General features: G+C 73.8%; 57 protein-coding genes (1 of these 57 only partly in view). 24 read left to right on the top strand and 33 right to left on the bottom strand.

The window, feature by feature from the left end:
• Positions 1-12 precede the first annotated feature (12 nt).
• Positions 13-843, top strand: coding sequence for a methyltransferase domain-containing protein (locus ACZ4UX_RS02405; RefSeq protein ID WP_465705067.1), 831 nt, complete (start codon positions 13-15; stop codon positions 841-843).
• A 262-nt stretch (positions 844-1,105) separates the two neighbouring features.
• Here the strand turns inward: ACZ4UX_RS02405 and ACZ4UX_RS02400 are convergent, their stop codons facing one another.
• Entirely contained in the window at positions 1,106-1,747 is a 642-nt protein-coding gene (locus tag ACZ4UX_RS02400; RefSeq protein ID WP_465705065.1) for an O-acetyl-ADP-ribose deacetylase, read from the bottom strand.
• Between the two features lie 243 nt (positions 1,748-1,990).
• On the opposite strand from ACZ4UX_RS02400, the gene ACZ4UX_RS02395 reads away from it, so the two are divergent.
• Positions 1,991-3,475 carry a PP2C family protein-serine/threonine phosphatase gene (locus ACZ4UX_RS02395; protein ID WP_465705063.1) on the top strand — a complete coding sequence of 495 codons (1,485 nt, stop codon included), beginning with the start codon at positions 1,991-1,993 and terminating at the stop codon, positions 3,473-3,475.
• Positions 3,476-3,613: 138 nt separating this feature from the next.
• Here the strand turns inward: ACZ4UX_RS02395 and ACZ4UX_RS02390 are convergent, their stop codons facing one another.
• The 5 genes from ACZ4UX_RS02390 to ACZ4UX_RS02370 form a co-directional block, all read right to left on the bottom strand.
• Complete coding sequence (locus tag ACZ4UX_RS02390; protein WP_359805215.1) at positions 3,614-3,967, bottom strand: DUF2516 family protein; 354 nt, start codon at positions 3,965-3,967, stop codon at positions 3,614-3,616.
• Positions 3,968-4,113: 146 nt separating this feature from the next.
• Complete coding sequence (locus ACZ4UX_RS02385) at positions 4,114-4,641, bottom strand: hypothetical protein (protein WP_359805216.1); 528 nt, start codon at positions 4,639-4,641, stop codon at positions 4,114-4,116.
• A 17-nt stretch (positions 4,642-4,658) separates the two neighbouring features.
• Positions 4,659-5,075, bottom strand: coding sequence for a helix-turn-helix domain-containing protein (locus ACZ4UX_RS02380; RefSeq protein WP_329488401.1), 417 nt, complete (start codon positions 5,073-5,075; stop codon positions 4,659-4,661).
• 127 nt (positions 5,076-5,202) lie between these two features.
• Complete coding sequence (locus ACZ4UX_RS02375; protein ID WP_329488403.1) at positions 5,203-5,394, bottom strand: hypothetical protein; 192 nt, start codon at positions 5,392-5,394, stop codon at positions 5,203-5,205.
• A 393-nt stretch (positions 5,395-5,787) separates the two neighbouring features.
• Complete coding sequence (locus tag ACZ4UX_RS02370) at positions 5,788-6,912, bottom strand: DNA polymerase III subunit beta family protein (RefSeq protein ID WP_465705061.1); 1,125 nt, start codon at positions 6,910-6,912, stop codon at positions 5,788-5,790.
• A gap of 247 nt (positions 6,913-7,159) precedes the next feature.
• Here ACZ4UX_RS02370 and ACZ4UX_RS02365 point away from each other — a divergent pair, with 247 nt between their 5' ends.
• The gene (locus ACZ4UX_RS02365) at positions 7,160-7,768 is read left to right on the top strand and encodes a YceI family protein (protein ID WP_465705059.1); all 609 of its coding nucleotides are present in this window, start codon (positions 7,160-7,162) and stop codon (positions 7,766-7,768) included.
• 125 nt (positions 7,769-7,893) lie between these two features.
• On the opposite strand, the gene ACZ4UX_RS02360 is transcribed toward ACZ4UX_RS02365, so the two are convergent.
• Complete coding sequence (locus tag ACZ4UX_RS02360) at positions 7,894-8,859, bottom strand: LysR family transcriptional regulator (RefSeq protein WP_465705057.1); 966 nt, start codon at positions 8,857-8,859, stop codon at positions 7,894-7,896.
• 109 nt (positions 8,860-8,968) lie between these two features.
• Between ACZ4UX_RS02360 and ACZ4UX_RS02355 the strand changes: the two genes are divergently transcribed.
• Both ACZ4UX_RS02355 and ACZ4UX_RS02350 read left to right on the top strand, forming a co-directional pair.
• A complete protein-coding gene (locus ACZ4UX_RS02355) occupies positions 8,969-10,273 on the top strand; it encodes an MFS transporter (protein WP_465705055.1) in 1,305 nt (434 codons plus the stop codon).
• A 10-nt stretch (positions 10,274-10,283) separates the two neighbouring features.
• Positions 10,284-10,769 (top strand): macro domain-containing protein, encoded by a 486-nt coding sequence (locus ACZ4UX_RS02350; protein ID WP_465705053.1) that lies wholly within the window; start codon positions 10,284-10,286, stop codon positions 10,767-10,769.
• A gap of 18 nt (positions 10,770-10,787) precedes the next feature.
• On the opposite strand, the gene ACZ4UX_RS02345 is transcribed toward ACZ4UX_RS02350, so the two are convergent.
• Positions 10,788-11,330 (bottom strand): GNAT family N-acetyltransferase, encoded by a 543-nt coding sequence (locus tag ACZ4UX_RS02345; RefSeq protein ID WP_465705051.1) that lies wholly within the window; start codon positions 11,328-11,330, stop codon positions 10,788-10,790.
• A 183-nt stretch (positions 11,331-11,513) separates the two neighbouring features.
• On the opposite strand from ACZ4UX_RS02345, the gene ACZ4UX_RS02340 reads away from it, so the two are divergent.
• Positions 11,514-12,341 (top strand): TetR/AcrR family transcriptional regulator, encoded by an 828-nt coding sequence (locus ACZ4UX_RS02340; protein WP_359805235.1) that lies wholly within the window; start codon positions 11,514-11,516, stop codon positions 12,339-12,341.
• A 121-nt stretch (positions 12,342-12,462) separates the two neighbouring features.
• Here ACZ4UX_RS02340 and ACZ4UX_RS02335 read toward each other — a convergent pair whose 3' ends face one another.
• From ACZ4UX_RS02335 to ACZ4UX_RS02325, 3 genes are all read right to left on the bottom strand, one after another.
• Complete coding sequence (locus ACZ4UX_RS02335; RefSeq protein ID WP_465705049.1) at positions 12,463-13,767, bottom strand: GNAT family N-acetyltransferase; 1,305 nt, start codon at positions 13,765-13,767, stop codon at positions 12,463-12,465.
• A gap of 122 nt (positions 13,768-13,889) precedes the next feature.
• A complete protein-coding gene (locus ACZ4UX_RS02330; RefSeq protein WP_465705047.1) occupies positions 13,890-14,675 on the bottom strand; it encodes a response regulator in 786 nt (261 codons plus the stop codon).
• Positions 14,672-16,009, bottom strand: coding sequence for a sensor histidine kinase (locus ACZ4UX_RS02325; RefSeq protein ID WP_465705045.1), 1,338 nt, complete (start codon positions 16,007-16,009; stop codon positions 14,672-14,674). Before ACZ4UX_RS02325 ends, ACZ4UX_RS02330 begins: the two co-directional genes overlap by 4 nt.
• A 275-nt stretch (positions 16,010-16,284) precedes the next feature.
• Here ACZ4UX_RS02325 and ACZ4UX_RS02320 point away from each other — a divergent pair, with 275 nt between their 5' ends.
• Complete coding sequence (locus ACZ4UX_RS02320; RefSeq protein WP_465705043.1) at positions 16,285-16,581, top strand: DUF4190 domain-containing protein; 297 nt, start codon at positions 16,285-16,287, stop codon at positions 16,579-16,581.
• Between the two features lie 48 nt (positions 16,582-16,629).
• Here the strand turns inward: ACZ4UX_RS02320 and ACZ4UX_RS02315 are convergent, their stop codons facing one another.
• From ACZ4UX_RS02315 to ACZ4UX_RS02290, 6 genes are all read right to left on the bottom strand, one after another.
• The gene (locus ACZ4UX_RS02315; RefSeq protein WP_465705041.1) at positions 16,630-18,012 is read right to left on the bottom strand and encodes a C40 family peptidase; all 1,383 of its coding nucleotides are present in this window, start codon (positions 18,010-18,012) and stop codon (positions 16,630-16,632) included.
• Positions 18,013-18,247: 235 nt separating this feature from the next.
• Positions 18,248-19,327 (bottom strand): hypothetical protein, encoded by a 1,080-nt coding sequence (locus tag ACZ4UX_RS02310; protein WP_352286061.1) that lies wholly within the window; start codon positions 19,325-19,327, stop codon positions 18,248-18,250.
• A gap of 166 nt (positions 19,328-19,493) precedes the next feature.
• Entirely contained in the window at positions 19,494-21,377 is a 1,884-nt protein-coding gene (locus ACZ4UX_RS02305) for a threonine/serine exporter family protein (protein ID WP_465705039.1), read from the bottom strand.
• 178 nt (positions 21,378-21,555) lie between these two features.
• Complete coding sequence (locus ACZ4UX_RS02300) at positions 21,556-22,209, bottom strand: DedA family protein (protein WP_465705037.1); 654 nt, start codon at positions 22,207-22,209, stop codon at positions 21,556-21,558.
• Positions 22,210-22,366: 157 nt separating this feature from the next.
• Positions 22,367-24,724 (bottom strand): hypothetical protein, encoded by a 2,358-nt coding sequence (locus tag ACZ4UX_RS02295; protein WP_465705035.1) that lies wholly within the window; start codon positions 24,722-24,724, stop codon positions 22,367-22,369.
• A 258-nt stretch (positions 24,725-24,982) separates the two neighbouring features.
• On the bottom strand, positions 24,983-26,947 hold the full coding sequence (locus ACZ4UX_RS02290) for an ATP-binding protein (protein ID WP_465705033.1): 1,965 nt from the start codon (positions 26,945-26,947) through the stop codon (positions 24,983-24,985).
• Between the two features lie 429 nt (positions 26,948-27,376).
• On the opposite strand from ACZ4UX_RS02290, the gene ACZ4UX_RS02285 reads away from it, so the two are divergent.
• A complete protein-coding gene (locus ACZ4UX_RS02285) occupies positions 27,377-27,697 on the top strand; it encodes a hypothetical protein (protein ID WP_329488425.1) in 321 nt (106 codons plus the stop codon).
• A gap of 148 nt (positions 27,698-27,845) precedes the next feature.
• On the opposite strand, the gene ACZ4UX_RS02280 is transcribed toward ACZ4UX_RS02285, so the two are convergent.
• On the bottom strand, positions 27,846-29,018 hold the full coding sequence (locus ACZ4UX_RS02280; RefSeq protein ID WP_465705031.1) for a TetR/AcrR family transcriptional regulator: 1,173 nt from the start codon (positions 29,016-29,018) through the stop codon (positions 27,846-27,848).
• A gap of 331 nt (positions 29,019-29,349) precedes the next feature.
• On the opposite strand from ACZ4UX_RS02280, the gene ACZ4UX_RS02275 reads away from it, so the two are divergent.
• Positions 29,350-30,507 carry an acyl-CoA dehydrogenase family protein gene (locus ACZ4UX_RS02275; protein WP_352286047.1) on the top strand — a complete coding sequence of 386 codons (1,158 nt, stop codon included), beginning with the start codon at positions 29,350-29,352 and terminating at the stop codon, positions 30,505-30,507.
• Between the two features lie 298 nt (positions 30,508-30,805).
• Here the strand turns inward: ACZ4UX_RS02275 and ACZ4UX_RS02270 are convergent, their stop codons facing one another.
• Complete coding sequence (locus tag ACZ4UX_RS02270; RefSeq protein WP_329488428.1) at positions 30,806-31,084, bottom strand: hypothetical protein; 279 nt, start codon at positions 31,082-31,084, stop codon at positions 30,806-30,808.
• A gap of 169 nt (positions 31,085-31,253) precedes the next feature.
• Between ACZ4UX_RS02270 and ACZ4UX_RS02265 the strand changes: the two genes are divergently transcribed.
• Positions 31,254-31,571, top strand: coding sequence for a cupin domain-containing protein (locus ACZ4UX_RS02265; protein WP_465705029.1), 318 nt, complete (start codon positions 31,254-31,256; stop codon positions 31,569-31,571).
• A gap of 63 nt (positions 31,572-31,634) precedes the next feature.
• Here the strand turns inward: ACZ4UX_RS02265 and ACZ4UX_RS02260 are convergent, their stop codons facing one another.
• Positions 31,635-32,225, bottom strand: a complete 591-nt coding sequence (locus ACZ4UX_RS02260) for a TetR/AcrR family transcriptional regulator (protein ID WP_465705027.1) — start codon at positions 32,223-32,225, stop codon at positions 31,635-31,637.
• A gap of 122 nt (positions 32,226-32,347) precedes the next feature.
• On the opposite strand from ACZ4UX_RS02260, the gene ACZ4UX_RS02255 reads away from it, so the two are divergent.
• Positions 32,348-33,937, top strand: coding sequence for an MFS transporter (locus ACZ4UX_RS02255; RefSeq protein WP_465705025.1), 1,590 nt, complete (start codon positions 32,348-32,350; stop codon positions 33,935-33,937).
• Positions 33,938-34,065: 128 nt separating this feature from the next.
• Positions 34,066-34,722 carry a class I SAM-dependent methyltransferase gene (locus ACZ4UX_RS02250; protein ID WP_465705023.1) on the top strand — a complete coding sequence of 219 codons (657 nt, stop codon included), beginning with the start codon at positions 34,066-34,068 and terminating at the stop codon, positions 34,720-34,722.
• 53 nt (positions 34,723-34,775) lie between these two features.
• Here the strand turns inward: ACZ4UX_RS02250 and ACZ4UX_RS02245 are convergent, their stop codons facing one another.
• The gene (locus ACZ4UX_RS02245) at positions 34,776-35,633 is read right to left on the bottom strand and encodes a DUF3626 domain-containing protein (protein ID WP_465705022.1); all 858 of its coding nucleotides are present in this window, start codon (positions 35,631-35,633) and stop codon (positions 34,776-34,778) included.
• Between the two features lie 144 nt (positions 35,634-35,777).
• Between ACZ4UX_RS02245 and ACZ4UX_RS02240 the strand changes: the two genes are divergently transcribed.
• From ACZ4UX_RS02240 to ACZ4UX_RS02230, 3 genes are all read left to right on the top strand, one after another.
• Positions 35,778-36,173: a YidH family protein gene (locus ACZ4UX_RS02240; protein ID WP_465705020.1), complete on the top strand. Its 396-nt coding sequence runs from the start codon at positions 35,778-35,780 to the stop codon at positions 36,171-36,173.
• A 180-nt stretch (positions 36,174-36,353) separates the two neighbouring features.
• Positions 36,354-36,674: a Sec-independent protein translocase subunit TatA gene (gene tatA, locus ACZ4UX_RS02235; protein WP_329488441.1), complete on the top strand. Its 321-nt coding sequence runs from the start codon at positions 36,354-36,356 to the stop codon at positions 36,672-36,674.
• 129 nt (positions 36,675-36,803) lie between these two features.
• Positions 36,804-37,418, top strand: a complete 615-nt coding sequence (locus ACZ4UX_RS02230; protein WP_465705018.1) for a potassium channel family protein — start codon at positions 36,804-36,806, stop codon at positions 37,416-37,418.
• A 17-nt stretch (positions 37,419-37,435) separates the two neighbouring features.
• Here ACZ4UX_RS02230 and ACZ4UX_RS02225 read toward each other — a convergent pair whose 3' ends face one another.
• From ACZ4UX_RS02225 to ACZ4UX_RS02210, 4 genes are all read right to left on the bottom strand, one after another.
• The gene (locus ACZ4UX_RS02225) at positions 37,436-37,804 is read right to left on the bottom strand and encodes a VOC family protein (RefSeq protein ID WP_465705016.1); all 369 of its coding nucleotides are present in this window, start codon (positions 37,802-37,804) and stop codon (positions 37,436-37,438) included.
• Positions 37,805-37,906: 102 nt separating this feature from the next.
• Positions 37,907-38,194 carry a hypothetical protein gene (locus ACZ4UX_RS02220; protein ID WP_465705421.1) on the bottom strand — a complete coding sequence of 96 codons (288 nt, stop codon included), beginning with the start codon at positions 38,192-38,194 and terminating at the stop codon, positions 37,907-37,909.
• On the bottom strand, positions 38,191-38,418 hold the full coding sequence (locus ACZ4UX_RS02215; protein ID WP_465705014.1) for a hypothetical protein: 228 nt from the start codon (positions 38,416-38,418) through the stop codon (positions 38,191-38,193). Before ACZ4UX_RS02215 ends, ACZ4UX_RS02220 begins: the two co-directional genes overlap by 4 nt.
• 58 nt (positions 38,419-38,476) lie before the next feature.
• Positions 38,477-38,851, bottom strand: coding sequence for an ATP-binding protein (locus ACZ4UX_RS02210; protein WP_359834087.1), 375 nt, complete (start codon positions 38,849-38,851; stop codon positions 38,477-38,479).
• 343 nt (positions 38,852-39,194) lie between these two features.
• Here ACZ4UX_RS02210 and ACZ4UX_RS02205 point away from each other — a divergent pair, with 343 nt between their 5' ends.
• Positions 39,195-40,058, top strand: a complete 864-nt coding sequence (locus ACZ4UX_RS02205) for a helix-turn-helix domain-containing protein (protein ID WP_465705012.1) — start codon at positions 39,195-39,197, stop codon at positions 40,056-40,058.
• Positions 40,051-40,251 (top strand): DUF397 domain-containing protein, encoded by a 201-nt coding sequence (locus ACZ4UX_RS02200; RefSeq protein ID WP_465705010.1) that lies wholly within the window; start codon positions 40,051-40,053, stop codon positions 40,249-40,251. The genes ACZ4UX_RS02205 and ACZ4UX_RS02200 overlap by 8 nt, the downstream gene beginning before the upstream one ends.
• Before the next feature lie 110 nt (positions 40,252-40,361).
• Here the strand turns inward: ACZ4UX_RS02200 and ACZ4UX_RS02195 are convergent, their stop codons facing one another.
• The 3 genes from ACZ4UX_RS02195 to ACZ4UX_RS02185 form a co-directional block, all read right to left on the bottom strand.
• The gene (locus ACZ4UX_RS02195) at positions 40,362-40,586 is read right to left on the bottom strand and encodes a hypothetical protein (protein WP_329488450.1); all 225 of its coding nucleotides are present in this window, start codon (positions 40,584-40,586) and stop codon (positions 40,362-40,364) included.
• 84 nt (positions 40,587-40,670) lie between these two features.
• On the bottom strand, positions 40,671-41,507 hold the full coding sequence (locus ACZ4UX_RS02190) for a helix-turn-helix domain-containing protein (protein ID WP_465705008.1): 837 nt from the start codon (positions 41,505-41,507) through the stop codon (positions 40,671-40,673).
• Positions 41,504-42,259 (bottom strand): DUF6879 family protein, encoded by a 756-nt coding sequence (locus tag ACZ4UX_RS02185; protein WP_465705006.1) that lies wholly within the window; start codon positions 42,257-42,259, stop codon positions 41,504-41,506. Before ACZ4UX_RS02185 ends, ACZ4UX_RS02190 begins: the two co-directional genes overlap by 4 nt.
• A 317-nt stretch (positions 42,260-42,576) precedes the next feature.
• Between ACZ4UX_RS02185 and ACZ4UX_RS02180 the strand changes: the two genes are divergently transcribed.
• Both ACZ4UX_RS02180 and ACZ4UX_RS02175 read left to right on the top strand, forming a co-directional pair.
• Entirely contained in the window at positions 42,577-42,738 is a 162-nt protein-coding gene (locus ACZ4UX_RS02180) for a hypothetical protein (RefSeq protein ID WP_329488453.1), read from the top strand.
• A gap of 3 nt (positions 42,739-42,741) precedes the next feature.
• Positions 42,742-43,914 (top strand): methyltransferase domain-containing protein, encoded by a 1,173-nt coding sequence (locus ACZ4UX_RS02175; protein WP_465705004.1) that lies wholly within the window; start codon positions 42,742-42,744, stop codon positions 43,912-43,914.
• 39 nt (positions 43,915-43,953) lie between these two features.
• Here ACZ4UX_RS02175 and ACZ4UX_RS02170 read toward each other — a convergent pair whose 3' ends face one another.
• From ACZ4UX_RS02170 to ACZ4UX_RS02155, 4 genes are all read right to left on the bottom strand, one after another.
• A complete protein-coding gene (locus ACZ4UX_RS02170; RefSeq protein ID WP_465705002.1) occupies positions 43,954-45,330 on the bottom strand; it encodes an FAD-dependent oxidoreductase in 1,377 nt (458 codons plus the stop codon).
• Positions 45,331-45,467: 137 nt separating this feature from the next.
• A complete protein-coding gene (locus tag ACZ4UX_RS02165; RefSeq protein ID WP_465705000.1) occupies positions 45,468-47,039 on the bottom strand; it encodes a protein kinase domain-containing protein in 1,572 nt (523 codons plus the stop codon).
• Between the two features lie 586 nt (positions 47,040-47,625).
• A complete protein-coding gene (locus ACZ4UX_RS02160; protein ID WP_465704999.1) occupies positions 47,626-48,723 on the bottom strand; it encodes a hypothetical protein in 1,098 nt (365 codons plus the stop codon).
• Entirely contained in the window at positions 48,720-49,520 is an 801-nt protein-coding gene (locus ACZ4UX_RS02155; RefSeq protein ID WP_465705401.1) for an RNA polymerase sigma factor, read from the bottom strand. The genes ACZ4UX_RS02160 and ACZ4UX_RS02155 overlap by 4 nt, the downstream gene beginning before the upstream one ends.
• Before the next feature lie 608 nt (positions 49,521-50,128).
• On the opposite strand from ACZ4UX_RS02155, the gene ACZ4UX_RS02150 reads away from it, so the two are divergent.
• The 3 genes from ACZ4UX_RS02150 to ACZ4UX_RS02140 all read left to right on the top strand — a co-directional run bounded on the left by ACZ4UX_RS02150 (position 50,129) and on the right by ACZ4UX_RS02140 (position 52,742).
• Positions 50,129-50,923 (top strand): hypothetical protein, encoded by a 795-nt coding sequence (locus tag ACZ4UX_RS02150; RefSeq protein WP_465704997.1) that lies wholly within the window; start codon positions 50,129-50,131, stop codon positions 50,921-50,923.
• 160 nt (positions 50,924-51,083) lie between these two features.
• Positions 51,084-51,800: a VC0807 family protein gene (locus ACZ4UX_RS02145; RefSeq protein WP_465704995.1), complete on the top strand. Its 717-nt coding sequence runs from the start codon at positions 51,084-51,086 to the stop codon at positions 51,798-51,800.
• A 186-nt stretch (positions 51,801-51,986) separates the two neighbouring features.
• Positions 51,987-52,742 (top strand): tyrosine-protein phosphatase, encoded by a 756-nt coding sequence (locus ACZ4UX_RS02140; RefSeq protein ID WP_465704993.1) that lies wholly within the window; start codon positions 51,987-51,989, stop codon positions 52,740-52,742.
• A gap of 34 nt (positions 52,743-52,776) precedes the next feature.
• Here ACZ4UX_RS02140 and ACZ4UX_RS02135 read toward each other — a convergent pair whose 3' ends face one another.
• A complete protein-coding gene (locus tag ACZ4UX_RS02135; RefSeq protein ID WP_329488461.1) occupies positions 52,777-53,349 on the bottom strand; it encodes a GNAT family N-acetyltransferase in 573 nt (190 codons plus the stop codon).
• Positions 53,350-53,396: 47 nt separating this feature from the next.
• Here ACZ4UX_RS02135 and ACZ4UX_RS02130 point away from each other — a divergent pair, with 47 nt between their 5' ends.
• Both ACZ4UX_RS02130 and ACZ4UX_RS02125 read left to right on the top strand, forming a co-directional pair.
• The gene (locus tag ACZ4UX_RS02130) at positions 53,397-53,843 is read left to right on the top strand and encodes a GNAT family N-acetyltransferase (protein ID WP_352291011.1); all 447 of its coding nucleotides are present in this window, start codon (positions 53,397-53,399) and stop codon (positions 53,841-53,843) included.
• 116 nt (positions 53,844-53,959) lie between these two features.
• A protein-coding gene (locus tag ACZ4UX_RS02125; protein ID WP_465704990.1) for a class I SAM-dependent DNA methyltransferase crosses the window boundary here: on the top strand, positions 53,960-53,961 show a 2-nt sliver of it. The gene runs 706 nt beyond the window's last position; only 2 of the gene's 708 nt are visible here; only part of the start codon is in view: it crosses the right edge, with 2 bases visible at positions 53,960-53,961; its stop codon lies beyond the right edge, outside the window.

The raw sequence follows: 53,961 nt of genomic DNA, 5'->3' as shown, positions 1-53,961 counted from the left end.
ACGATTTCCGGCATGGCCGCCTTCTTCGACTCCGCGACCGCGCCTGCCCGCGGACGGACGGGGCGCCCGGTCGGGACGGTGACCCGGGGGACCACCAACACCAACCGGCTGCGCCGGATGGACCGCTGGATCGCCCACACGCTGGGACCGGCACTGCGCTCCGCCGACCGCCCGCCGGTCGCCGTGGACCTCGGGTACGGTGCCGCGCCCTGGACGGCGGTGGAGCTCTCCGGGCGGCTGCGGACGGTGCGGCCGGACGTCCGGGTGGTGGGGATCGAGATCGAGCCGGAGCGGGTCGCCGCCGCGCTGCCGTACGCCGAACCGCCGCTGCTCACCTTCCGGCGCGGCGGCTTCGAGGTGCCGCTGGACGGCGGCGCGCCCGCCCAGCTGATCCGGGCCGCCAACGTGCTGCGGCAGTACGACGAGTCGGCGGTGGCCGGCGTCTGGGACCGGCTCCGGGCCCGGCTGGCGCCGGACGGGCTGCTGGTCGAGGGGACCTGCGACGAGATCGGGCGCCGGCACGTCTGGGTCGCGATCGGACCGGAGGGCCCCCGCACGGTGACCTTCGCGGCCCGGCTGGGCGGCCTCGGACTCCCCTCCGACCTGGCCGAGCGGCTGCCCAAGGCGCTGATCCACCACAACGTGCCGGGCCGGCCGGTGCACGCCTTCCTCGCCGACTTCGACCGCGCCTGGGCGGCCGCCGCGCCGTACGGGGCGTTCGGCGCCCGGCAGCGCTGGGTGGCCGCGTGCACGGCGCTGGGGGGCAGCTGGCCGTTGGTGGACGCGCGCGGGCGGTGGCGGCAGGGCGAGGTCACCGTCCCCTGGGCGACGCTCGCCCCGTAGCGGGCGGCGGCCGGAACGCCCGGACGGCCGGACCTGCCTGCCTGCCTGTCCCTGACCGGACGGCCTGCCGGACCGGCCTCGGGCGTGCGCGGATGAGCGAACCCGGGGATTCACTCGAACGAGTTATCGAATACCTCTGGCGTGTTGACGGCTCGTCACGCCACGATGGGGGCACTCGGCCGGCACCTCGTGTGCCACCCCTCCGACCCGGCGTTTCGCCTCCTCCCAGCCCCTCCGTTCCGCTCCGCCACGCCCCTACGACTCATGCCCGCTCCTCCGGCTCCCGCCCCTCGGCCTCCTCGGCCTCTTGTCCGTGCGACCGGCCCCCGTCGAGCCCCAGCGCCCGCCACTCCCGCTCGAACGCCCGGTACGCCTCCGCCCCGAACAGCACGAACCGCACCTCCTCCAGCTCTCCCACCGACCCCGACCCCGACTCCGCCCCCACCCCCGACCCCGACCTCGCGGCCGCGACGGCGCCGAGGGCGATCCGGGCCGCATCGTCCAGCGGCCACCCGTACACCCCGGCCGACACCGCCGGAAAGGCCACCGTGCGCGCGCCGAGCTCCACCGCCACCCGGAGCGACTCGCGGTAGCACGAGGCCAGCTGCTCGGCCCTCTTGTCGTACTCCTCCGCCAGATGAACCGGCCCCACCGTGTGGACCACCCAGCGGGCCGGCAGCCGTCCCGCCGCGGTCGCCACCGCGCACCCGGTGGGCAGCCCCTTGCCGTACTGCGAGGCCCGAAGCCTTCGGCACTCCTCCAGGATCTGCGGTCCGCCCTTGCGGTGGATCGCACCGTCCACGCCACCGCCTCCCAGCAGGGAGGAGTTGGCAGCGTTCACCACCACGTCCACCTGCTGTTCCGTGATGTCACCCTCGACCAGGGTGATCCGCGTCACCGTCATGTCCGACCTCCACCGTCCGTTCCGGAGCTCGCGGGCGCGTGCTCCGGCTGTCGCTGTCGTTCCCGTCATCCCCGTACCCACCGCACCGCCACCGGCGTGGCAGGAGCCACCACAGCGCCGGGCGGCCGAAGAAATCCCCGGAGTCACGTTATGGTCGCGAGAAGTTCCCCGGCGCAGAGTGCCAGGCGGGCACTGCGGACGGGCTCCGGCCGTTACGCACTCGGGGAAAAGGAGGAGCAGTCGATGCCCGCTACGGGAGACGGGCGGGCACCTGGTGCCGCGGACCTGTGGGGTGCCCTCGACGGCACCCTCACCGACCGCGCCCGCATTCGGCCCGCCGCCACCGAGCAGTCGGCCGGACCGGCCAGGGCGACTCCGCCGATACCCCACCCCCGGTCGGTCACCGCCGGAGCCCCCTCCCGGGGCGCCTCCTCCGCCGTTCCGTCGGCCGCCCCGCTCAAGCTGCTGGTGATCGAGGACGACGCCTCGGACGCCCAGTTGCTCAAGGACGCCGTGGCCGACAGCGGCGCTCCGATCGAGATCCACTGGGCCCGCGGGCTGGAGCAGGCCTCCGAGCTGCTGGCGACCGGCACCTCGGGAGGCCGACGTGGACGGCAGCGCGCCACCGGTTTCAGCTGTGTCCTGCTCGACCTGGCCGCCCCCGCCGACCTGCCGCACCCCTCGGACGCCTCCGACGGTCTGGAAGGTCTGCACGAGCTGCTCCGGCGGGCCCCGCACACCGCCGTCGTGGTGCTCACCGACGCCGCCGGCGCCGAACTCGGTGCCGCCGCGGTGGCCGCCGGGGCACAGGACTTCCTGATCAAGCACGAGACGGACGGTCCGCTGCTGGCCCGCGCCCTGCGGTACGCCGTAGAGCGCAAGCGCGCCGACGAGTCGCAGCGGCGACTGGTCGAGGCCGAGCTGCGCGGCCAGGAGAACGCCCGCCTCCAGCGCCATCTGCTGCCCACTCCCCTGCTGGACGGCGCCGGGTTGTCCTTCACCCGGCGTTACCGCCCCGGCCGCCGCCGCGCCCTGCTCGGCGGCGACTTCTACGACGCCGTCCGCACCGACGACGGCACCGTCCACGTGGTGATCGGCGATGTCTGCGGTCACGGACCGGACGAGGCGGCCCTCGGGGTCGCCCTCCGGATAGCGTGGCGCACCCTGGTCTTCGCCGGCCTCACCGGCGAGGCCCTGCTGACCACCCTCCAGCACGTCCTGGAGCACGAGCGCCGCAGCGACGAGATCTTCGCGACGCTCTGCATGCTGGTCATCGAACCCAACGACGCGACCGGCGAACTCGGCTCACTCGGCGCCGTCGAGCACGCGCAGCTGTACCTCGCCGGGCATCCCGCTCCGCTGCTGCTCGGCACGGACCACAAGCCGGTGACGCTGCCGTCCGACCCGGCCGGCCCCGCGCTCGGTCTGCTGCCGTGCGACGACGGCCTGGCCGTCTGGCCCTCGCACCCGCTCGAACTCCGCCCCGGCTGGCGGCTGCTGCTCTACACCGACGGGCTCATCGAGGGCCGGGTCGGCGCCGGCTCCCGGCGTCTCGGCCAGGACGGGCTGGCCGACCTCGTCGGCGACCACCAGGCCGCCGGGCTGACCAGGGGCCGCCTGATCGACAGCGCGATCGCCGAGGTCGAGGAGCTCAACGGCGGCGCGCTGACGGACGATGTGGCCGTCCTGCTGCTGGAGCGCAACCCGGTGCAGCTGATCCTCGGCTGATGCTCCTCGGCCGAGGCGGCGGGCCCTGCTACCAGGGGCCGCGTCGAGGTGGCACGGGGCACCGGCACAGCAGCGAGCCCCGGTGCGCGCGGATCGGTCCCGCGAGCACCGGGGCTCGTCGCTGAAGTGCCCGGCGTCCTACCAGGGGCCGTAGGGGCCCATGTTGCGCTGGTCGCCCCGGCCACCGCCCCGGTTGGTCAGCTCCCGGATCGCCGGCCGCACGTCGACCATGTAGACGATCGCGGCGACGAGACCCGCCAGGGTCAGGAAGCTGGTCAGGAAGTTCGCCCCGAACAGCAGGTCCAGCCCGAACGCGATGCCCAGGACGGCCAGCCAGAACCCCTTGGTCTTCTTGTCCGTCGCCCGATAGGCGTCCTCCGGGCGGGTGGCCGCGTCGATCAGTGCGAACAACTTGAAGCCCAGAATGGCGACGGCCAGCCACCAGAACGGGTTCAGGTAGTCCAAGCCCAGGATCTGAGCCACTCCGCCCATCGCGGTCTCCTCTGCGTCTCGGCTCCGGCGTGTCGACCGTCGTCCATCCTGGCACGACGGACCGCTCGCCACGGTGTCAACGTCCCGAGGTCACTGGATGTGCCCTGCGGGCAGCCCGGTCCCACCGGAGTGCGGCGGTGCCGGTGCTACTCGGCGGCCTTCTTGGCCCGGGCCTTCTTCGGTGCGGGCTCCTCGGCGGGGGCGACGGCCGGCTCGTCGTCCTCGACCAGCTCGGCCTCGACCAGCTCGGGGCCCTCGGCGGACTGCGCCGCCCCGACCGGCTCGACCGCGTCGGCCGGGCCGCCCCGCTCGACGACGCCCTTGCCGCGCTCGGCCAGCTCGTCGTAGGCCTCCTTGGCCTTCACCGCCAGCTCGACCGCGCGGCCGACCTGCTGGAGGGCGAAGCTCTGCGCCTTCTCCTGGAGCACCTTGAGGTCGGCGGGCAGGGTGGTCACGGTGCCCGCGACCTTCGCCTGCGCCTCGACCAGCCGGGCCTGCGCGTCCTGGAGCCTGGCGGCGGCCTTGTCCTGCGTGCCCTTGCGGTCCGCGGCCAGGGCCTCGACCTTGCCGGGCACCTCGCGCAGCTTCTCGTAGGCGAGGTCGCCCGCGCCGGCGAGTGCGTAGAGCGGGGTCGGGTCGCTCAGGGTCTTCTTGATCTCGTCCGTGATCGGCATGCCGGTCCTCCCGTGGTCTAGGTTGCCGAGCCGACGGCGGTCGGGCCGTCGGCCTCGGGGTCGTGCGGCGCCGCGTCCGTGTCCTTGCGGGCGGCGTTCTCCTTGAGGAAGGCGTCGTAGACCGCGAGCAGCGCCTGCTTCTGCTGCTCGTTGATCAGTGGATCGGCCAGGATCGAGGCCCTCAGCTCCAGGCCCTCACCCCGCCGCTCCTCCAGGATCCCGGCCTGGACGTACAGCGTCTCCGCCGAGATCCGCAGCGCCTTGGCGATCTGCTGCAGGATCTCCGCACTCGGCTTGCGCAACCCTCGCTCGATCTGGCTGAGGTAGGGGTTGGACACGCCGGCGGCCTCGGCGAGTTGCCTCAGCGAGTACTGCGCGTTCCGCCGCTGCTCGCGGATGTACTCGCCCAGCGAGCCGACGTTCAGTGAGGCCATGGGCCCAGCCTGCCGCACCGTGCTTGCAAATGCAAGCACGGTGCTAGCAACAGCAAACGCGTCGGCGCCGGGTGCTGCCGCCCGCGCGCCCGTGGGAACGTCCGGCCCGCCCGGGCCGGCGGGCCGCCTACTCGTCGCCGCCGCTGGACCGCTTGATGCTCCGGCGCCGGTTCCGCCGCGCGATGTGCAGCAGCTCGCCCGCGGCCAGGGTCACCGCCGCCACCGCGCGGACCCATCGGGGCCCGCCCCGATCGGCCCACACGACGCAGACGCACCCGCCGATGGCGAGCGCCAGGATCCCGAGCAACAGAACGATCATGAACCCACCCCTGCGGTCGTTCTTACATCCGTGACATGGAGTCTTCCGGAGTGGCGACGTTCTACGCGTGGCACGACGGGATTGCCGGGCAGCTGAGGTGTTCGACCGGATCGGTGCCGCCGACCGGGTTGCCGTTCGGCGGCACCTGGCCGACGGCCCGGCTTCCTCGAAGCTCCACGCCGGCCGACGGGCCCGACCGGCCGGAGCGACAGCACCGGACCCCTCGGACCGGCGGGCGGAAGTCAGGCCGACCGGGCCCGTCGAGCCGGGGGCGGGGGCCGGCTCCGGACCGCGTGGCAGGGGCGCGCGCCGTCCAGGATTCGCCGATACCGCCGGTGCTCCCCGTGGCGGTCGAGGCCCGCGACCAGGGCCGCCCCGGCCGACCTCGGCGGATCAGACGGCGTCCGCCACCCGGACCGGCATCAGGATGGAGAAGGTGCCGTCGCGGCCGGCCGTGCGGATGGCCAGGGGGGCGATGGGACCGGCGAGTTCGAGGACGAGCTGCTCGGGGCCGGCGGCCGGCAGGGCGTCGAGGAGGAACTCGCGGTTGACGGCCACCCGGACGTCCCCGGGGGCCGGGTCGCCGTCGGCGGCGACGGTGAGGCGCCCGTCCCGGCCGACGGTGAGCACGGTGACCTCGCAGACTCCGCCGTTCGGGCCCGAGGGCAGGCTGCGGGTGGCACCGGACTCGACGGCGTCGCGCAGCTCGGCGGCGGCCAGGTCGATCCGGTGGACCGGGTCCAGCCGGGTCAGCGAACGGTAGTCGGGGAAGTCGTGGTCGAGGGCGGCGCCCTCGATCCGGTGGCCGCCGGTCTCGGCCCGGACCAGGCCGGCGCCGAGGGTCAGTTCGGCCTCCTCGGCCCCGGAGCCCAGCAGCGCGCGGATACCGTCGACCAGGGCGGTCGGAGCGATCGCGGCGACCGGGGCCCAGCCCTCGTCAGGTGCGTCCGGCAGGTCGGGCGCGTCCGGCAGCCGCACCTCGGCGAGCGCCATCCGGTACCGGTCGGTGGCGACCAGCCGCAGCAGTCCACCCTCCAGGTCGAACAACACCCCGGACAGCACCGGGAGTTCGGGGTCCGCGCCGACCGCGAAGCGGACCGCACCGAGGGCCTCGGCCAGTTCGCGCGCGGGGACGGTGACGGTGCGGGCGGCGGGCGTGGCGGTCATGGGGTTCTCCCTCTGGTCGATCAGCGTGCGGATCAGGGAGAGCTCCCGCCGGGCGTCCGCGAGACCGGCCTCCAGCCGGCGCAGGTGTGCGTCGACCACCCGGTGGGCCGCGCCGGAACCGGCTTCCGCACCGAGCACGGCCCGGATGTCGGCCAGCGGCAGGCCCACCCGGCGGAGGCGACAGAGCAGCCGGGCGTCGGCGAGCTGGGCGGGCGCGTACCAGCGGTAGCCGGTCTGCGGGTCGACCCAGGCGGGGGTGAGCACGTCGGCGCCGTCGTAGAAGCGCAGCGCGCTGACGCCGAGGCCGCTGTCGCGGGCCAGTTCACCGATGCTGCGCAGGTCGCTCTCCATGCCCGGGACTCTCCGGCCTCGACCAGGTCGAGGGTCAAGCCGCACGGCCGGACCGGACGTGACGATACCGATCGCCGCCCGCCGGCCACCCCCGGGGCGGCAGGCGCCCGCCACCCCTCGCCGCTCCGCCGTCCGGGTGGTTCCGCGAGCCGCGCGGACCTCATGGTTGAACTTTGAACGAAACCGCCCTATGGTGGAGCCAACAAGTTGAAGCCTAAACAAATGGCTTCTGACCCGAGGAGGAGCCATGGGCCTTTTCAACCGCACCAAGACCACCGCCGCCACCGCCGTCGTCGAGGCCCCGGCCGGACCGGACCTCGCCCACCTCACCGGTGACTGGGCGATCGACACCACCCACAGCGAGGTCGGCTTCTCGGTGCGCCACGCCATGGTCACCAACGTCAAGGGCCGCTTCACCGAGTACGACGGCAAGCTGCACCTGGACGGCGCCCTCCCGCACAACTCCACCGCCGAGCTGGTGATCAAGGTGGCGAGCATCGACACCAACCAGGCCCAGCGCGACGAGCACCTGCGCACCGGCGACTTCTTCGCGGCCGAGGCCCACCCGGAGATCCGCTTCCGCAGCACCTCCGCCGAGCGCCTGCGCGGCGACTCGTACCGGATGACGGGTGACCTCACCATCAAGGGCACCACCCGGTCGATCGTCCTGGACCTCGACTACACGGGCAGCGCCACCGACGCCTACGGCGCCGAGCGGGTCGGCTTCGAGGGGACGGCCGTGCTGGACCGCACCGACTGGGGCCTCAGCTACAACGCCGCGCTGGAGACCGGCGGCGTGCTGATCGGCGAGAAGGTCAAGCTCAGCTTCGACATCTCCGCCGTCAAGGCGGCCTGACCCGGCCGACCGCTGTCACGGCCCCGCGTTCGACCCGCGCCCCTGCCGACCCCCGAACGGCAGGGGCGGGTTCATGCCGCGAACCGTGCCCGCCCCGGGCCTCCCCGCCCCACGGCTACGGACGCCTACGCCGCGAGCAGCGCGGCGTCCGCCTCCGCCAGCCAGCTGCCGGCCGGGCGGCTCAGCCAGCCCTCGCGCGCCCCGAGTTCGGCGGCCGCCGCCTCCAGCGCGGACAGGCCCGGGTGCCGCAGGTCCGGTCGGCGCACCAGGCTCACCAGCGTCAACGGCACCGGATCGACCAGTGGCACGTTCACCACACCGGGGATCAGCGGGCCCCCGACGGTGGTCAGCATCGGGTCGCCGTGCCGGGTGAGGTAGCGGGCGGTCTCGTCCACCCCGACCGGCGGCGCGTACGGCGCGGCGGGCGTGAGGCCGTGGTCGCGCAGCAGGCAGGTCCCCAGGTCGGCCCACTCGGTGGTGGCCGGATTGCCCGCGCAGACGTCCACCGGGTGCCCGACGAGGTCCGCGAGCCGCAGCGCGGGCCGGTCGGCGAGCGGGTGGCCGACCGCCATCATCACCGAGACCCGCTCCAGCCGGACCGGTGTCTGGGCCAGGTGAGCACGCAGGCCGGCCGGCAGACCGGCGAAGCGCCCGAACGCCGCATCCAGCCGGTGCGCCGCCAACTCCTCGGCGGCCGCAGCGAGTCCGCCGAGGAAGCGGGCCAGGATCTCGCCCTCCGGCCAGGCGGCCCGGGCCCGTTCGAGCACCCGGTCGGTGGTCAGGTCCGGCCCGGAGACGTCGCTGTTGAGGTCGAGCAGCAGTGGGCGCCGCTCGGCACCGTTGACGATCTCGTCGTGCAGGGCCAGCAGCCGGCGGGCCTGCGGCAGCAACCGTCGCCCGGCCGGGGTGAGGTCGACGCTGCGGGTGGTGCGGGTGAAGAGCGCGTCGCCGAGCAGCTTCTCCAGCGTGCGGACGTCGCGGCTGAGCGCCTGCTGGGCGACGTGCAGCCGCTGGGCGGCCCGGCCGAAGTGCAGCGTCTCGGCCGTGGCGACGAAGCCGCGGAGCAGCCGGGGGTGCAGGTCATGGGGCATGGCGGCAGATTAACAACAGCCTGATGTGAGTACGGCGAAACAGGTGTTGGACCGGAAGCGGACGGCTGTTCGAGGCTGGAGCCCTCCCCCACCCTCCACGAGGAGTTCCATGCCCGCCTCCTACCGCCGGCTGTTCGCGCTGCCCGGTACCGCCGCCTTCACCCTGGCCGGGCTGCTCGGCCGGCTCACGATGTCGATGACCGGCGTCGCCCTGGTGGTGCTGCTCTCGGAGCGGCGCGGCTCGTACGCGCTGGCGGGCACCGTCGCGGCGGTCGGCCTGGCCACCGGAGCGATCGGCATGCCGCTGCTCGGCCGGCTGGTCGACCGGTACGGGCAGGCCCGCGTCACCGTCCCGGCCACTCTGTACAACGCCGTCCCGCTCGTCGGCCTGCTGCTCTGCGTCCGGTTCGACGCGCCGGACTGGACGCTGTTCTTCTGCTGGGCGGCCTGCGCGGCGGCACCGAACCTGGGCGGCATGGCGCGGGCCCGCTGGGCACACCTGTACCGGGACGACGCGGCGGCCCGGCACCTGGCCAACTCCTTCGAGCAGTCGTTGGACGAGCTCTGCTTCATGGCCGGTCCGGTGCTCGCGATGGTGCTCTGCACCACCGTGGCACCGGAGGCCGGTCTGCTCGCTGCCGGGGTCTTCGGCAGCGCCGGCGCCCTGCTGTTCGCCGCCCAGCGCCGGACCGAACCCCCGCTCGCGGACCGGCGCCCCGGCTCGACGCCCGACCGGTCCGGACTCCGCCCCGAGTGCTCGGACCCCGCCGATCGCCCGCACCGGCACGGCTCTCCGCTCCGGACCCCCGGGCTGCGGGTGCTGCTGCTGACCTTCCTCGCCACCGGCGTGGTCTTCGGCTCGATGGAGCTCACCACCGTGGCGTACGCCGACGCGCTCGGTCACAAGCCGCTGGCGGGCGGGCTGTTGGCGCTGGTGGCGGGCGGTTCCTGTGTGGCCGGACTGGTCTTCGGCCTGCTCCGGCCCCGCCGGGCGGCGGGCGTCCGCTTCCTGTTCGGCGTCACGGCGATGGCCGTACTGCTGCTCCTGCCGCTGGCCGCCGGGCTCGGTGGGGCCGGGCTCGTCCTGCTCGGCGCGGCGCTGTTCGTGGCCGGGACGGGCACCGCCCCGACCATGGTCACCGGTATGACGCTCGTCCAGGAGCTCCTGCCGGAGCGGCAGTTGAACGAGGGCATGGCGGTGGCGGTGTCCGGCATCGTGGTCGGCATCTCGGCCGGGGCGGCGCTCGCCGGCGCGGTCGCCGAGCACACCGCCCCCGGCACCGGCTACTGGCTGCCGGCCGGCGCCGCCTCGCTCGCCCTGCTGATCGCCTTGGCCGGCCGCCGCCACCTGCGGACGCCGGCCGCTCCCCCGGCGCCCCGGGGTTCCGGACGGGTTGTCGGTGCCGCGCACTAGCGTGCTCGACATGGAACCGGCGACCGTCCGATACGTCCGTGGCGATGCCACCGCGCCCCAGGGCAAGGGCGTGAAGGTGATCGCCCATGTCTGCAACGACCTCGGCGGCTGGGGGAAGGGCTTCGTCCTGGCGCTCTCACGGCGCTGGCCGGAGCCGGAGGCGGCGTTCCGCCGCTGGCACCGGGAGCGCGCGAAGAACGACTTCGGCCTGGGCGCGGTGCAGGTGGTCCAGGTCGAGCCGTACATCCGGGTGGCCAACATGGTCGGCCAGCGCGGCATCCGGACGGGCCGGTCGACGGGCCCACCGGTGCGGTACGGGGCGATCGACTCCGCGCTGGCGGCACTGGCCGGACACGCACTCGCGCTCGGGGCCTCCGTCCACATGCCCCGGATCGGCTGCGGCCTGGCGGGCGGGCGCTGGGAGCTGGTCGAGCCGCTGGTGACGGCCCGCCTGGTGGATCGGGGGGTGCCGGTGACGGTCTACGACCATGACTAGCCGACCACCACCGGTTCGCTACCTCCGCGATCCGACCGTCAGTGTGGTGGCGGGCCAGGTGTACTCGTACTCGGGCAGCACGTATCCGCCCGGGAAGACGCCCTCCTGCTCCGCCGTCCGGTGACCGCCCTCGCGCTCGTAGAAGGCGACCGCCCGGGTGTTGTCGCGCAGCACCTCCAGGTAGAGATCGGCTCCGGGGTGGCACTCGGCGACGTGCCGGCGCACGGCGTCGAGCAGCGCGCGGCCGATGCCGCCACCGGTGCGGTCGGGCCGGACGTGCAGGTTGTCGATCAGCACCCGGCCGTCGGGCTGCGGCACCGCGTAGGCGAACCCGACGGTGCTCCCCGCCTGCTCGGCGATCAGCAGCTCCGGGGTGTTGGCCGGTTCGCCGTAGTCCACGGCCAGCCGCAGGGCCCACACCTCGTGCCGCTCGGCGGTCAGCCCGTCGCCCAGCGCCCGCGCCGGGACGATGCCGGTGTAGGCGGTCCGCCAGCTGAGGGCGTGCAGCTCGGCGACGGCCCCGCTGTCGTCCGCGGTGCCGCGGCGGATGGTGATGTCCATGGGACGAGCGTCCCACACGGCCGGACTTGATCATGATCGGACTTTGCGCCTACAGTCTCCCCATGCTTTTGAACGCGTTCGAAATGCATGGGGCGGGGCGTCGGTACCGGATGTGGAGGGGCCATCCGGTACCGCACGCACCGACACCGGCCGTCGAGGGGCGATCCGGCTAGGCTCGGGGCCGTGGACGACCTGGCAGCGACGAACGGTACGAACAAGAAGAGCGGCACGAACGGCACGGACGGCCCCGAGGTCGCGCCCGGCACGCCGTCGACCCCGGCGGCACCACCCGCCGAGGTGCACGGCAGTCGCGCGCAGCCGAAGACCGACAAGAGCGAGGCGACCAGGGCCCTGATCCTGGAGACCGCGATGCGGCTCTTCCAGGAACGGGGCTACGAGAAGACCACCATGCGCGCCATCGCCTCCGAGGCCGGTGTCTCGGTCGGCAACGCGTATTACTACTTCTCGGCGAAGGAATTCCTGATCCAGGGGTTCTACGACCGGATGACGTACGACCATGCGGCGGACGCCAGGAATCGCATGGCCAAGACGCGGGATTTCTCCGAGCGACTGGAGATCGCGCTGACCTCCTGGCTCGACACGGCCGCGCCGTACCACGAGTTCGCGGCGCAGTTCTTCCGGACGGCGGCGGACCCGAACAGCGCGCTGAGCCCGTTCTCCAACGAATCGCATCCGGCCCGGGCCACGGCTGTGGAGCTGTTCCGCGATGTGCTGCAGGGCTCCGACCTGGCACCGAAGCTGGACGCCGAGCTGGTCGAGCTGCTACCCGACGTGCTCTGGCTGCACCTCATGGTCGTCGTCCTCTACTGGGTCTTCGACCGGACCGAGGACACCGAGCGGACCCGGGAGTTCGTCCGGCGCTCGACCCCCATGGCGGCCCGGGTGATCAACCTCTCGCGCTATCGGGTGTTCCGGCCGATCGTCCGCGACGCCAAGGGCCTCATTCAGGACTTCATCCTGCCCACCATCGGAAAGAACGCCGTCAAATAGGGCCCACCTCCGCCCTGGAACACATGCGACGGCCGGGCGCTCCCGATATCGGGAACACCCGGCCGTGAACACCCGGCAGTTAAAACGCAGCCGGGCGGATGCGTGGGCTCACCCGCGCGACTCAGAAGTTGTCCGGGTTCCAGGCGAGCAGGGGCGTGCGCAGCAGCAGGTCGGTGGCGGCGGCCGCGCCCGGGCGCAGTTCGGTGACCAGGCCCGCCGCGGCCAGTCGGGGGGCGGTCTCGCCACCCAGGTACAGCGAGCCGAGCGCGGAGACGCCCAGCGCCAGGTCGGCCTCGTCGTCGGTGCGGGTGCAGCGGCCGCTGCCGTCGGCGGCGACCTCGACGGCCCACCGGCCGGCCGCGTAGCCGTCCCGGTCCTCGACCTCCAGGACGGCCCGGCCGGGCGCGCCGTACGTCCGGGCGTTGAAGGCCGCCTCGACGTCGAGCACCCGGAGCCACATGAAGTCGGCGTTCTCCGCGTAGGGCGTGGCGGCGCGCGGGTCGGCCAGCAGCAGCGGCAGCGGGTCGTCCGGTCCGATGTTCTCCACCACGACCTTGCGCACCCAGTCGACGGAGAGGACGAACCGCCACAGCTCGGCGGCGGTGCCCCGGTCCAGTGCGAGGAAGTCGACGACGGTGAGGGTGCAGTTCGGGTAGCTGCCGTCCCAGGTGTCGTCGACCCGGTAGACGACCAGGCCGGTGGCGGTGCCCTCGGCGTCGCGGTGGACGGCGGCGAAGGGCTCCTTCCACTCGAAGCCCGGTACCTGGACGTCCCCGGTCTGGCGCCTCCACCAGAGCTCGTTGCGGGCGATCGCACCGGGCTGGGTGCGCCGCCAGCGGTCGTGCAGCTCGGAGCCGACCTTGCGCAGCTCCTCCATGCGGACGAGATCGATCCGCCCACCGGGCACGGTCGGCAGGCCCTCGCGCAGACCCCGGGCCCGCAGCAGGTCGATGTTCCAGCCGTGGCCGCGGGTGGCCGGGCCGAAGCCGTAGCGCCCGTAGATGTTGTACTCGGCGGCGACCAGGATGGCGACGGCCGAACCGCGTTCCCGGGCGGCCGCCAGATCGTCCGTCATCATCCGGCGGAGCAGGCCGCGCCGGCGGTGGGTGGCGGTCACGGTGACGGAGGTGATGGCGTCCGCCTCGACGACCGCTCCGCCGGGGACGGTCAGCTCGACGTCGAAGCTGCGGAAGGTGGCGACGTAGCGGCCGGCGTCCAGGGCCCCGAGCACCCGGCCGGGCTTCCACTGCTGGCGACGGAAGTCCGCCGCGCTGTCCACGTGTGAACGGAGGAACCCGAGGGCGAGCGCCCGGTCCCAGCCCTCGATCTCGTCCTTGGCGATCGCACGGATCTCGACGCCGCCGATGCCGTCTGTCTGCTGGGGGCTGCCCGGATCGCGGGTACCGCCGTCCACATCGTTGCCCATGACGTCACGGTACGACCGCCCTCCGGCGACGGCACCTCATTTTCGGCCGCCCCGAAATCGGCCGCGCGGGCCGGTGCACGGCCGGGCCCCGCGCTGTCGGCCCACCCTTTCGCGCCGGTGCGTCAGGCAGCACCCCCCGGCACCACCAGGCCGGACTCGTACGCGATCACCACCGCATGGGTCCGGTTCTGTGCGCCGAGCTTGGTCAGCACGTTTCCGACGTGCGTCTTGACCGTCTCCTGGCTCACCGTGAGCGAGTCCGCGATCTCCGGATTGGACAGACCGGTGGCCATCAACCGCAGCACCTCCTCCTCCCGCCCGGTCAGCGCCGCCCTCGGCAACGCCTCGGCGGAACCCAGCGGCCGGGCGGCGACCATCCGGCGCAGGGCCGCCGGGAAGAGGATCGCCTCGCCCGCCGCCACCACCCGCACCGCCTCGGCGATCTGCCGGACCGGGAGCCGCTTGAGCACGAACCCGCTGGCCCCCACGCTCAGCGCGGCGGTGACGTAGCCGTCGTTCTCGAAGGTGGTGATGACCACGACCTTCGGCGCATCCGCCGGTTCGGCCAGCAGCTGCCTGGTCGCCTCGATACCGTTACGACGCGGCATCCGCACGTCCATCAGGACCACGTCCGGCCGCAGCAGCCGCGCCTGCTCGACCGCCTCCACGCCGTCGGCGGCCTCCCCGACCACGACGATGCCCGGCTGCACCGCGAGCAACATGCGCAGACCGCTGCGCGTCACCTCGTCGTCGTCCGCGATCAGCAGGGTGACGGGGGTGACGGTGGGGCCGGCGGCGGCCCGGCTCGTGGTGGCGGCGCCGGTGCCGTCACCGGTCGCGCCCGCCGGGCTCGCCTCCGGGCCGGTCGCGGCGGCCTCAGCCGGCCCGGAGCCGGTCGTGCCGATCATGCGGACAACCGTACCGGTAGCCGGACGTCCAACCGCCAGTGCTGCGGCCCGCTCGGTCCGGCCTCGATCTCACCGTGCAGCAACCGCACGCGCTCGGCCAGCCCGGGCAGGCCGTGACCGGACGTGGGGAAGGCGCCCTGGCCCTTACCGGCTGCCGCCGTCCTGACCGGATTGACCACGCTGAGCGACAGTCCGTCCGGCGCGGCCGCCACCCGGACCTCGATCGGACCGCCCGCCCCGTGACGCAACGCGTTCGTCAGACCCTCCTGGAGGATCCGGTACGCCGCCCGGGAGAGCGTCCCCTGGACCTGTGCCGGCTCGCCCGACAGCTCCGACACCACCACCGCGCCCGCATGCCGCAAGCGGTCCAGCAGCTCCGGAAGGTCGGCCAAGGTCCTGGTCGGGGCCGTCCCCGCCTTCTCCTCGCGCAGCACGCCCAGCACGTAGTCCAAGTCCTCCAACGCGGCCCGGGTCGACTCCTCGATGCTGCGCAGGGCGGCCCGTGCGGCCACCGGATCGGCGGCGAGCACCTCGCCCGCCACCGCCGCCTGGATCGTGGCGGACGTCAGCGTGTGACCGATCGAGTCGTGCAACTCGTGTGCCAACCGGTTGCGTTCGGCCAGCCGCAGCTCACGCTCGGCCGCCAGCGCGAGACGCTCGGCCGCCGACGGGCCCAACAGCCTTGGTGCGAGCCACCGCAGGACGCCCGTCACGACGAGGCAGCCGGCCGCTGCCAGCAGCAGGCAGACCAGCGCCACCCCCCAGCTCGCCCAACCCGTCCCCGGCCGCATCGACCGGCCGAACAGGCTCAGCCCCGCGTCGGCCCCGGTCCAGCCCCCCGGCAGGGTCAGACCGGCCATGAAGAGGGCGCCGCTCACCAGCACTCCCGTCCACCCCAGTGCCGCGTGCAGCAGCAGCCAGGCCGGGGTCCGCCAACGGCCGGCCCCGGACGGGCCAGTGACGGACTGCGTGCTGACGGCCGACCCGGTCACGGCCTGCACGCTGACGGACGGCGCTCCGGGAAGAGTGTCGTGCGAAAGGGAGGGGACGGGGCGGCGGGCGGTCACGAGATCCGGCAGCGGTACCCGCAGCAGACGGCGGGCGCACGAGATCAGCACCTGCCGCGTAGGGCGCGCGAGCCCGACCGCGGCGATCATTGCCGCCCAGGCCGACAGCGTCATGGCGACCTGGGCCCCGTAGGGAGCGGTCCGCCAGGCTGCCGCCGGCAGCATCGCGAGAGGAACCAGCGGAAGGCTTGCCAGCGCGCCGCCGAACGCGAACAGCGCGCCCGAGAATGTGAAGCCGCGCAACAGCGGCGGGAGTCCCTTAACCATGATCGAGCCAGTATTGCCGGAACGTCCGCCGTCGACCTCCCCCGATCGGGGGATCGATATATCCCGCCTTTCAGCGATGTGCACCCCGCCCCCCGGAACTCACAATCATGCCCTGACCAATCGACGGGACGGGAGTACGGCTGATGAATGCCCAAGGACGGACGACGGCGCCGGAAGTACCGAGCCGGCCGGCACCGCCCCGCACCGGGGCGGGCCTTCACGGCCCGACCCCCCGTCAGGGCCCGCAGCCTCCGACGGCGAGCAACGGCGCCGCGGTGGCCGCCTGGGTGGTGGGCATCACCGCCCTGGTCACCTCGATCGTCCTCATCGGCGGCCCGCTCGGCGTCATCGGCCTGGTCCTGGGCCTCCTCGCGCTGAGGACGGCCAAGCGCACCGGAGTCGGCCGGGCCGGCGCCATCACCGGTGTGGTGGCGTCGTGCGTGGCGATCGTGCTGTCCGCCCTGATGGCCGTCTTCTTCGTCTGGTACGCCGACAACACCCAGGAGTGCTATCAGCCCGACAGCTTCCGGCAGTACACGGAATGCGTCCACCACCAGCTGACCGGAGGGTGACCAGTGCCGCGCGAAATGAAGTGGCACCTCTCCCCGGGGCCGTATCCGCTACGGGCGGGCGTAGAAGTCCGGGGTGCCCATGATCCAGAGGCTGGCCTGTTTGACGGGCATGCCCTGGCGGGGGGCCTCGATCATCTGGTCGTCGCCGATGTAGAGGCCGACGTGGTGGATGTCGGCGGCCCGGCCGGTGTCGGTCCAGAAGACCAGGTCGCCGGGGCGGAGCTGGCGGTAGCCGATCGGGGTGCTCTGCGCGTACTGGTCGGCGGCGAAGTGGTTCAGCTGCTTGCCGCCCTGGCGCCAGGCCATCATGGTCAGCCCCGAGCAGTCGTAGCCGCCGGGGCCCTCGCCGCCCCAGACGTAGGGGAGACCGATCTTGGAACGGGCGAAGGCCACGGCGGCGGCCGCGCCCTCGGCCGACCACGGGCGGGCAGCCGGGGGCGAGCTCGGAGCCGGCGCCATCGCGGTGCCCGCCGCCTCGGCTGCCGTCTTCTCCGCCGCGGCCTTCTCCGCTGCCGCCTGTTCAGCCGCCGCCTTCTCGGCAGCGGCCTTCTCGGTGGCCGCCCGGGCCGCGGCCTCGGCCTCACGGGCGGCGATCGCCTCCAGCGCCTCGCGCCGCTGCCGCTCCAGTTCGACGGTGGTGTGGCGGGCGGCGGCAAGATCGGCGAGCAGTTGTTCGCGGCGCAGGCCGACCGCCGTGACCTGTGCCTGCTGCGCGGCCAGCCGCGCCTCGGCCCGGCCCCGCGCCGCACCGACCTCGGCGGCGGCCTTCTCGGCGGCCTCGGCGGCGGTGCGGGCGGTGGCCGAGGCGCGGGCCGCGGCGGCTGCCGTGGAGGTGGCCGCGTCCAGGATCTGCCGGGTGCGGTCGCTGGCGACGCCGACCACCGCCGCCTGGTCGCCGGCCTCGCGCGGCCCATGGGCGCCGATGAGGGCGTTGACGGCGGAGAGCTCGGCGCTGGTGCCCTGACGGTACGTTTCGGCGGCCAGCCGGGCGGCGTCCTCGGCGGCCTCGGTCCGCGCCGCCTCGGCGGTGGCGGCCCGTCCGACGGCGGCGGACTCCTCGGTGCGAGCGCGGGCGAGTGCGACCTGCGCGCCGTTGTAGGCCTCGACGGCCTGCTCGGCGGTGCGGGCGGCCCGGTCCAGTTCGGCGGTCGCCGCGGTGAGCCCGGCTTCGATGGTGGAGACCGAGGCGGCCCGGCGGTCGGCCTCGACCCGGGAGCGGTCGACCTCCTCGGCGGAGGGGTAGGCCCCGTCGGCCGGCGCCCCCGCTGCAGAACCGGACTCGGAACCGGCCCCGGACACGGAACCGGCCCCGGCCCCGGCCCCGGACGCCGCATCATCGACCGCGTCCGCCGGGACTGCCGCGGCGGCGGGAAGCAGCCCGAGCAGAGCGGTGAAGGACAACAGGAGGGTCGGCAGGAGCCTGCGCACCACGGGACATCCCTTCTCAGGTGTCGGACGTGGGCCTTCGGAGAGCCCCAGGCGGACCTGGTCACCCCGACCACCCAGCGAATCTGGCGAAATACCCCATCACGTGACAAGTCAGTCACTCGGCGCCATATTCTCAAGCCGGACGGCCTTCACACCCCAAGCCCGCACCGCCGGCCGGGTGACCCATCAGATGATCTGACCGGGAATCACCATCAGCCAGGGGCTCAGGGTATACGAACTACCGATGGATCCGAGGGGTGTGCGGCCTCAGTCGGGGGTGTCGGTCGGGCCGGGGCTCCAGACCGGTCGGACGCACCGCGTAGGTGCGGTTACGGCCCGCCCGGACGGTGCGGCGGCGTTGCTGCGCGAGCGGCCGGGGGCCGGGCTCGGGCCCGATGGGAGCGGGCCCGCCGGGGCCGGGGCGCTGCCTGCCCCCCGGCCCCGGTGTCGCCGCCGAGCGGCGATCGGCCAGCCGGGCGGAACGCCGGGCCAGCGCGCGGGCGGCGTGCGCGTCCAGGTGGGCGGAGGCCCGGGCGGCCATCCGCTCGGCGACCCGGTGAGCGGCGGGGTGGCCGGCCGGCACCTTGTCGGGGGCGCCCGCGATCAGGTCGAAAAGCCAGGTACGGGCGATGTCCGCACGCCGGTGCAGTCGTCGCTCACGCCGGAGCGCGCGGGCCCGGCGCCGCGGACGGGTCGCGTAGCGCCAGCGCGCCCACGGGCTGCTCGGGCGGGCCAGCCGGATGGCACCGATCCAGGACAGGCCGGGCACCAGGATGCCGAGCAGTCCGGTCCACATCTTGCCCTTGAGCAGGGTGATGACCGAGACCAGGGCGTTCACCGAGATCACCGTGACCAGTCCCCACCTGGTCTCCTGACTGGGTACCACGCCGAGCGGCACGTACCCGACGAGCAGCAGTGAGGTGCAGAGGATGCCGAAGATCACCGCGTCCACCGACTTGCGGCCCTGCTCGCTCCAGTAGACGTCGTCCAGGTGCAGGATCAGCGCGAACTCGTCCAGCACCAGGCCGCAGCCGATGCCGAAGAGCAGCCCGAACACATCGATCCACGGGTGGCCGCCGTAGGTCGCGAACACCCCGATGCCGCCGGTCAGCAGGAAGCCGAGACCGAAGACCATGTGGTGGATGTGCAGGCCGCCGGGGGTCACATTGCCGGGCCACCAGCGGACCTTGGCCCGGATCATCCGGACGCTGAACCGGATCAGAACGAAGGAGGTGATGAATCCGACCAACAGCAGGAACAGCGGTTGCTTGTGCGCGGCGACGATGTGCTCGCGGTAGCCGTCCAGCAGTGTGGTCATGCGTCTTACCTTCGTTCCTGGTCCTGCGTACGTCCTGCCACGACATGACCCGGGGGCCAACACCGGCCCAACGAGCCCACCACCCGCACCGACGCGGCGCCGGAGACCGGGGGCCGCAGCCCGGAGGCCGGCGACCGGGGGCCGGGGTGCGCGTCGGTGCGGGCGGTCAGAAGCCGCGGGTGCGCTTGGCCGCCCGGCGGGGGGCGGCGAGGTACGGTTCCGGCCGCTCGGCGCCGGCCGGGAGCTTCATGAAGAGCCGGGCGATCTCACCCCCGAGGTTCACCCCGATCGCCAGCGCCAGGGCGATCGCGGCGGCCCGGGTGATCTGCACCAGACCTGCGCTGGCGTGCCCCTGGGTGAACGAGAGCATCCCGAGGTAGAGCGCCGAACCGGGCATCAGCGGGCCGATCGCGGCGGTCACGTAGGGGAGCGCCGAGCCGTTGCGGTAACGGGCCATCAGCTGGCCGAAGAGGCCGACCAGGCCCGCCGCCACTCCGGTGGCGGCGATCGGGGAGACCCCGGCGTTGTAGACCAGCACGCCGTAGCTGGCCCAGCCGATGCCGCTGTTCAGGGTGACCAGCGCGAGCGAGCGGCGGTCGGTCTGCAGCAGCATCGCGAAGGCCAGCGTGAGCACCAGGGCGGCGATCATCTGGACCGGTGGGTAGTTCGCCCCGGCCAGGCTCTCGTCCGGTTTGAGCTGGGGGTCGAAGCCGACCCCCAGGTAGAGGATCAGCATCACGCCGATGACGATGCCCGACACCAGGTAGATCACTTCGAGCAGCCGGGCGGCGGCGGTGATGTAGAAACCGGTCAGGCCGTCCTGGACGGCGGCCACCAGGGCGCGGCCGGGCAGCAGGGCGAACAGCCCACCGGTGATCACCACCGAACCGCGCAGGCCCAAGGTGTTGAACGAGAGGATGATGCCGGAGGCCGCGGCCGGCATCGCGGCCAGCACGAACTGGTAGAACTCCGGCAGCCCGCGCCGGGCGATCAGTGAGGCCAGCCGGTCGCCGAGGACGGCCGCGATGAACGCGCTGGCGAACACCAGCCAGGCCTTGTCGTCGATCCGGCCGCCGACCAGGAAGGTCGCCGCGCCGGCCAGCAGTCCGGTGTTCAGCGCGAGCAGCCAGGTCGGGTACGGGTGCCGGTTGCGGCGGATCAGCGCGAGGCGGCGGTACGCGTCGTTGACCGAGACCGTCTCGGCGGTGATGTCGGCGACCAGCTCGTACACCGCGTTCAGCCGGGTGTAGTCCGAGGTGCGGCGGCGCACCACCCGGTCCGCGGTGACCGGCGGTTCGACCAGCGAGGGCTGGTGCGAGATCCCGATCAGGGTGAAGGTGACCTGCGGCTCGCAGTGGTCCAGCCGGTAGGCGTGGGCGATGCCGAGCATGGCCGCCTCGACGTCCTCGGCGGCCTCGCCGCTGGCGAGCAGCAGTTCGCCGATGCGCAGGGTCAGGTCGAGGATGCGCGGGACGCTCCGGCCCGCAGAGGGGTGCAGCTCACGGGGGGTCCGCTCGAAGGCCGGGCGCTCGGACATCGGGGTGCGCAGCAGGGTGCGCATCCGGTCCGGCCAGGGCGCCTCGCCGGGCGCGCCCGCCGTCAGGGTGGGGATGGCGATGCCGTCGGGCGGGGTGTAGCCGGCGGCCCGCCACTCCTCGGGGGTGAGGGTGTCCTCGGCGACCGAGCGCCGACGGCTGCCGGGCACGGTGTCGGTGTCCAGGCCCCCGGCGGCCCCGGCGGCCGCGGCGGCACCAGCGGCACCGGCGACGACGCCCGCGGCGACGACCGCGCCCGCCGCACCGACCGGCCCCCGCTGGGGCTCCGCCTCCAAGAGCTCCGCCTCCGGGAGCTCCGGCTCCGAGGGCTCGGCGGTCGGCTCCGGGTTCAGCAGGCCCTTGGTCTCCCGGACCGGCGTGACCAGCGGGATCACGGTGGCGGGTTCGACGGTCGGGGCGGGGTGGCCGAGCAGGCCCTCGGTGGGTGGGGCCTCGGAGGGGTGGAGCGGACGCGGCTCCGGACCCGGGTGTGTCTGTCGCGCCTGACGGGCCACCCTGCCGCCCCTGGCCCGCTTGCCTCCGCCCGGTCGGCCCCGCTTAGGCACTTCCGCTCCTTGCCGCCCCTGATGGCGCCGGGTGAGCCCGGCGCCGTTCGATCACGGGTTACACCTTGCCTGATCGAACTGCCGGACGCACATGTACGTCGCGGCGGGCGGCCGCCCGCGCGGGTGCCTACCCGGCGCGGTGGCGGGCGGGGACGGACCGGCCGGACCGGCGGGCCCGCAGCAGTTCGACCGCCACCGGCACCACAGAGACCAGCACGATGCCGACCAGGATCGCCTCGATGTGCTCCCGGACGAAGGGGATCTGGCCGAGGAAGTAGCCGAGCACCGTGACGCCGGCACCCCAGAGCACGCCACCGATGATGTTGTAGACGACGAAGGTGCGGTAGTTCATCCTGCTCACCCCGGCGACGATCGGGGTGAAGGTCCGCACGATCGGCACGAAGCGGGCCAGCACGATCGCTTTGGGGCCGTGCCGGTCGAAGAAGGCGGCCGCCTTCTCCACGTTCTCCTGCTTGAACACCCGGGAGTCGGGCCGCCGGAAGAGGCCCGGTCCGACCTTGCGGCCGAAGAGGTAGCCGACCTGGTCCCCGGCCACGGCGGCGGCCACGATCAGCACGCACATCAGCCAGAGCGGCAGGTGCAGGTAGGTGCCGTCGGCGATCAGCAGGCCGGTGGTGAAGAGCAGGGAGTCGCCGGGCAGGAAGAAGCCGATCAGCAGACCGGACTCGGCGAAGACGATGGCGAGGATGCCGAGCGGCCCGAAGGTGGAGATCAGGGTGGTCGGATCGAGCCAGGACGGGCCGAGGGCGAGGCTGGTCACGGGGCAGGCACTCCTGGAGGTCGAGTCTTGGCAATGAAACAGTAAAGCATTTACCAAGAACCTCTTGATCCGGGAGTCCCTGCCCCGCGCCGGGGGCACTACTCCGGGCCGCTACTCGGGGTCGAAACTCGGGCTCGGGCCCACTACTAGCGGCCCGCTACAGCCCGTAGCGCTCGATGATCTCCTCGTGCCGGGCGGTGTCCGTGCCCGCCGCCCGGGCCAGGTCGAGCCAGGCCGGCGGGTGCGGCCAGGCCGCGGTGAGGCGGCGCAGCAGCGCGTCGGCGTCGGCGGCCCGCTCGGTGGGCGGCACCCCGACGGCGGCGTAGATCCCGGGCAGGACCTCGTCCTCGTCGGTCGGGTCGGTGACGCTGTACTGCTCCCCGCTGTAGGCCCAGACCGCGTACCCGGCCTGACCGAGCTCCTCGCGCAGCCGGGCCCAGGCCTCGTCGCCGGGCCAGCCGCCGTCGATCCAGTAGGTGGTGTAGCCGGCCGGGTCGAGCAGCGTCAGCAGTCCGAACACCGGTCGGTGGCGGCGCCGCTCCTCCTCCGGGGCGTCCTCGCCGGGCGGCTCCTCCAGCAGGGCCGGGGCGAAGACCACCACGTCGCCGTGGTTGAGCGTGAGGTCGTCACCGAGCACCGGCAGGATGCGGGCGGTGGCCGGGCCGGTGCGGACGGCCGGGAGGTCCGCGGTCGCGCCGTTGGTCCGGGTGGCCCGGACGGTGACGACGTGCCACTCCTCGTCGACCGGGCCCTCGGCCTCGTCGAACTCCATGCCTATCAGCGCGCCGGTCGAGCGGACCGTCGCCCAGTCCCGGTTGACGGTGGCCGCGGTGATCAGGTGCCAGAGGTCGGGCTCCTGGACGGTGCGGTGCCGCTGCTCGTCCGGAGTGCCCTCGGCGGGCAGCGCGTGCTCCAGCAGTTCCTGGTAGTACCGCTGCGCGGCCGCGTGGTCGCCGAGCTCGGTGGCCGCGGCGGCGGCCAGCCGGCGGGTGTTGATCCGGTCCGGGTGCAGGGCCAGGATCGCCTCGCACTGCTCCACCACGTCGGCCCAGCGGCTCTCGGCGGCGGCCCAGCGCGCCCGGATCCAGTGGCCGCCGGACGGGTTGGTCCCGGTGATCCGGTCGGCGAGCCGACGGATGCCCTCGTCGTCCCCGGCGTCGATCAGGGCGCTGCCGAGCATCGCGGTCAGGCCCTCGCTCGCCGGGTCGGCGTCCAGCCGGTCCCAGAGCAGGTCCGCGGCGGCCCGGGAGTGGCCGAGGCCGCCCAGCACCGCGGCCAGGTCGAGCGCCAGCCCGGTGGCGCCGGCCGGCTCGCCCCGGTACTCGTCCAGGGCGGCGGCGAGCAGGTCGGCGCCGGCCTCGTAGGGCACCTGCGCCTCCCCGAGGTACGCGGACAGCTCGGCCGCCGGGACGGGCAGCTCCGGCACGGGTAGCGCCTCGGCGTCCGCGCGCAGCCGGGCGACCTGCTCGGCGACGCCGTCGGTGCGGCGTAGCAGGGACAGCTTGCGTTCGCCGAAGGCCGCCAGGGTGAGCGCGATCGTCCGGGCGCCGCGTGCGAGGGCCAGCCGACCGGCGGCCAGCAGCAGGTCGACGCAGGGGCGGTGCGAACCGGTGCCGTCCAGGTACCCGACCCAGCCGGCCAGCGCGGCGCCGAGCTCGGCGTCGTTCTCGCGGGCGCCGGCGGCGACCAGCAGCTCGACCGTCGCCGTCCAGGCGGCCCGGATGTCGGCGTGGCACTCGGCGTCCGCCAGGCTCGGCAGCAGGGCCAGCGCCTCGTCGGTGCGGCCGAGCGAGGCGAGCGCGCGGGCGCGCAGCACGGCGCCCCAGCGCCGGTCGCTCTCGTCGATCTCACGGCCCCGGCCGCGCTCGGCCTGCTCGGCGGTGTCGAGCAGGGCCAGTACGTCCTCGTGCCGGCCGAGCAGGTGCAGGGTGCCGGCCCGGGAGTGGTGGAAGTGCAGCGAGAGCCGCTGGCCGGCCGACTGCATCCGGGCGGCGGCGGTGTCGAGGTGGCTGAGCGCCTCGGCCGGCCGGCCGTCGTCCTCCAGGGCGTCCGAGTACTCCCGGGAGAGGCAGTCGAAGCAGGCCCGGGCGGGCTCGATCCGCTCCAGCGTCTCGCTCAGCACGGCGAGCCGCTCGGGCACGTAGCCGGGACCGTCGACCCGGGCGTGGCAGATCGCGAAGTCCTGCACCACGCAGACGGACTGCGGGCAGCCCGCCGTCTCCTCGCGGTGCGCGAACTCCAGCAGGTCGACCGCCTCGGGCAGCGCCTGCTCGCCCTGGTGGCGCTTGTTCAGCAGGTTCTGCATCCGCCAGTGCCGCAGGTAGACCTCGACCCAGGGCAGGCCGAGCGCCCGGGCGGCGGCGACCGCCTCCGGGTAGACGGCGTCGAGCTGGTCGTTGCGCCCCTCGTTGGCGTGGCCGGGGAGTTCGTAGATGGCGTCGGCCAGCCGCCGGTGGCCGGCCTCGGCCAGCTGCTGGTGGGTGTCGTGCACCCAGGCCCAGATGTCGGTGCTCATACTGCTTGCGTCTCCCCCTGCGGGTGGTGCGCTGTACTGGTGGACAGTGTGCTGACCACCTCTGACAATCCGTCCGACGGGTCCCGGACGGGCGGGCCCCGGACGAACAGGTTCCGGCCGGCCCGGACCCGAACGGCCAGGTCCCGAACGGGCAGGTCCCGGACGGCCGGGTCCCGGACGGGCGAGCCCCGGACGGCCGGGCCCTGGACGGGCGGTGCGGGGCATGGCCCCCGGGCGGGCGTCGGGGACCGGCGCCGTTCAGCCCCGGTCGCGAAGGCCCCCCTGGTCACCGGGTCCGCCCGGTTCCCCGAGCTCGCCGGGGCTGTCCGGCACCGTGCCCAGCCCGGCCGGCACGGCGGCGGTCAGCGCGGAGACCGCCGTCCCGATGCCCGCCAGCGCGCCGCCGAGGTCGCCACCGCCCGAGCCGGACCCGGCGGACCCGGCGGACCCGGCCGAGGCCGCCGCCATGATCACCTTGAGCGAGCGGAGCAGCCCCGCCGCGGTCGCGCTGCCGGTGTGTCCGCCGCGGTAGGCGGTGAGCAGGTCCTGGACGGCCGGGCAGGCCAGGTTGAGGTAGAGCCGGGCCTTCACCTCGCCGCCGGACCGCGCGGTGAAGGCCCGGGCCAGACGCAGGGCGGCGGACGGGATCCGGGCGTCCGCCTGGTCGTCCTCGATCCGCGCCTTCAGCTCGGCCTCGCGGTCCGGGACGAGGACGAGCGGCAGGCCCGGCGGGTCGAACCGGGCCGGGACGAGTTGCTCGCCGGGGTCGGCCAGGGCGCCGGTCAGCCAGGCGGTCTCCTCGGCCGGCAGCGGCCGCTCCGGGTCGCGGAACAGCTCACGGTTGCCGTTCTCGCTGCCGAGTTCGACGATCCGGCAGTCGCGCAGTGCGGCGTAGCGGCGCAGGAAGGGCAGCACCGCGTAGCGGTCGCCGCGCGCGATCGGCACCTGCATCGCCCGGTACAGCATCTCCTCGAAGCCGCCGCCGCTGCCGAGCGCGACGTGCACCGCGCCGCCGCCGGCGGCCCGCAGCGCACCGGCCGTCAGGTCGCCCTGCGAGGTGGGCACCGGGACGTCGTCGGCGAGCAGGGTGAAGAGCCGCTCGTCGCAGAGCGCGGCACCGAGCAGGTCCTGGCCGTGCCGGGCGAGGATGCGGCGCCAGACGGCGGGGCGCAGCCGGGCGGTCTCGTAGAGGCCCTCCACCACGGCGTCGGTGAGGGCCTGCTGGAGCGCCCGGTAGTGCTCGTCGCGCTGGAGGTCCTCTCGGCTGGCGGTGGGGGTGAGCCGGCTGGACTCGACCACGCCGCCGATGAACCCGGCCCAGCTGGGCAGCAGGTCGCGGGCGTCCTCGGCGAGCAGCATGCCGCGCAGGTAGACGGCGAGGTCGCGGTTGTCGCTGCTGCCGTAGGTGCCGCCGTCCTGGACCCAGAGCAGGCCGACCGCGTCGCTGCCGCCTTCGACGGGCTGCACGGGGAACGCGGTGAGCGGTTCGAAGCGGCGGCCGAAGGCACCGGCGAACCGCATCCGGGCGGCGTACGGGTCGCCGTCGACCGCCTGGCGCCAGGGCACCGGAACGGCGTTGACCGGCTGTTCGTCGTCGCCGACGTAGACCGGGATCGGCAGCAGGACGCAGTACCGGCCGAGCACCTCACGCAGCGCGTTCTCGTCGGCGAGGTGGGCGTGCTCGGTCTTCAGCGCGAGCTCGACCAGGGTGCCGGGGGCCGGCCGGGCGGGCACCCGCTCGACGCTGTACTGCTCGCCGCCGAAGCTGCGGTAGCGGTGGCCGAGCAGCGGCTCGCGGTGCGAGGTGGTGGTGACGGTGACCTCGTCGGCCACCGAGAAGGCGGAGAGGAAGCCGAGCCCGAAGGCGCCGATGAGCTCCTGGTTGCCGGTGAGTTCGCGCAGCATCCGGGTGTAGCCGGTGCCGACGGTGGCCAGGTAGGCGTGGATCTCCGGCTCGGTGAGGCCCGCGCCGGTGTCCTCGATGCCGACGGTGCGCCGGACGGCGTCGGCGCGTACCCGGATCAGCGGGCGGTGGCCGCCGTCCGGGTCCTCCAGGAGCCGCCGGGTGTGCGAGTCGTGGGCGTTCTGGACGAGTTCGCGCAGGGCCACCAGCGGGGTGGAGTAGAGGTGGGTGGCGAGGACGTTCACCAGTCCGCCGAGATCGACCTCGGTCGTACGCAGATCCTCGGTGGGCACGGGGTCGGGCGGGAGACCATCAGACATGGGTCCTCAGTGTGCCAGTGCGACTATCCGGCGACCATTTCTTTCTGAGGCCGGCCCGGAATCGGTTCGGGATCGACCGGGGCTCGGTCCGGGGTCGACCGGGGCTCGGCCTGACACTGGCCTGACACCGGGCTGACACCGGAGGACCGGTCAACCTGTCCTTGACAGTGCAGTCCCGTAGAAGCCGCCGTCCGACGGACCCAATTCGCCCTCCTTCGAGGGAACTTGACGCTCTCCGCGTGACCGCGCGCGGCTCTTCCCCGCTCTCCCGGTTCGTCGCCTTCATGACACCATCGGGCGAATTGCCACCCATTCGGTGGAGTTCGCCCAGGTGCTGGTGAATGCTGGTCGTGCGACGTCAGGAACCGGCGCTGCGGGGCGGCCACCCCGGAACGCGCCACTTTTTCGCACTCTCTCAGGGAGATCAGCGTGTCCCGTATCCGCGCAGCCGCCGCCGTCACCGCCCTCGGGGCCTTCCTCCTGGTCGGTCTCGGGTCCGCCACGGCGTACGCCGACAACGGCGCCGGTGCCAACGACCACTCCAACAGCAGCGTCGTGAACAACAACGGCTCCGGCAACGTGATCGGCAACGTGACCGGCAACCTGGTCAGCACCCAGCAGACGGCCACCGGCTCCGGCGCCGGCAACCAGAACAACGGCCTCGCGGTCGCCGGCAACGCCGGCAACGTCGGCGCCCTCCAGGGCAACGGCAACCTCGCCGCCGACGTGCACCCGCACATCTTCTTCTAGTCCTGGCCCTCCTCGCCGCCGCTTCCGCTCCGGCGGCGAGACCCGGACCGAGCACCAGGGCGCTCGCGACCCGACCGGATCCACCGGGCCGCGACGCCGGGCCGGGTGCCTGCCCCCACCATCCTCGGGGGCGGGCACCCGGCCGTCGCTATGCGGGCCCGGGGAGGCCCAGGACGGCCCGGCCGAGCCGCCGCAGGCAGTCCCCGAGGTCCGGCCGTTCGCAGTACGGGCGGTTCCGCACCCCGTCGTTGACCAGGGCGAACAGTGCGTGCACCCGGATCCTGGCCTGGGCCGCGTCGTACTCGGGGCAGACCTGGCAGAGCAGTTCGACCCAGGTCCGCAGGAAGTCCCGGCGGAAGTCCACCGCGGCCCGCCGGTCCGGCGCGGCCAGCCGCTCGGTCTCGCTCAGCATCGCGCCCAGGTAGTCGCTGTTGCGCCGGGCGAAGCCCACGTAGGCGGCCAGCGCGGCCTCCAGGGCCGACCCGGGCCCGTCGGCGACGGCGATCGCGCCCTCGACCTCGTGCCAGAGCCGTTCCCGGCTGCGCACCAGTGAGGCGGCCAGCAGCTGGGCCTTGCTCTCGAAGTGCCGGTACACGCTGGGTCCCGAAATGCCGACCGCGGCGCCGAGTTGGTCGGTGCTGACGTTGTCGAAGCCGCGCCGGTGGAACAACCGCACCGCCGCCGCGAGCAGTTCCTCCCGGCGGGACTGCGCCCGGGCCACCGGCGCGGCCGCCGAGCAGTAGTCCTGCGGGTCGGGCGACGTGTCGCCCAGCGGCACCGCCAGGATCGCCGCCACCAGCTCGCGCAGCAGCCGCTCGGCCCGGCGCGGTTGCGGCACGGCCGACTGGTAGGAGAGGCCGGCTCCGACGGAGAGCGCCGACCAGCAGAGCAACTCGGCGTCGGCAACGCCGAGTTCCGGGCGCTCCGCCCGGAGCACCCCGGCCATCAGCGCGACGTCCGCGCGCAGCTCGCGGCGCAGTCCGGACCGTCGGACCGGCGGCAGCAACCGGGCGTCCCGCTGCACCAGCGTGCCGAGCGGCCGGTGCCCGACCGCGACGGCGGCCAGGGCGGCGCCGATGTCAGCCGTGGTCGATGCCGCGCGCAGTCCGCCGGACAGCTCGTCCAGCCCCAACCGGAGCGTGCGGTCCAGCAGTTCGGGCTTGCCCCGGAAGTGCCGGTAGAGGGCCGGCGCGGTGATGCCGACCCCGGCGGCGACCTCCGTCATGGAGACCTGGTGGTAACCGCTGCGGTGGAAGCGCTCGGCGGCCACGGCGAGGATCTGCGCCTGCCGGGATCGCGCGGGCGGCCGTCGTACCACCATGACGTCGCTCCTCGCCCTCGCCGACCCGTATGACGGGCACCTCGCCCGGGTGCCGGTCCACGAGTTCCGCAGCGCCGCGGCCCCGCGCCGCGGTCGGAGCGGAGCGGAGCGGACTACGGGGCGCCACCTGCCGACCGTAGGCTAGCAAGGATTCACTTGTGGGGGGCCGGAGCCGGTCACAGCAGGCTCGGTCACGGTACGGACACCGCCGCGCCGACCCTGGACAAGTTGAAGCTACCCGGGATTAACTTATGGGGCGATCAGCTGTCCACCGGCCCACAGCCGCCCGTGCCGGCCGGCACCGCCTGGCACCACCGAAGGGAGCGCCGTCGTGCGCCGCACCGTGTTCACCGAGGACCACGAGGCCTTCCGGGAGACCATCCGGGACTTCATCGCCAACGAGGTCGTGCCCGTCTACGAGGGCTGGGAGGCCGAGGGCCACCCGCCGCGCGACTTCTACCGCCAGCTCGGCGCGCTCGGCGTCTTCGGCATCGAGGTCCCGGAGGAGTACGGCGGCGCGGGCGAGAGCGGCTTCAAGTACCAGGCCGTGGTGGCCGAGGAGACCGCCCGGGCGGGCGTCAGCTTCGGCTCCTCCGGCGTGCACACCGGCCTGGTACTGCCGTACCTGCTGGAGTACGCCTCCGAGGAGCAGAAGCAGCGCTGGCTGCCCGGTTTCGTCTCCGGCGACATCATGACCGCCATCGCGATGACCGAGCCGGGCGCCGGCTCCGACCTCGCGGGCATCACCACCACGGCCCGGCTCTCCGAGGACGGCACCCACTACGTCCTCAACGGCGCCAAGACCTTCATCACCGGCGGCGTGCTCGCCGACCTCGTCCTGGTGATCTGCCGGACCGCGCCGTACGACCCGGAGAACCGCCGGGCCGGCCTCTCCATCCTCTGCGTGGACACGGCCTCCGCGGGCTACACCGTGGGCCGCAAGCTGCAGAAGATCGGTCTGCGCACCTCCGACACCGCCGAGCTGGCCTTCAGTGACGTCAAGGTGCCGGTGGAGAACCTGCTCGGCGAGGAGGGCAAGGCCTTCTCCTACCTGACCCACAACCTGGTCCAGGAGCGGCTGGCGATCGCGGTCGGCGCCTACGCGGCCTCCGCGGCGGCGGTGCGGTTCGCGGTCCAGTACGTCAAGGACCGCAAGGTGTTCGGCAAGGCGGTGGCCGAGTTCCAGAACACCAAGTTCACGCTGGCCGACTGCGAGGCCCAGGTGGTCGCCCAGCAGTCGATGGTGGACCGCGCGCTGGAGCTCTACCAGAGCGGCGAGCTGACGGTCGCGGACGCGGCGGCGACCAAGCTGTTCTGCACCGAGTCGGCCTCCGGCGTGATCGACAAGTGCCTCCAGCTGCACGGTGGTTACGGCTACATCCTGGAGTACCCGATCGCCCGCCTCTACACCGACAACCGAGTGTTCCGGATCTACGGCGGCACCAGCGAGGTCATGCGCAGCATCGTCGCGAAGTCGCTCGGCCTGTAGCGAGGACCCGGCGGCGGGCCCCGGCGGCAAGGCCCCGGCGGCGAGGACCCGGCGGCGGGGCCCCTGCGGCGAGGACCCGCGCAACGGGAGCCCGGGCCGGCCGCACCCACCGGGCCGGCACAGCCGGGAACGCCGGCGGGCCGCACCCCCATGGCGGCCCGCCGGCGCTCCCCCCGCCCGCGCGGTCCCGACGGTTGCGCCGCCCGGGTGAAGCCGGGCGGCGCGGCGGGACGGTGGAGAGGGCGGCGGGGCGGACCGGCGGGCAGCGGGACGGCACGCGGACCGCGCCCGGGGCCGCTCAGTTGGGCGAGCTGTGCTCGGCGCGCCAGGCCTCCCAGCCGGCCGCCGAGGCCACCTTCGCCTCGCGCAGCGCCCGCTGCGCGACGGCCGTCGCGACCGCCGTCGGCGGGGTCTCCAACCGCCTGATCCAGGTGCGTCCGGCCGTGGCCAGCGCCGCGCACACCATGGCCGCACCGGCCGCGCCGAGCACCGCGCCGATGCCCGTGAGAACCGCTCCGCCGGCCAGCAGCGAACGGTTGACCTGGAAGCCACTGAGGAAACTGTCATTGGTCGCCATGCGTCCACCATGGGCGCAGTCGGCGATCCCCGCACGCCGAGCTGCTTCGGGGTGCGGGAGCCGGGCCCGTCCGCGACGCTGGCCCCAGGGCCGCCGCGAACGGCCCGGCAGGCGGGCCCGGCGACGGACCCGGCGACGGACCCGGCAGGCAGGCCCAGGAGGACACCCGATGGTCGATCTCGAACAGCTCGCCGTGGAGCACGCGGCCAAGGCCACCGAGAGCCCGCACGGGCGCAGCGCCCACCTGGTGGTGCACGACGGCGTGCTGCGGCAGACCGTGATCGCGCTGACCGCCGGGACGTCGCTGGACGAGCACAACGCCCCCGCCGCCGCGAGCCTCCAGGTGCTGCGGGGCCGGGTCTCGCTCACCGTCGCCGGGCATCTGCAGGAGCTGTCGGCGGGCCAGCTGCACCCGATCCCGCAGGACCGGCACGGGCTGCTGGCCCACGTCGACTCGGTGGTGCTGCTGACGGCGGTCACGGCGTAGCCGCCCCCGCCGGACGACGCGGCCCGCAGCGGCCCACGGCGGCCCACGGCGGCGCGCGGCGGCCTACGGCGCGGCCGCGCCCAGCACGGTGGGGGCGACCAGCTGGAGGCCGCGCAGGAAGTCCCGCCCGGTCGGCGCCATCTCGGGCGCGGCCAGCCACTGGGCGGCCAGGCCGACCAGCAGCGCCTGGTAGAACATCCCGCGGGCCAGTTCGTCCTCGGTGTCCGGCACCTCGGCGAGGCCCTGGAACAGTGCCGCGAGCCCGAGCCGCCCGCCCTTCTGCGCCGCGGTGAGCGCCGCCGCCAGCTCGGGTGCCCGGTCGGTCTGCACCATCGCCTCGAACTGCGCCGCCCAGAGACCGCGGTGCTCGACGAAGGTCTCCTTCACCCCGTCCCAGACCGCGACGAACCGTTCCTCCGGCCCGTCCGCGAGTTCGTTCGCGCGCGCCACCACGGCGCCCAGTGCGACGCCCCACTCCCCCGTCGCCTCGATCAGCGCCGCGTTGAGCAGCGCCTCCTTCGAGCCGAAGTGGTAGCCGATCGCCGCCAGGCTGACGCCGGAGGCGGTGGCGATGTCCCGGGCGGTGGTGCGCCCGTAGCCCTTCTCGTACAGACAGCTCTTGGCGCCGGCCAGCAGGTCCTCACGATTTCCCATGGCCCGATGCTACGGCCTGCCTGGACAGATGTCTTGCACGTTCGTCTCACACGGAAGGCTGAGACAGATGATTTAGACATTTGTACTAGACAAGCGTCTGACACGCCCGTACCGTCTTCCCCATGACCGCAACCACCGGCCGCGCAGGCCGTCGCGAATGGATCGGCCTGGCCGTCCTCCTGCTCCCCACGCTCGTCCTGACCATGGACATGGGCGTGCTCTTCTTCGCCGTCCCGTACATCTCCACCACCCTGGCGCCGAGCGGCACCCAGCAGCTGTGGATCATGGACATGTACTCGTTCCTGCTGGCCGGGCTGCTGATCACGATGGGCTCGCTGGGCGACCGGATCGGCCGGCGGCGGCTGCTGATGATCGGCGCCGCCGGATTCATCGGCGCCTCGGTCCTGGCCGCCTACGCCGACGGCGCGGGCCAGCTGATCGCCGCCCGCGCCGTGCTCGGCGCCGCCGGGGCGACCGTGATGCCCTCGACCCTCGCGCTGATCCGGAACATGTTCCACGACCCCAAGCAGCGGCAGATCGCCCTCGGCGCCTGGGGTGGCGTCCTCACCACCGGCGCCACGCTCGGCCCGGTCGTCGGCGGGTTCCTGCTGGCCCACTTCTGGTGGGGTTCGGTCTTCCTGGTCGCCGTCCCGGTGATGGCCCTGCTGCTGGTCGTGGCCCCCTTCCTGCTGCCCGAGTACCGCTCCCCGCAGCAGGGCGGCTTCGACCTGCTCGGCGCCGGCCTCTCGCTGGCCTCGATCCTGCCGCTGGTCTACGGCGTCAAGACCCTCGCGGTGGACGGCTGGAGCCCGCTCGCCGCCGCGGCCGTCCCGGTCGGGCTGGTCTTCGCCGCCCTCTTCGTCCTCCGCCAGCGCACCGCCGCCGCCCCGCTGCTCGACCTGAGCCTGTTCAGGATCCGCGCCTTCACCGGGGCGATCAGCGTCAACATGGTCGCGATGTTCGCGATGATGGGCTTCACCCTCTTCACCTCGCAGTACCTGCAGCTGGTCAAGGGCATGAGCCCGCTGACGGCCTCGCTCTGGTCGCTCGTCCCCAGCGTGGGCGTCGGTGCGGCGGTCGGGCTGGGCGCGGCGCTCGCCGGGAAGGTCCGGCCGGCGGTGCTGATGGCCGGCGGCTTCCTGATCGGCGCGGCCGGCTTCGCGATGATGACCCAGGTCGGCGCCGGTTCGCCGCTCGCCCTCATCCTCACCGCGGCGGGGGTCCTGGCCGCCGGCACCGTCGGCACCATGACGCTCACCGCCGAGATGGTCGTCTCCGCCGCACCGATCGAGCGGGCCGGTACCGCCTCCGCCACCTCCGAGACGGCGGTCGAGCTCGGCAGCTCGCTCGGCATCGCCCTGCTCGGTGCGGCCGGCGCCGCGGTCTACCGGTCCCGGCTGGACGGCGCCCTCCCGGCCGGGATCGACGGCGAGGCCGCCCGCACCGCCCAGGACACCCTCGGTGGGGCGGTCACCGTCGCCGCCCAGCTGCCCGGCCGCCTCGGCACCGAGCTGCTCGACACCGCCCGGGCCGCCTTCACCGACGGCCTGCACGCGGCCGCCCTGGTCGGCCTGGTCTTCGCGGTCGGCGCCGCCCTCCTCGCCTACCGCCTGATGTCCCACCTCCCCGCCCGGCCGGCCACGGACGACACCGAGGGCGTCGAGGGCGTCGAGGGCACCGACCGGAAGGCCGCCGAGCCCGCCGCCGTCTGAGCGAAGAAGCTGATCGGAGCAACCCGCCCCCGCGCGTCATCAAGAGCCCCCGCCCACCCGGGCGGGGGCTCTCGCCCGTCCGCCCGGAGGCTGTCGCCGGCCGGCTCGGGCGTGCCAGGCTGCCGGGCATGTCACACAGTGCTGAGCACGAACGAGTGCGGGCCGGTTACGACGTCGTCGCGGAGGAGTACCGGCGGCGGATCGGCGGTGAGCTGGCCCACAAGCCGGTGGACCGGGCGCTGCTCGGGCTCGTGGTGGAGGAGGCCCGGGGCGGGCCGGTGGCGGACCTCGGCTGCGGGCCGGGGCACGTCGCGGGGTGGCTGGCCGGGCACGGCGCGGCGGTGGTCGGGATCGACCTGTCGCCGAGGATGGTGGAGATCGCCCGGCGGGAGCACCCCGCGGCCGAGTTCCGTGCGGGGGACTTCCTGCGGCTCCCGGCGGCGGACGGGGAGTTCGCGGCCGCCGTCGCGCTCTACTCGGTGATCCATCTCGGGCCGGGCGAGCTGCGGCCGGCCTTCGAGGAGATGCGGCGCGTGCTGAGGCCGTCCGGCACCCTGCTGGTCTCCTTCCACCTCGGCAGCGAGGTGCGGCGCCTGGACGAGTGGTGGGGGCACTCCGTCGCCATCGACTTCCACTTCCTGGAGTCGGAGCGGGTCGCCGGCCTGCTGACGGAGGCCGGGTTCACCGTCGAGGCGCGGCTGGAGCGGGCCGGCCTCCCGGAGGAGGCGGCCACCCGACGGGGCTACCTGCTGGCCCGTCGGGACGCCGAGCCGACCGGGGGCTGACCTCTCGGGGGCCGCAAACCGGACAGACGCCGCCGGGGGCGCGGGCCGACCGGCTACTCGACGGGTGAGCCGAAGCGCGCCAGGTAGTGCCAGACCCGCTTGAGGGCCTGCGGATCGTGCCGGCCGGTGCGGACGGCGTCACCGATCACGCGCGGGTCGAGCAGCCCGTCCTCGGCGATCGCGAGGCCGAGGGCGACGAACTCGGGCCCCCGGTAGTCGGGGTGGCGGCTCAGCTCCTCGGTCGACAGCCGCAGGCCGGAGTGCCAGGCGAGCGGGCACGGCAGCCGGCGGGCCCGCTCCTCGACCGCGGTGCCCCGATAGCTCGGGTCCAGCACCACCGCCTCCACGTCCCTGTCGAGCCGGACCGGCCCGTGCACCTGGGCCTCGATGTAGTCGTCCAGCTCGTCCGCGTCGTCGGCCTCGGCGAGGGCGATCAGGGCCATCCGGTCGGCGGTGCCGAAGTCGGACGGGTCGAGGTAGCTGTCCGGGTAGCAGAAGGTGGCCCGGGCGAGAGCGTGCGGAGCGAGCCGGAGATGGGCCGAGCCGAAGCGCGGCGCCGCGCCGACGGGCTTGCGCCGGTAGTCCAGCGCCCCGTACACCGGGCGCTCCTCGGCCGGGGCCTCGTCGTAGGCGCCGCCGAAGATCCGGCTCTCCCAGCGCCAGCGGTCGCCGCCGGGGTGGGCGGTCAGCCCGCCGTTGCCGGTACCGGTGACGAACTGGGAGCGGTAGACGCCGTCCTGGGCGAGCGCCTCCAGGATGTCCCGGCCGCCGTCGGCCCGGTCGGGGTGGAAGTTGAGGGTGATGCGCAGTCCGGCGGCGAGCGGGCCTCCGGTGGCGAGCGCCGTGACGTGGCGCAGGGCTCGTTCCTGGGCGGGGCTGGGGGTCGCGGGGCCGGCCGTGTCGATGCTCATCGCGGCAGTCTGGCCGAGGCCGGCCGCCCTCCGCACCCGAGTTCCCGCCGGACGGACGGCGCACCCGGTCCTGAGCTGCGGGGCCGGGCGCGCCAGGGCAGCCTGGGGTTCGACGGGAACACCGGGAGAGCGGCGGGAGGGCCGATGCCGGAGGCGGAGCCGGGGCCGGGGCCGGGGCCGGAGGCGGACGGCGCGCGGTCGCCGGGCGGTGGCGAGCCGAACTACCGGTTCTCGCTGGCCAACGAGCGGACCTTCCTGGCCTGGATCCGGACGGCACTCGGCCTGCTCGCGGGGGGCATCGCCGTCGACCAGCTGACCCCCGACGTCGCCCCCGCGCCGCTGCGGATCGCCCTGGCCGTCGTCTGCGCCCTCGGCGGGGCGGTGCTCGGTGCCACCGCGTACCGGCGGTGGATCCGGGTCGAGGCGGCGATCCGCGCCGGGGCGCCCCTGCCGGGCACCCGGGTCCTGCTGGTGCTGTCGGTCGGGGTGGCGCTGGTGGCGGCGGTGTTCTGCGGCCTCATCATCGGATACGGCAATTGACCCGGTGGCCGGAATTCACCGCGGGGCCTGCGACTAATCGCCATCCGCCTGGTCAACACCTGGTTTTTGACCAGCGTTTCCCGACCGGTGTATACGTTCGCCTCCGCGGCCATGCATACTGGCCAGGTCGGGCGCTTTGCCCACCTGTGACTCTAGACAAGAAGGGACCGGTGGCCGGGGATGCTGCGGAACGGTCTTGAGCCCTGGCACCTCCTGGTGGTGCTGGCTGTCGTAATCCTGCTGTTCGGATCGAAGAAGCTGCCGGAGATGGCCCGTGGCCTCGGCAAGTCGATGCGGATCCTGAAGGCGGAGACCAAGGCGCTGCGCGAGGACGAGGCTCCGGCCGCGGACGCCGCTGCCGCCGCCGCGCCGGGTACGGCGCAGAGCACCGCTGCTCCGCAGGCGCAGACCGCGCCGCAGCAGCCGGTGGCCCCGCAGGTGGTCGCGCCGACCAATGTGACCAAGGCCACCGAGACCCCCCGGACCACGACCACGGCCTGAGGTTTCTCCGACCGAGCCCCCACCGGCAACGGTGGGGGCTTCGTCGTGTCCGGGCCCCGCCCTGGCCGGCCGGTCCGTTCGGAGCAGCCCGGCGGGCGGGACCGGTGGCACTGCGACAGGCTGAGCGGGATGTCCGCGACCCCGACCCCCCTCGCCCAGGAGCACCGCGTCGACGTGCGGGCCTGGTTCCTGCTGCTCGGCTCGTTCGCCGTGCTGATGCTCGCGTACTTCACGCTGCCGCTGCGCTACTTCGGCGAACGCCGCCCGGTCCTCAGCTGGCTCGTGTTCGCCGGTGTCCTGACCCTGCTGAGCGGCCTGCTGCTGGGCCGGGTCCTCGACCTGCTGCGCGGGACGGGCCGACGGCCGGGGCTGTGGCTGGTCGTGCTGATCTGCCTGTCGATGAACGTCTTCGCGGGCACGTACTACGTGCTGGCCGCCTCGGTGGGCGAGTTCGACGGCCTGCACACCCGGCTCGACGCGCTCTACTTCACCGTCGTCACGATGGCCACCGTCGGGTACGGCGACATCACGGCGGCCGGGCAGGGGCCCCGGCTGGTGGTGATCCTGCAGATCGTCTACAACTTCGTCTTCCTCGCGACCGCCGCCGGGACACTGACGCAGCGGCTCCGCACCGGGCTGGAGAGTCGGATCCCCCGGGCGCAGGGCGGGGAGCACCGGCACGGCCTCCACCGCCGCCGTCACCGGGGGGAGGAGCCGAACGAACAGGACGAGCAGGGCGACTGACGGGGCCCGGCCGGCCGTCAGCCGTGGGTGGTGTCGATCACGCAGAACCGGTTGCCGTCGGGATCGGCGAGGACGACGAAGTCCGGGTCCTCGGGGTAGCTGTCCCAGTCGACCGAGCTGGCTCCGAGCGCGAGCAACCGCTCGATCTCGGCCACCTGCTCGGCGGCGTCCGCCGTGTACAGGTCGAGGTGGACGCGGGGGTGCTCCTGGAGGGGCGATTCGCTGAGGCCGAGTGCCAGTTGCACGCCCGGCCCCTCGGCGGGTTCCAGGACGGCCCAGTGGTCCTCGACCTCGTCGCGGGCCGCGTAGCCCAGCGCCTCCGTCCAGAAGTCGACGGCCCGCCGCACGTCCGCGACACCCAACACGATGGATCCGATGGTCAACATGGGCCCGATTCTGCCCGGTCGCGGGCCCCGGCCACCGGGAATTCCACCCGGGTCGCCCGGAGCGACGGGCGGATGGCCCATCACCCCGGCACGGGCGTCCGGTCAGTGCGGTATGGCGTGGCGTCCGGGTTTCTTCTGTGGGGCGGTGCGGTGGTGGGTTTCGGGGCCGTAGTGGCCGGCCTGGCGGGCGATCCAGGCGTATTCGTGGGTGCCGTCGGGGCGGGTGCGCAGTTCCCAGCGGCCGTGGGGGGTGATGGGTGGGGGTGGGGGTGGGGGGTGGTGGTTGATTTTGAGGGTGGTGAGGACGCCGAGGGCGACGGTGGTGAGGGCGAGGGCGAGGAGGGTGAGGAGGGCCGCGCCGACGAGGAAGTTGGCGGTGCCGGTTCTCATCGGCGGATCCGCAGGGCGCGGTGGCCGAGGTGGGCGGCGAGGTCGTGGAGGAGGTCGCGGGTGAGGGGGAGGGCGAGCTGTTCGCCGGGGCCGGTGTGGATGTCGAGGTCGACGGCGAGGCGGAGCTGGAGGGTGGCGTCGGGGACGGGTTCGACGGTGAGGTAGGCGACGGTGGTGCGCTCGGTGTGGATCGCTTCGGTGATGAGGGGGATCAGGACTCCCACGGCTGGTTCCTTCCGGTGTCGTGGAGGGGGTGTGGGGGGTCGGGTTCGGGGGTGGTGCTCACGCGGCGGCGTCCAGTTCGAACCAGACGCGTTTGCCGTGTTTGCGGGGGTCGGTGCCGAAGCGGTGGGTGAGGGAGCGGACGAGGTGCAGGCCCCGGCCGGAGAGGGCGTAGGGGTCGGCGGGGGTGCGGGGTTCGGGGAGGTGGGGGTTGTCGTCGGCGACGGAGACGCGCAGGGTGTGGTCGCGGAGCAGGACGACGACGAGAGGGGCGGGGCTGCCGCCGTGGCGCCAGGCGTTGATGTAGAGCTCGCAGAGGGCGAGTTCGGCGTCGTGGATGAGGTCGTCGGGCCAGCCGGCGAGGTCGAGGGCCTCGCGCAGCTCCTCGCGGGCGGCGGACCAGTCGGGCGGTTCGGGCAGGGTGAAGGCACACATGAGGGACCTCCGAAGAGACGCGGAGTGGAGTGGGGTGGAGTGGGGTGTGGCGGAACCGGCGGATACGTCGCCGTGAGCCAGGCCGGAACGGGACTGGGAGTGCCGCGTACGGCTGCTCTGCGGTGCGCGGGCAGCAGGCGCCTACTGCCCTGGGAACCGGCGTTACTGACGATCCATCGGATCGATGTGAGATAGACCATAGCGCAAAGCGTCTTCAATTGAAGGCGTGATGCGGAAGGATCCCCCTCACGTGGGAACGTGGGGCCCAATCCCCCTCAAACCTCGATGGACCGACTCATCGCGCACGCGGCAGACTGCTCCCACGCCACACTGAGAGGACGACATGCCGCTTCGCCGCGACCCAACCCTTCGCCAGCGCCGCCTCGGTGCCGAGATGCGGAAGATGCGAGAGCAAGCCGGTCTCGGCGGCAGCCAGCTCGCCCGCGCGCTCGGGCTGAACCCCACGCAGGTCACGCAGATGGAAACAGGGAAGATCGGCGTCAGCGCCGAACGCCTTCGGACCGTCGCAGCCGCATGCGATTGCAAAAACGCTCCCCTGGTCGACGCGCTCGCCGACATGGCTACCGAACGAGGGAAGGGCTGGTGGGAGGAGTACCGAGGCAAGCTGGCAACCGACTTCCTCGAAGTGGCAGAGGTCGAGGGGCACGCCAGCGGGCTCTACACCTGCACGACCACCTACATTCCTGGACTTCTCCAGACGAGCGCCTATGCCTCAGCCGTGTTCTCGCGCGCCACACCACTGCCCACCCAGCAGGACATCGGCTTGCGAACCGAGTTCCGGATGAAGCGGCACCAGATCCTCCATACCCAAAGGGTTCCCTACCAGGCATTCATCCACGAGGCAGCACTACGGATGCAGTTCGGCGGCCCAAGAATCCTCGCAGAACAGCTAGGCACCCTGATCGAAGCGTCCGAGGCTCCGAGCATCACGATCAGAGTCATGTCGTTCGACACCGACACCTTTCCGGGGTCCAGCGAGAACCTCACGTACGCCGAAGGCGTGACTCCAGAGCTGGATACGGTCCAGATGGATGTCGCCCACGCTGTCCAGTTCTTCGACTCCCCGGCGCACCTGTCGAGCTACCGCTCGGTCTTCGCCCGCTTGGACGCTGCCGCCCTGCCCGAGGACAAGTCACGAGAATTCATCCGATCAATCATGAAGGAAATCGAGGGTCGGTATGTCTGATACCTGGCAGAAATCCAGTTACAGCGGTGCACACGATGAGTGCGTCGAGGTCCGCGCGGTCGACGGACTGATCGAGCTGCGCGAGTCCGACGACGGCGAGATCATCGTCCGCACCACCCCCCTCAAGTTCGCCAAGTTCCTCCAGGGCGTCAAGGCCGGCGAGTTCGACCACCTCGCCGACCCCACGACCTAACCCAATCGGCGGCCCTCGCTCAACCGAGCGAGGGCCGCCGATCCACACCCGTCCCCAACCTTCGCGAAACAGCCCTCACCGGGGCGCACTCCGAAGGCATCCTGATTCGATCACCTGTCCAGACCCTTCCGAATCAGAGCGGCGAGCGTGGCGGCCTCGACCTCCTTGAGGTGCCCCAGGACCACCCAGGAGAACCTGGATTCCGCGAACACGTCCGGACCGCCCCGGACGAGGGTGGAGATCCCGGCGGCGCGCAGCGCCTCCCGCAGATCGTTCGCAGCGGACTCCTCGACGCCCACCCGCTCCGACTGTCCAGTTGGCTCAAGCTCCGACATGCGCTCTCCCTTGACCGGCGGGCCCCTTGGCCAGGAAGTTAGGGCCGACAGTCGGGTCCGGTGGGCGGTGATTCTCGGTGATTCTCAGAGCAGCGATCGGCGCGCTCGGGCGATCACTCGATGGGCCAACGGGCCGTAGACGGCGCTCTCCGCCAACGCCTCCCATGCCCGGACATGAAGCGCGAGGTCGGCCGGGTCGTCCAACCACATTTCCGCGTGCCAGGACTCAGTGATGACCAACGCGCCATCGTGAATGGAGAATCCGACTCCCGCGGGCACTCTGAGATCGGCATCGAACGGCACGATGCCGAGTCGGACGTTCCCGCATGCCAGCCATGCGGCAAGGGACTCCAGCTGATCCACGAGTACGGCCGGCGGACAGAGCCGAGAGACAAGAGCGCCTTCCCACACCAGGAAATGGAACGATCGCAAGCGATCGCCGAGGACCTTCTGGCGTTCCATCCGCGCCACGACCGCAGCCTCGACATCGCGGATCGACGGATGGACCCTTGTGTACCGGGTAAGGACCGCTCGCGCGTACTCTGCGGTCTGAAGCAAGCCGGGAATCAGGGTCGGATCGAACGACCGGCGGTCACTGGTCCTCTTGCCCTGCGCGGCATGCGCCTCCTGCACCGGCCGCATACCGCCTGCGAGTTGGCGCCGCCACGATCGGTACTGGGTCTCCACGGTCCGCAGTCGACCCACCAGTTCGGTTACCACATCGGACCTACCGACGGCCTCTGCCCATGCGGTCACGTCGGCTCTGGTCGGGGACTGCCTACCGTTCTCCAGTTTGCTGACCTTGGACTGGGCCCAGCCCAGTCGTGCGGCCAAGGCGCGTCCCGACAGGCCGCTCTCGGTGCGGAGTTCACGCATCCGGACACCGAGAGCGAGCCGTGCCTGCTGATAGTCGGTGCTCACATGCCGGAAGGTACCTGAGCCCGGAACCGCGCGTAGCGCGTTGCGTGGTGCCAGGCGGCATCGCGAGTCTGGCAGGCTCGCAGGACCTCCAGCGGGTCGGTGACCAGCTCCATCCCTACGGTGCGCTCTCCTTCGAAGTGGAAGCGCGCAACAGTGCGGGAGTCGAAGAGCCAGAAATCCGACAGCCCTGCCAATCCCGCCGCTGCCGCGTCCGAGCGCCACATGTACCGGATGTCTTCGCCGGCCGCCACGTTGGTCCGGGCGCACGCCAACAGATACCGCTGCCCCTCGGTCGGCGGATTATCCACCAGACGGACCCGCTCGAACCTCTTGCCCTTGCCCACCATGCGGCGCACGTTCTCGAACCAGGGGTGCCCGACCTCACCTGCCGTGTCACCGGTACGAAGAAACTCGTCGTAGGAGGGCATCTGCTTGTCGGAGAGGTAGCCGGTCCGCGTCTCCAGTCGCCACGCGGTGTGCTCGAATCCGTCGTTGATGAACTCGGTGATCTTCTGCTGAGGCACGAACTCCGGCACTGACGTGGCCTCCTTCGGTGCGAACCTCACGAGCAACTCGCGGGGAACGACGACGAAGCCCTCATCGTCCCTCACGTACTTCAGTTGCGTCACGTCCTCGGGGTCCGTCACGGCGTACCCCTGCACGACCACCTCACCAGTGTCCACATCCTCGTACAGCGTCGGGCAGTCACCAACTCCCGACGTGCTACCGATGACCCGCAGTCGCCTTGCCATGGCCGTTCCTCTCGCCGAGAGACAGGAAGGTCCCATGATCGGCGCCAACCGGGAATCCGGCAGCGGTGATTCTCGAATATTCTCAAGTGCTGAGGGGTCTGCCGGAAGAATCCGCGCGGACCTCGGGTACCGCGTCTGGAATATTCGCGAATCACCCACCCACCAGAGGCTTTCGTGCACTTAGCGTGCTTGTCGTTGGCGTCGATCATTGACGCCCCTTGTTCGCCTCCGTCCCGGTCACACAGGGACGGAGGCGAACAAGACGCAGGCCGGGTCGGGGACTCCCCCGGCCCGGGGTGACGACGGAGGGGCAGCAGGTGGCCATTCCCACGTTCGACGGCAAGCACGGCGGCGGGACCGGTGACGGCAAGGGCGGCGGTCAGCAGGACGACTCCAACAGCGGCAACAAGCACGGCGGCGGCGGGTCGTCCGAAGGGGGCAACTCCTCGGACGGCAAGGGCCCGGCGGACGGTAAGTAGCCGGTGAGCGGGAAGCACGAAGCGGAGGCCGGTCGGGCCCGGCCGGCCTCCGCGCTCATCGCGAACGGGTCGCTCACCACGGACTGGCTGGCGTCGTACGACGCCGTTCCCCGTCACCTCTTCGTCCCGGACACGATCTGGCCCGGTCGGGCCGACGGCGTCCGCCAGGGTCAGGCCGTCCACCGGGCCACCGACCCGGCGGCCTGGTGGGAGGCCGTCCACTCGGACGTGCCGCTCACCACCCAGTGGGACGACGGCGAGCACACCGGGGACGACGTGGGCACCATGCCCACGTCGTCCAACTCCATGCCCACCATGGTCTTCTCGATGCTCGCCGCCCTGGACGTCGAGGACGGCCACCGGATCCTGGAGATCGGCACCGGCACCGGGTGGAACGCCGCCCTGCTGGCCCACCGGGTCGGCTCCGGGAACGTCGTCAGCGTCGAGGTGGACCGGGCCAGCGCGGCCGACGCCGAACGCCGCCTCGCCCGCGCCGGGTACACCCCGCGCCTCGTCGTCGGTGACGGCGCCGAGGGCCACCCGGAGGCGGCGCCGTACGACCGGGTGATCGCCACCTGCTCGGTCGGCCGGGTGCCGTACCCGTGGGTGGCACAGGCCCGGCCCGGCGCGGTGATCGTCGCGCCGTGGGGGCCGGAGTACGGCGGTGAGGCGCTCGTCCGCCTCACCGCCGCCGACGACGGCACGGCGAGCGGCCGGTTCGTCGGCTCGTCGGCCTTCATGCGGCTGCGCCGGCAGCGGAGCGCCCGGCCGGACAGCCTGGCCTACCTCTCCGGCCCGTGGCCCGCGGACGGCACCGCGTCCACCACCGGCCTGTCCCCCGAGGCGATCGGCGGGTGGCTGGAGATGTTCGCCGTCGGCGTCCAACTGCCCGGGGTGTTCCCGCTGACCGAGCGCTACGACGACGGCACGTACACGCTGTGGCTGCACGACACCGCCGTCACCTCGTGGGCGACCGCCGACTGGGAGCCCGGCCGCGCCGCGTACGAGGTCGTGCAGTCCGGGCCCCGGCGGCTTTGGGACGAGGTGGCAGCGGCCTGGCAGTGGTGGCGCGACCAGGGCCGACCGGGCTTCGATCGCTTCGGGCTCACGGTGACCCCGTCCGGCCACACCGTGTGGCTGGACGCGCCGGACAACCCGGTGCCGGTCAGTCCGTGACCCCCGACCGGCAGCCGTAGGGGGCGCCCGGCCCCGCGCTCAGCCCGCTATGAGCGCGTCCCACTGGTCGCGGGTCGGGCCGTCGTGTTCCGGCTCGAAGTCGGGGTGGGCGGCCAGCCAGGCGGTGACGTGGCGGTCCACCTCCTCGGTGGCGTAGGCCTCGTCCGGTCGCGCCACCAGGTGCCGCACCTTGGCGCGGGCCCGCATGACGACCGGGTCCTCGAAGGCGCAGGTGGCCACGGCCGCCGCCCGCCGCTCCGGGGGCGGCGCGCTCTCGGCGAGCCGCTGCTCGTTGGCGCGGTCGGACGCCACCTGCGCGTCGAACCACGGGCGGAGGGCCTCCCCCGTCCACGCGTGGTAGCCGGCGGGGTCCGCGACGACCTCGTCGACGTGTCCGGCGAGGTACTGGGCGGCACGCAGGCCCAGGGACACCCCGTGGCCCGAGGTGGGGTTGGTGTGGATGAGGCTGTCCCCCGCGTTGACCAGACCCGTGACGACCGGTCCCTCCGCGTCGGCGAGCGCCGTCCAGCGGTTGTCCAGGCCGGCCATCGCCAGCACGGCCGACTGCGGCTCGGCGTCCAGGTCGAGCCAGGCGGCGCAGGCGGGGAAGCGGCGCGCCACGGCCTCGAACACCTCGGGGTCGGTGAGCGCGCCCCGGGTCGGATCCGCCGTGGAGAGCAGCAGGTTCACCGCGAAGGTGTCGTTGTCGGAGGGGAAGACCCCGGCCAGCGCGAACGACGCGGCCGAGCCGGTCTTCACCCCCCGCCCCGGGTCGCGCGGGCCGTCCGCCCGCAGGCGGTACCAGCGGCACAGGTAGGCGATCCCGGTGCGGTGGCTCTCGACCACCGGCGGCCGGCAGCCCGCCTCCCCCAGCCAGGCGGGCACCGGCGAGCGCCGGCCGGCCGCATCGACGACGAGGTCCGCCCCGAAGGTCTCCGCGCCGACCCGCACGCCGGTGACCCGGACGGGCCGCCCCTCCCCGACGGCGAGGCCGCTCACCCGGCTCCCCCGCCGCACCTCCACGGTGGCCTCCCGCCGCACGGCCGCGGTCAGGGCGGCCTCCAGCACGATCCGGCGGGTGCGCAGGGTCACCAGGTCCTCGTCACCGTCCCGGTGCGGCGGGTGCTCGTCGAACCAGTCGAAATCGTGGAACTCCCGGGCCCCGCGTGCCAACAGGTCCTCGTAGACGTCGGGCGCCTCGGCCCGCAGCACGGTGCGCACCGGTGCGAGCAGCGAGTGCGGCTGGACGGCCTGCGGGACCCGCGGCCTGCCCCACCCGAAGAAGTCCTGCTCCAGGTCCGCGCCGGCCTCCCGCGCGTCCTGTTCGTACAAGGTGACCGTGTGACCCCGCCGACCCAGCATCAGCGCCGTCCCCAGCCCGCTGATGCCTCCACCGATCACTGCAACCCGCGCCACTGAGCTCCCCTTCGCGTCGTGTTGCGAAACGAGCCTACCGCTGGGCGATCTTGGACCGGGAGCCGGGAGCCGGTGGCCCCGTCGCGGACGGGGAGGGGGTCCGGAGCGACGGACCGGGCACGGCCCCGGCCGCCGTGTCAGTCGTCCTGGTCGCGCTCGTCGGAGCCGTTGAGGGCGGTGATCAGCGTGCTGAGGCGGGTGTTCCAGTTCTGGGCCGTCTGGGCGTCGATCGCGTGCTTCTTGGCGAGGTCCCGGACGGTCCGCTGGGCGTTCTTCAGCTCCTGTGCGGCGTCCTCCTCCTTGCCCTGGTTGAGGCGGGCGGCGGCGCCGTCGAGGGTGTGCAGCAGCTCGAGCTGGCGGTCGCGCTCCTTGGTCATCTGGGTCTGCGCCACCGCCCCGCGAAGGGCGTTGAGCTGGACGGCCGGGGCCTGACCGCGCGGCGGGGTGGGGGCGACGGTGGGCGTGGCCGACGGGGTCGGGAGCGCCGTCGGGGTGGTGGGCGCGGCCGTGGTCGGCGTGGGCGTCGCGGCGGCCGAGACCGACCGGGTCGGCTTGGGTGGCGGCGCGGCGGTGGGCGTGGCCGGGTCGTCGAAGGCGGTGATCGCGAGCATCGCGGCGCCCGCGACCCCCACCAGGCCCAGCGCGCCGAACAGCAGCGGCTTGCGGCGGCTCTCCCGGACGGGTCCCTCGCCGTCCGGCACGGGGGGCATCGCCGGCACGGGCGCCATCACCGAGGTCGCGGCGGGCGCGGGCCGGAACGGGACCGGCGGCAGCAACTGGGTGGCCTGACCGGCCGCACCGGTGGCGAGCAGCTCACTGGTCGGGTCCGAGAAGGCCAGCCCCGGAATCGTCGCCAGCAGTTCGGCGCGCGCGGCCGCGCCGGTGCCGGGCCGGTCGGCCGGGTTCTTGGCGAGCAGCCGCAGCACCGCCGCGTCCAGTGCCGGCGGCACCCCGGCCCGCCGCGCGGACGGCGGCAGCGGCTGCTCGGTGACGTGCTTGAACGCGATCGCCACCGGCGTCTCGGCGGTGAACGGCGGTGCGCCGGTGAGCATCTCGGTCAGCACGCAGCCGACCGCGTACAGGTCGGTGCGCCCGTCCAGCTCGGCGGCGGTGGCCTGCTCGGGCGACAGGTAGGCGGCCGTGCCGAGCACCATCGCCGCCTGGGTGAGGTTGCTGGACGACCCGGCCCGGGCGATGCCGAAGTCGACGACCTTCACCCCGCCGTCGTTGGTGATCATGATGTTGCCGGGCTTGATGTCCCGGTGCACCAGGCCCGCGCCGTGCGCGACCTCCAGCGCCTCGCAGACCGCCGCCGCGATGCCGACCGCCCGTTCCACCGGGAGCCCGGGCTGCTGGGCGAGCAGGGTGGCCAGCGAGAGGCCGTGCACCAGCTCCATGACGATGTAGGGCGAGCCCTGGTCCACGCCGGAGTCGAAGACCATGACGATCCGCGGGTGCACCAGCATCGCCGCGTGCTGCGCCTCGCGGCTGAACCGCTCGGCGAAGCGCGGGTCGTCGGCGAGGCCGCCGTTGAGGACCTTGACGGCCACCTGACGGCCCAGCACGTGGTCCACGCCCCGCCAGACGGTGGCCATCCCGCCGACGCCGAGTATCTCGACGAGTTCGTAACGCCCGTTCAGCGCCCGTCCGATCACCTGGAACCGCTCCCCTCGCGTGCCCTGCCCGCGGCCACGGACCGCCTCGTGCACGAGTGCACGATAGCCGCCGACGCCGACCGCCCCCCGTGGTCCGCCGCACCGGCCCGGCCCGGAGGCCGCGGGCGCCCGGGGCCGCCGCACGGGACCGACCGGACGGACCGGACGGACGGACCGAACAGACCGAACAGACCGAACAGACCGGACGGACCGCCGGGAGAAGGCGGGCCGTCCGGGAAAGGTGGCGGCCGGGGAACCGGGCAGCGGTTCCCCGGCCGCCGGCTCGTGGGCCGTACCGGGTGCCGGGTGCCGGTCGCGACCGGGGCCGGCGGGGCCTGGTGGGCCGGTGCGGCCCGCCCGATGCGGGTCGGGCGGGCCGGCGGGGTTTCGGCCCTGACCGGGCCGGCGGCGCGTCCGGGGTGCGCCGTCCGGTCCGGCCGGGGCCGGCCGGGTGGACGGCGGGCACGGGGGGCCGACCGGCCACCCGGAGTCTTCGGGTGGTGAGGGTGGAGCGGTCGTGCGGTGGAGCGGTCAAGCGGTCGAGCTGTGGAGCGGTCCTGCGGTGGAGCGGGTGGTGCGATCCGGATGAGCGGCGGGCCCGGGGGGTGTTCGCCCGCCGCCCATCCGGAGTTCTGGGGGGTTACCTCCGGGAGGAGGGGTCGGCGAGCGGGCCGGAGCGGTCGGGCTTCGGCACGACGCCCGGGAGCGTCGGCAGGGCGGTCGGCAGCGGGACCGCGCCCTTGCCGCCGGAGCCGCTCTTCCCGTCGTCGTCCTTCTTGCCGTCGTCCTTCTTCCCGTCGTCCTTCTTGGCGCCGCCATCGCCGTTGCCGCCGTTGCCGGTACCGCTGCCGGTGCCGGTCGCCGGGCGGGTCGGCGACGTGGCGCCCTGCCCGTCGTCGTCCTTGTGCCGCAGGACGTCCCCGCAGTACTCCGCCACCTTGTCCGGACCGCCGGCCGCCGCGACCAGCGCGCCGAACTGGGTGTCCGCGACCAGCAGGCGCGGGCGCTCGCCCTTGCCGGCACGGTCGGTGTAGCCCTGGCAGAGGGCCACCAGCGCGGCCCTGGCCTGCGGGCCCCTGGCGTCCGCGGACGCCGGGGGCGAGGACGGCGCGCCCGGGGACGGCGTCGCCGGCCCGGTGGGCGGACCGGGGACGGACGACGCACCGCCCGCCGAGGCCGCGCCGGACGGCGCACCGGTGGGCCGGCGCGCGGACGGGCCGGCGTCCGGCGCGCCCTGACCGGCCCCCGGGGCGGAGGTGGCGGTGAAGGGGGCCGGCAGCCCGCGCCGGAGCTCACCGGACCCACCGAGCGGGGACGGCAGATTGCCGGTGCCGGCCGCGACCGCCACCCCGCCGAGCGCGGTGGCGCCGAGCACGACGGCGACGGCCTTCGTACTGAAGGCCCTGGCCAGCGCGGCGGTTGCCATCGATCGTCTCCGGACGGGTGCGGTTACAGCGGGTACGGCGGGGGCGGGCGCGAGACGGGCCTCCCGGAACGCGGCCAGGGCCGCCTCCTCCCCTGCGAGTTCGCCCGCCGTCGCCGGAGCGGCGGCGGCGGCCAGCACGCGGGCCACCTGCCCGGCCGGCCCGTCCTCGGGCAGGTGGGGCTCGGTGCGCCCGGGGCCGGCGTCCGCTCCGGTGAGGGAGGCGTCCCGCCCGGCCGACGGTCCGCCCACGGCACCGCCGAGCAGGTGCTCGGCCGTGTCCTGGTCGATCCGGCGGGATCGGTTGGTGCTCATCTCATGTCCTTCAGCGTCGCGGCCCGGCGTTCTGTCACACCCTGCGGAGGAATTTCTCTTCCGGCCGGTCCGGCGTCCCTCGGCACGGCCTGCTGCGCCGGGATCCCCGACCCCGGTGCGAAGGGCTGATCCAGCAGCTTGGCGAGCCGGCGCAGCCCCCGGTGCGCCGCCATCCGGACGCTGCCGGACTTCTTGCCGAGCACCCGGGCGGCGCTCTCCGCGTCCAGCTCCATCACCACCCGCAGCAGGACGGCCTCGGCCTGGTCGCGCGGCAGCCGGGAGATCAGGGCCAGCGCGTCCGCCGTGCCGACGGCGGCCAGCGCCGACCCGGCCGTGTCGTCCCCGGCGGCCAGCTCGGCCAGGTACTCGAACGGCAGGTCGGCGACCGGGCGGCGACGGCGGGCGCGCAGGTGGTCCAGCGCGCGGTTGCGGGCGATGGTGGCGGCCCAGCCCCGGAAGCCGTCGCCGTCGCCGGAGAAGCCGCCCAGGTCCCGGGCGATCTGCAGCCAGGCTTCGGAGGCGATGTCCTCGGCGTCCTGGACGTCCTCGGGCCGGCCGCCGACCAGTACCCGGAGGTAGCGGAGCAGTCCCGGCTGGACGCTCCGGAACAGCAGGCGGAACGCCTCCTCGTCACCGGCCTGGGCCGCCCGGACGGCCTCCGACAGGTCGACCGGTGCCGGGGCCGCACCCCCGGACGGGGGCGGTGGTGGGCCGGACGTCCGTGCCGCCGGACCGGACCGGCCGACGGGGTTGTCGGTGCCCGCTCCGGGGCGCTCTGCACTCTGCACCCGCCACATCATGCGCCATGTGCGCCGCGCGCCCGACCCTCCGGGGGCTCCTGGACGCGGCCACGCGCCTCCACGGCCCCCGCTCGCGGGGTGGCCGCCCACGCCCCCTGGCCCCCGGTGCGCCCGGAGCGGGGGCGCCCGGACCGCGCGCCGACCGAGGCGGGCCGGCGCGCCGCAGGCGCGCTCGGGATTCCGCCGGGCCAGTCGGAACGGAGCGGGACCGGTCGAAACGGAGCGGGACCGGGACGAGCCGGGTAGGAGCCCGGTTAGGGCCGTGCCGACCAAGGGCGCAGGGCGCCGGGGCCAAAGGCCCGCCGGTCGCTGCCCTTCGCCCGCGGAGCGGCCGGGGCCCGCCTGCGACCGTGGGAGGTGGGCACGGCGGTCCCGGACCGACCCCGCCGCGACCGCCCGCCCCTGCCACGCCCCGGCCGGATCCGTGCCGGCCGGGGCGGGCCCGCCTGCGCCCACACCCGCCCCCCGCCGCGCGCCGTGCCCCGCCCGGAACGCGCCGTGCCCCGCCCGGAACGCCGACGGCCACCGCTGCCGGAGCCCACCACCACGACCCGTGGGGTGCCACCCGCGCCCCGGTCACGAACCCCACGAGGGACGCGAACGCGATGACGACCGCCCCCGAGCTCTACGCGAAGGGCCTGCGCGAGCACCTCGCGCCCGCGCTGCGCGCCCTGGGCCTACGCGGGTGGCGCCGGACGTTCAGCCTCCCCGACGGGACCCACGGGGCCCTGCTCGGCCTGGTCGAGCACGGCCCGAGCGGCTGGAGCGACCGGCACGAGCAGAGCGATCGGTATGAGCGGCCCGACCGGCACGAGCACGACCGGTACGAGCACGACCGGTACGGGGAGGCCGCCGGCGGCCCGGTGCGCTACACCTTCGACCTCAGTCTGGTCCGCAGGACGGACTGGGCCGTCGCCGCCTTCCCCGGCCCGCGCCCCGACCCGCGCGCCGTCTACGGCATCGAGACCTGGCGGGCCCGGATCGGCGAGGTGCTGCCGGTCGGCGAGGACGTCTGGTGGGAGGTGCGGCCGGGACCGCGCCGGCGGGTCGCGCTGGACGACTCGATCGCCGCCGTCGACCACTACGGCCTGTCCGAGCTGCGGCGCCGGGCCGAGCGGGACCGCGACGGCACCGGCGAGACCTATCTGGACACCGCCGGGCTCGACCAGGTCAACGCCGTCCTGCCGGCCGCCTCGGTGGCGCGGATCCAGCGCGCCGAGCTGGTCGACAAGGAGCTCGTCCCGACCGGCGCGCGGACCGGGGCGGACGCGGTCGCGCGGACCGTCCTCCAGGGCGTCGCCCGCGGGTTCCTCTCCGTCGGGAACGAGCGCTTCCGCGCGGTGCGCTGCGTGGACACGCTCGGCCGACCGCTCTGGCACATCGACCAGACCACCGGCTGAACGCGCAGGTCAACGGCGCTGTCATGGTGCGCGTCGTGACAACTGTCATGCGGATCCCGCAACGGACGACACTGCTCTGACGCAGGGTCGGCTCGGGAGACTGGAGGCACGACGCGGGCACCGGCCCGCAGGCCGAGCACCAGTCAGGGGAGAGCCCACCATGAGCCAGACCGCCACCACCGCCGCCGCCGCCACCACCGGGACCGCCGCCGCCAAGGCCCCGAACCCGCTGGTCGCCACGCTCCGCCCGCTCGCGCTGGACGTCGTGACCCCGCTGGCCGGCTACTACCTGCTGCACTCCGCGTTCGGGATGAGCCAGTTCGCCGCCCTCGCCTGGAGCGGCGCCGTCCCGGCCGTCCGGACGGTCGTCGGCCTGGTCCGCGAGCGGAAGGTCAACCTGTGGGCCTCGATGATGCTCGGCGTGAACGTGATCGGTCTGGCGCTCACCACCGTGACCGGCGACGCGCGGCTGATGCTCGCCAAGGACGGCGCGCTCAGCGGCTCCCTCGCACTGGCGATCCTGGTCTCCGTCTTCCTCGGCCGGCCGATGATGTCCCCGATGCTGATGCCCTTCCTGACCAAGGGCGACCGGGCCCGTTCCGCCGCCTGGCAGCGGCTGGCCGACGGCCGGGCGGCCCGCTCGCGCTCCTTCCGCCGCTACGAGCGGCTCTTCTCCGGCATCTGGGGCACCGCCCTGCTGACCGAGTGCGTGGCCCGGGTGGTCGGCGCCTTCACCCTGCCGGTCTCGACCATGGCCTGGCTGTCCACCGCCTTCCTGATCGGCGCGATCGCGGCCGGCTCGGTGCTCGGCCACCGTGCCGCCGACCCGATGGAGAAGCTGGTCCGCACCGAGGCCGCCGAGCCGACCGGCCTCTGAACCACCAACCGCCGCGCACCACAAGCACGTTGACCCACCTGATCCACCGCACCCGCACCACCCGCCCGACCCGCTCCACCCCGCCCGCCCCCGACGGCCTGCCGCACAGCAGAGGAACCATCGGGACGGCTCCGGAGTCCATATAACGAGGGGGTAACGGGCCCCCGGCGAGGAACGGGGATCCTGATGAGCCGGACGCACGCGCTGACCACCACCGAGGACCGCACGCTCGACTGGGACGGTTGCCTCAACGTCCGCGACCTCGGCGGCCTGCGCACCGGCGACGGCACCCGCACCGTCCACCGCGCGATCGTCCGGGCCGACAACCTCGACCGCCTCACCGCCGAGGGCTGGGACACCCTGCTCGACCACGGCATACGCACCGTCGTCGACCTGCGCAACATCGAGGAGTACCGCCCGCTCCTCCCGCTCCCCGAGGACGTCCAGCTGGTCCGCGTCCCACTGGACGAACTCGCCGGCCCCGCCTGGTGGGAGCGGTACGGACGACTGGACGGCACCCCGCTCGCCCTCCGCCCCTACCTCGACCACTGCCCGCGCGCCGCCGCCGAACTGGTCGCCACCGTGGCGGGCGCCCGGCCCGGCGGGCTGGTCGTGCACTGCGGCGCCGGCCGTGACCGCACCGGCCTCGCCGCCCTGCTGCTGCTCGCCCTCGCGGGCGTCGAGCCGTCCGAGATCGTCGCCGACTACCTGCTCAGCGCGGCCAACGTCCGCCCGCTGTACGGCATGCTCGGCCTGCCGGACCAGTACCGCCGGATCGACACGGTGCTCGCCGAGGCCGGCACCACCGCCGAGGCCGCCCTCCACGCCGCCCTGGACGGCTTCGACCCGGCCGGCTACCTGCTGGCCGCCGGCGTCGACCCGGCGGACCTCGCCGCCGTCCGCTCCCGCCTGCTGGACTCCCGCCCCGACCACACGATCTGACGCTACGCCAGCTACGCCCGCTACGTCCGCTCCGCTACCAGAGCCGGTCGATCTCACCCGGGTGGAGGGCGATCCGGCTGCCCGGGAAATCCGCCCGGTGCCGGCGGGCGCGCTCCGTGAAGAAGCCCGCCATGGTCACCTTGTCGAAGCCCTCCCGGTCGCTGGGGAACGGCAGTTCGGGCGTCCCGCCGACCAGCACCGCGCCCGGCAGCAACTCCCAGCCGGCCCCTTCGTAGAAGTGCCGGAGCACCCGGTCGCAGGTGAAGAGCCCGAGGTCCGCGCCGCCCTCCTCGACGAGGGCGCGGGCGGCCGCGACCAGCCGGCGCCCGTACCCGCGACCGCGCTCCACCCGGTCGGTGACCACGGCGCTCAGCCCGCACGCCGCGTACGTCCGCCCGGCGTGCTCCAGCCGCTTGGAGAGCACGTCGAGCGCCGCGACCACCCGGCCGCCGTCCAGCAGCAGCATCGACACCGGGCGCAGCGCCGGGTCGTGCACCGGAGCGGTGGACGGCGCCGGCGGCCCTGGCCAGGCCTGCTCCTGCAACCCAGCCACCTGGAGCTTGAGTTCGTCCGGCACGGCGGTCTCCGGAAGCGTGACTATGCGCATGCCCCTCCCAGGGTCGTCGCCGCCGCCCGGTCTGGCAGACTCCGGGCGTGATCCTCCGAACCGCGACCCGCCAGGACCTGCCCGCCGTCATCGCGCTGCTCACCGACGAGGACGGGGTGACCGACCCCGCCACCGTGCAGGTCGACGAAGCCTACGCCCGCGCGTTCGCCGCGGTGGACACGGACGCCCGCAACGAGTTGCTGGTGCTCGACGAGGGCGACGGGACGGTGCTCGGCTGCCTCCAGCTCACCTACATCCCCGGTCTCGGCCGCCGCGGCGAGGAGCGCGCCCTGATCGAGGCCGTCCGGGTGCGCGCGGACCGCCGGGGCGGCGGCCTCGGGCGGGACCTGCTGACCCGGGCCGTCGAGCGGGCGCGCGGGCGCGGCTGCACGCTGGTCCAGCTCACCAGCCACAAGCGCCGCACCGAGGCGCACCGCTTCTACGCCTCGCTCGGCTTCGCGCGCAGCCACGACGGGTTCAAGCTGTCCCTCTGAACACGCGGGGCGGGCGGGGGCGCACGGGGCGGGCGGGCCGCGGGTGGGGGGGTGCGCGCGGGCCGGGTGCGGTAAATCGTTCGCGGTCGTTCGCCCCGGGCGGAGATACTCGCGCCAT

The sequence above is a fragment of the Kitasatospora sp. NPDC028961 genome, assembly GCF_055564815.1.
Note: the sequence above shows the minus strand (reverse complement) of the source record. Positions and strands in the feature narration are given on the sequence as shown.

Coding starts and splice junctions, on each gene's coding strand:
- ACZ4UX_RS02365 (WP_465705059.1), top strand. CDS start 7,160: ATGGGCCTTTTCAACCGCACCAAGACCACCGCCGCCACCGCCGTCGTC.
- ACZ4UX_RS02155 (WP_465705401.1), bottom strand. CDS start 49,520: ATGTGGCGGGTGCAGAGTGCAGAGCGCCCCGGAGCGGGCACCGACAAC.
- ACZ4UX_RS02210 (WP_359834087.1), bottom strand. CDS start 38,851: ATGTGTGCCTTCACCCTGCCCGAACCGCCCGACTGGTCCGCCGCCCGC.
- ACZ4UX_RS02255 (WP_465705025.1), top strand. CDS start 32,348: ATGACCGCAACCACCGGCCGCGCAGGCCGTCGCGAATGGATCGGCCTG.
- ACZ4UX_RS02360 (WP_465705057.1), bottom strand. CDS start 8,859: ATGCCCCATGACCTGCACCCCCGGCTGCTCCGCGGCTTCGTCGCCACG.
- ACZ4UX_RS02355 (WP_465705055.1), top strand. CDS start 8,969: ATGCCCGCCTCCTACCGCCGGCTGTTCGCGCTGCCCGGTACCGCCGCC.
- ACZ4UX_RS02325 (WP_465705045.1), bottom strand. CDS start 16,009: ATGGTTAAGGGACTCCCGCCGCTGTTGCGCGGCTTCACATTCTCGGGC.
- ACZ4UX_RS02395 (WP_465705063.1), top strand. CDS start 1,991: ATGCCCGCTACGGGAGACGGGCGGGCACCTGGTGCCGCGGACCTGTGG.
- ACZ4UX_RS02220 (WP_465705421.1), bottom strand. CDS start 38,194: ATGAGAACCGGCACCGCCAACTTCCTCGTCGGCGCGGCCCTCCTCACC.
- ACZ4UX_RS02335 (WP_465705049.1), bottom strand. CDS start 13,767: ATGGGCAACGATGTGGACGGCGGTACCCGCGATCCGGGCAGCCCCCAG.
- ACZ4UX_RS02245 (WP_465705022.1), bottom strand. CDS start 35,633: ATGAGCATCGACACGGCCGGCCCCGCGACCCCCAGCCCCGCCCAGGAA.
- ACZ4UX_RS02380 (WP_329488401.1), bottom strand. CDS start 5,075: ATGGCCTCACTGAACGTCGGCTCGCTGGGCGAGTACATCCGCGAGCAG.
- ACZ4UX_RS02140 (WP_465704993.1), top strand. CDS start 51,987: ATGAGCCGGACGCACGCGCTGACCACCACCGAGGACCGCACGCTCGAC.
- ACZ4UX_RS02375 (WP_329488403.1), bottom strand. CDS start 5,394: ATGATCGTTCTGTTGCTCGGGATCCTGGCGCTCGCCATCGGCGGGTGC.
- ACZ4UX_RS02230 (WP_465705018.1), top strand. CDS start 36,804: ATGTCCGCGACCCCGACCCCCCTCGCCCAGGAGCACCGCGTCGACGTG.
- ACZ4UX_RS02350 (WP_465705053.1), top strand. CDS start 10,284: ATGGAACCGGCGACCGTCCGATACGTCCGTGGCGATGCCACCGCGCCC.
- ACZ4UX_RS02290 (WP_465705033.1), bottom strand. CDS start 26,947: ATGTCTGATGGTCTCCCGCCCGACCCCGTGCCCACCGAGGATCTGCGT.
- tatA (WP_329488441.1), top strand. CDS start 36,354: ATGCTGCGGAACGGTCTTGAGCCCTGGCACCTCCTGGTGGTGCTGGCT.
- ACZ4UX_RS02200 (WP_465705010.1), top strand. CDS start 40,051: ATGTCTGATACCTGGCAGAAATCCAGTTACAGCGGTGCACACGATGAG.
- ACZ4UX_RS02185 (WP_465705006.1), bottom strand. CDS start 42,259: ATGGCAAGGCGACTGCGGGTCATCGGTAGCACGTCGGGAGTTGGTGAC.
- ACZ4UX_RS02250 (WP_465705023.1), top strand. CDS start 34,066: ATGTCACACAGTGCTGAGCACGAACGAGTGCGGGCCGGTTACGACGTC.
- ACZ4UX_RS02135 (WP_329488461.1), bottom strand. CDS start 53,349: ATGCGCATAGTCACGCTTCCGGAGACCGCCGTGCCGGACGAACTCAAG.
- ACZ4UX_RS02225 (WP_465705016.1), bottom strand. CDS start 37,804: ATGTTGACCATCGGATCCATCGTGTTGGGTGTCGCGGACGTGCGGCGG.
- ACZ4UX_RS02400 (WP_465705065.1), bottom strand. CDS start 1,747: ATGACGGTGACGCGGATCACCCTGGTCGAGGGTGACATCACGGAACAG.
- ACZ4UX_RS02310 (WP_352286061.1), bottom strand. CDS start 19,327: ATGACCACACTGCTGGACGGCTACCGCGAGCACATCGTCGCCGCGCAC.
- ACZ4UX_RS02345 (WP_465705051.1), bottom strand. CDS start 11,330: ATGGACATCACCATCCGCCGCGGCACCGCGGACGACAGCGGGGCCGTC.
- ACZ4UX_RS02295 (WP_465705035.1), bottom strand. CDS start 24,724: ATGAGCACCGACATCTGGGCCTGGGTGCACGACACCCACCAGCAGCTG.
- ACZ4UX_RS02205 (WP_465705012.1), top strand. CDS start 39,195: ATGCCGCTTCGCCGCGACCCAACCCTTCGCCAGCGCCGCCTCGGTGCC.
- ACZ4UX_RS02405 (WP_465705067.1), top strand. CDS start 13: ATGGCCGCCTTCTTCGACTCCGCGACCGCGCCTGCCCGCGGACGGACG.
- ACZ4UX_RS02270 (WP_329488428.1), bottom strand. CDS start 31,084: ATGGCGACCAATGACAGTTTCCTCAGTGGCTTCCAGGTCAACCGTTCG.
- ACZ4UX_RS02145 (WP_465704995.1), top strand. CDS start 51,084: ATGAGCCAGACCGCCACCACCGCCGCCGCCGCCACCACCGGGACCGCC.
- ACZ4UX_RS02260 (WP_465705027.1), bottom strand. CDS start 32,225: ATGGGAAATCGTGAGGACCTGCTGGCCGGCGCCAAGAGCTGTCTGTAC.
- ACZ4UX_RS02390 (WP_359805215.1), bottom strand. CDS start 3,967: ATGGGCGGAGTGGCTCAGATCCTGGGCTTGGACTACCTGAACCCGTTC.
- ACZ4UX_RS02330 (WP_465705047.1), bottom strand. CDS start 14,675: ATGATCGGCACGACCGGCTCCGGGCCGGCTGAGGCCGCCGCGACCGGC.
- ACZ4UX_RS02150 (WP_465704997.1), top strand. CDS start 50,129: ATGACGACCGCCCCCGAGCTCTACGCGAAGGGCCTGCGCGAGCACCTC.
- ACZ4UX_RS02240 (WP_465705020.1), top strand. CDS start 35,778: ATGCCGGAGGCGGAGCCGGGGCCGGGGCCGGGGCCGGAGGCGGACGGC.
- ACZ4UX_RS02195 (WP_329488450.1), bottom strand. CDS start 40,586: ATGTCGGAGCTTGAGCCAACTGGACAGTCGGAGCGGGTGGGCGTCGAG.
- ACZ4UX_RS02280 (WP_465705031.1), bottom strand. CDS start 29,018: ATGGTGGTACGACGGCCGCCCGCGCGATCCCGGCAGGCGCAGATCCTC.
- ACZ4UX_RS02385 (WP_359805216.1), bottom strand. CDS start 4,641: ATGCCGATCACGGACGAGATCAAGAAGACCCTGAGCGACCCGACCCCG.
- ACZ4UX_RS02160 (WP_465704999.1), bottom strand. CDS start 48,723: ATGAGCACCAACCGATCCCGCCGGATCGACCAGGACACGGCCGAGCAC.
- ACZ4UX_RS02265 (WP_465705029.1), top strand. CDS start 31,254: ATGGTCGATCTCGAACAGCTCGCCGTGGAGCACGCGGCCAAGGCCACC.
- ACZ4UX_RS02370 (WP_465705061.1), bottom strand. CDS start 6,912: ATGGAGAGCGACCTGCGCAGCATCGGTGAACTGGCCCGCGACAGCGGC.